Consider the following 56,070-nt stretch of genomic DNA (forward strand, 5'->3'; position numbering starts at 1 on the left):
ACCGCCACCGACGGCATGGAAGCGCGCTACCGCGACGGCGACACCGAGCAGCGCATCGCGGTGCTCGAGGACCTGAACCGGCACGCGTACGACGGCGCCCTCGCCGACGACGAGCGCGAGGCGGGCCTCGGGCTCGTCCGCGACGCCCTGCGCACCAACGACCCGCGCCTCGTGTCGGCGGCGATGGGCGCCTTCGCCGGGCGCCACCTCGGCGACCACGACTGGCGGCACGGCGTCATGAAGCTCGTGTTCATGGAGGTGCCGCTGACCACGGTCGACCGCCTGGTCGACCGGCGCGACGCCGAGCTGTCGCGCATGGCCGCCGACCTCGCCGAGGAGCGCGAGGCGGCCGGTCGCCCCGTCCCCGACGACCTGCGGTCGCTGCTGCCGCCGGTCGGCGCCGCACGAGAGGAAGGCCGCTGAGATGCGCATCTTCGACCCGCACATCCACATGTCCTCGCGCACGACCGACGACTACGAGGCCATGTACGCCGCCGGCGTGCGCGCGCTCGTCGAGCCGTCGTTCTGGCTGGGCCAGCCGCGCACGAGCGTCGGCTCGTTCGTGGACTACTTCGACGCGCTCACGGGCTGGGAGCGGTTCCGGGCGTCGCAGTTCGGCATCCGCCACCACTGCGCCGTCGCGCTGAACCCGAAGGAGGCGAACGACGCGCGTTGCCGCGAGGTGCTCGCGGAACTGCCGCGGTTCCTCCGCCGCGAGTCGGTCGTCGCCATCGGCGAGACGGGCTACGACTCGATGACCGCCGAGGAGGACGAGGTGCTCGAGGCGCACCTCGCGCTCGGCGTCGAGCACCGCCTGCCGGTCATCGTCCACACCCCGCACCGCGACAAGAAGTACGGCACCCGCCGCACCCTCGAGGTGATCGCGGACTCGGGCATCGAGCCGGGCCTGGTCGTCCTCGACCACCTCAACGAGGTGACGGTCGAGATGGTGAAGGAGTCGGGCGCCTGGATGGGCTTCTCGATCTACCCCGACACGAAGATGGATGCCCACCGCATGGTGGCGCTCCTGCAGCGGTACGGCACCGAGCGCGTGCTCGTGAACTCGGCGGCCGACTGGGGCCGCTCCGACCCGCTCCTCACGGCGAAGACCGGCGCGGCCATGCTCGACGCCGGCTTCGACGCGGCCGACGTCGACCGCGTGCTCTGGCAGAACCCGGTCGAGTTCTTCGCGCAGAGCGGCCGGCTCGACCTCACGCCGCTGCCCGGGTTCGCCCTCGCCAACGCGCCCGAGACGTTCTCCGGCAACTCGGTGCGACGGGGCGGGGCGGATGCCACGGTGCCGGCCGTGCCCGAGGCGGCGCGCTGATGCACCTGTCGTACTGCACGAACGTGCACCCGGCCGAGGACCTCGACGGCGTCATCCGCCAACTGCGCGAGGCCGCCGGACCGGTGCGCCGCGCGGCGGGCCTCGCCGTGCTCGGCGTCGGACTCTGGCTGCCCGCGCCGCTCGCGGCACGGCTCGCGTCCGAGCCGGAGGCGCTCGCGCGACTCCGCGGCACGCTCGACGACGAGGGGCTCGAGGTCCGCACCCTCAACGCGTTCCCGTACGAGGCGTTCCACGCCGAGGTCGTGAAGCTCGACGTCTACCGCCCCGACTGGACCGATCCCGCGCGGCTGGAGTACACCGTCGACGCCGCCCGCGTCCTCGCGGCGCTGCTGCCCGACGGCGCCGACGGCTCGATCTCCACGCTGCCGCTCGGCTGGCGCGACGGGTGGGACGCCGCCGCCGACCGCGCGGCGACCGACGCGCTCGCGGCGCTCGGGGCGGAGCTGCGCGCCATCCGCGCCGAGACCGGCCGGACCATCCGCCTCGCCGTCGAGCCCGAGCCGGGCTGCACCCTCGACGACGTCGACGACGTCGTGGCGTGGCTGGCGGCGCGGCGCGACCGGCTCGACCTCGATCTCATCGGCGTGTGCCTCGACACGTGCCACCTCGCGGTGTCGTTCGCCGACCCCGCCGAGGCCGTCGAGCGGATCGCCGCCGCCGGCCTCCGCGTCGTGAAGGTGCAGGCCTCCGCCGCGCTGCACGTCGAGCGCCCGGCCGACGCCGACGCGCGCCGAGCCGTCGGCGCCTACGCGGAGGACCGCTACCTGCACCAGGTGCGCGAGGACGCCCCCGGTGGCGTCATCCGCGTCGACGACCTGCCCGAGGCACTCGCGGAGCTGCCCGCGACGGCGCCGTGGCGCGTGCACTTCCACGTGCCGCTGCACCTCGTGCCCGAGCCGCCGCTCGCGTCGACGACCGACGTGCTCCGCACGGCGCTCGCCGCCGTGCGCGCCGTGCAGGACGTCGACCAGGTGCACCTCGACGTCGAGACGTACACGTGGTCGGTGCTCCCGGGGGCGCCGGTCGACCTCGTCGACGGCATCGCGGCCGAGCTCCGGTGGGCGCACGCCGAGCTCCTCGAGGGAGCGGAGCAGCCGGCATGAGCGCCAAGGTCCTCCTGCTCGACGTGGTCGGCCTCACCGCCGACGCCCTGCGGCACATGCCGCGACTCAGCCACCTGGCCCGCGCAGGGGCGCGCGCCGAGCTCGGCACGGTGCTGCCGGCCGTCACCTGCTCGGTGCAGTCGTCCGTGCTCACCGGGCGCATGCCCTCGGGGCACGGCATCGTGGGCAACGGATGGTACTTCCGCGAGCTCGGCGACGTGCTGCTGTGGCGCCAGCACAACCGCCTGGTCGAGGGCGAGAAGCTCTGGGAGACCGCCCGCCGGCGCCGCGGGGGCGACTACACGAGCGCCAACCTCGGCTGGTGGTACGCCATGGGCGCGACGACCGACCTCACCGTGACGCCCCGCCCGATCTACCACGCCGACGGGCGCAAATCGCCCGACTTCTACGCCCGGCCACCCGCGCTGCACGACGAGTTGCGTCACGAGCTCGGCGAGTTCCCCCTGTTCCAGTACTGGGGGCCGACCGCGTCGATCCGCTCCACGCAGTGGATCGTCGACGCCACCCGCCGGGTGCTCGATCGCCCGGATTCGCCCGACCTGACGATGGCGTACCTGCCGCACCTCGACTACGACCACCAGCGCTTCGGTCCCGACTCGCCCGAAGGGCGTCGCGCCGCCGTCGAACTCGATGCGGCCATGGCGCCGTTGCTCGACCAGGCCGAGGCGCAGGACGTCACGGTCGTCGCGCTCGCCGAGTACGGCATCGCGCGGGCCGACAAGCCGGTCGACGTCAACCGGGCACTGCGACGCGAGGGCCTGCTCGAGGTGTACGTGCAGGACGGCCGCGAGCAGCTCGACCCGTGGACCTCGCGCGCGTTCGCCGTCGCCGACCACCAGGTCGCGCACGTGTACGTGGCGGACCCGGCCGACGAGGCGCGCGTCGTGGCGATCCTCCGCGACCTCCCGGGCGTCGACGAGGTCCTCGACCGCGAGGCGCAGGCCCGGTACGGGCTCGACCACGCCCGGTCGGGCGAGCTCGTCGCGGTCGCCGAGCCGGGGGCCTGGTTCACGTACTACTTCTGGCTCGACGACGACCGCGCGCCCGAGTACGCGCGGGGCGTCGACATCCACCGCAAGCCCGGCTACGACCCGGCCGAGCTGTTCTTCGACCCCGCCGACCGGCTCGCGAAGGCGAAGGCGGCCGGCAACCTCGCCCGCAAGGCGCTCGGCCTCCGCTACGCGATGAGCACCGTGCCCCTCGACCCGTCGTGCGTGCGCGGCACGCACGGGCGCCTGCCCGACTCGGCGGCCGACACCCCGCTGCTGCTCGCGTCCGACCCCCGCTTCCTCGACGGCGCGGGCGACCGCGTCCACGCCACCGACGTCCGCGACCTGGTCCTGCACTGGCAGGGCCTCGGAGCGTCCGCCACGTCCGACCCCCACGAAAGGATCCGAGCATGACCGACTCGCCCGCCTCCACGCACCCCGTCACGCTGTTCACCGGCCAGTGGGCCGACCTGCCGTTCGAGGAGGTCGCGCGCCTGGCATCCGAGTGGGGCTACGACGGCCTCGAGATCGGCATCGGCGGCGACCACCTCGACACGAAGCTCGCCGACGAGGAGCCCGGCTACCTGAAGGAGAAGCTCGAGCTCCTGAAGCGCTACGACCTGGAGGTCTACGCGATCTCGAACCACCTCACGGGCCAGGCGGTGTGCGACGACCCGATCGACTTCCGCCACCAGGCGATCGTGCGCCCCTACACCTGGGGCGACGGCGACGCCGAGGGCGTGCGGCAGCGGGCCGCCGAGGACATGAAGCGCACGGCGCGCGTGGCGCGGAAGCTCGGCGTCGACACGGTCGTCGGCTTCACCGGCTCGAAGATCTGGCAGTACGTGGCGATGTTCCCGCCCGTGCCCGCGTCGGTGATCGACGCCGGCTACGAGGACTTCGCGAACCGGTGGAACCCGATCCTCGACGTGTTCGACGACGAGGGCGTGCGGTTCGCGCACGAGGTGCACCCGTCGGAGATCGCCTACGACCACTGGACCAGCGTGCGCACCCTCGAGGCCATCGACCGCCGCCCGGCGTTCGGCTTCAACTGGGACCCGAGCCACATGATGTGGCAGGGCGTCGACCCGGTCGGCTTCATCTGGGACTTCCAGGACCGGATCTACCACGTCGACTGCAAGGACACGCGCATCCGCACGGCCAACAGCCGCAGCGGCATCCTCGGTTCGCACCTGCCGTGGGGCGACCCGCGGCGCGGTTGGGACTTCGTCTCGACCGGTCACGGCGACGTGCCGTGGGAGGACGCGTTCCGCGCGCTCGACGCGATCGGCTACACCGGCCCGATCTCGGTCGAGTGGGAGGACGCCGGCATGGACCGCCTCCACGGTGGGCCGCAGGCGCTCGAGTTCGTTCGCTCCCTCATCTGGCCGCGCCCGACCGCGTCCTTCGACGCGGCGTTCTCGAACCAGTAGGCGAGCGGATGCCGCGGGCGGGAGCGCTCGCCCGCGGCATCCGTCGACGGCTACCGGCGCTCGGTGACGGTGCCCTGCTTCAGGTGCAGGCGCCGCTCGGCGCGCCGGGCCACGGCAGAGTCGTGGGTGACGATCACGAGCGTGAGGCCGCGGTCGCGCCAGAGGCCCTCGAGCAGGTCCATGATCTCGTCGCGGGTCTGCTCGTCGAGGTTGCCCGTCGGCTCGTCGGCGAGCAGCACCTCGGGCTCCTTCACGAGCGCGCGAGCGATCGCGACGCGCTGCTGCTGGCCGCCCGACAGCTCGCCGGGCACGTGATGCGTCCGGTCGCCGAGCCCGACCGACTCGAGTGCGGCGGTCGCGCGGCGGCGGCGCTCCTCGGCCGGGACGCCGAGCGGGTCGAGCGCCGTCTCGACGTTCTCGAGCGCGGTGAGCGTGGGGATCAGGTTGAAGCCCTGGAACACGAAGCCGATCTCCCTCGCCCGCACGTCGCCGAGCTTCGCATCGGGCAGGGCCGACAGGTCGGACTCGCCGAGCGCGACGCGTCCCGACGTCGGCCGGTCCAGCGCGCCGAGCAACTGCAGCAGCGTCGACTTGCCGCCGCCCGTCGGGCCCTGGACGGCGACGAGCTGCCCGCGCGGGATCGTCAGGTTCACGTCCGTCAGCGCGGCGACCGTGCGCTCCTTCTGCGGGTAGGTCTTGGAGACGTTCTCGAGGGTGTACATGGGTGGGTCCTTCCGTGGTGCGGTGCTGGGTGGTCGAGCGGATGCCGGCGGCATCCGTTCAGGCGACGCTGCGGAGCGCCTCGGCCGGGCGGAGCAGGCTCGCGCGCCATCCGCCGATCGCGCCGGCGAGGAGGCCGCCGAGTACGGCCAGGCCGACGGCGAGGGCGACGACGGTGGCGGTCACGGGTGCGGTGAGCACCACCTCGGTCGACGCCTGCATCGCGTCGAACGGGTTGCCGCCGCCGAAGCCGGCGGGTCCGTCGGCGGAGGCGTCGGGTGCCGACGTGGTGGCGAGCGTCGGCGCGATCGCATTGACGACGGCGATGCCGATGAAGCCGAGCACGAGGCCGGCCGCGCCGCCCAGGAGGCCCTGCACGAGCGATTCGCCCGCGACCTGGCCGGTGATGCGGCGGTTCGACCAGCCGATCGCCTTGAGCGTGCCGAACTCGCGCGTGCGCCGGGTGACCCCCTGGATCGTGAAGAGGATCGCGATGAGGAACGCCGCCGCGAGCACCGCGACCGACAGCCACAGGCCGAGGTTCGAGACGAGCTGCGACGCGGTGCCGAGCGAGCCCGACACCGTCGCCGCGAGGTCCTCGTGCGTGCTCACCTCCTGGTCGGGCAGGGCCGCCTCGAGGTCGGCCTTCACCGAGGCGATCATCGACGCCGACTCCGCCTGCACGGCGATGTCGGAGACCTGGCCCTCGAGGCCCGAGACCTCCTGCGCGACGTCGAGGGGGATGTAGGCGTTCGATGCGGTCGTGGCATCTGCCGAGGTCGACGCGACCGTGCCGACCACCTCGAATTCGGTGCCGCCGAGGTCGATCGTGTCGCCCACGGCGAGCCCCTCGCTCGTGGCGTGGTCGGCGTCGAGCACGGCGACCGCCCGTCCGGCGTCGTCGGCGTCGAGGCCGCGTCCGTCGACGACCTCCACCGCGCTGAGCGGGCCGACGGCATCGGCGGCCGGGTCCACGCCGGTCACGGTCGTGCTCGACACGTCGAAGGCGCCGCCGGCGAAGCCGCCGGCGTCCCCGGGTGCGGGCAGCGCCACGTCGCCGTCGGTACCGCCGGGGGGCGCGGGCAGCTCGCCGTCGAAGGCCACGTTCGTGAGGCTGAGGGTCGCGGATGCCGCGGCCACGCCGTCGACCGACCGGGCGGTCTCGAGCGTTGAGGCGTCGAACGTCGACGAGCCGGGGCCGGGCGTGAGGATGGAGTTGCTGAGCTCCGTGGTGCTGCCGTCCTCGGCCGTCGCGCCATCCTCCTGCCCGAACTCGAAGCGGACCCCGGGCGGGCCCTCGCCGTCCCCGGGCGCCGTCGGCGCCTGCGAGACGGTGAGGTCGGTTCCGACGCCGTAGACGGACTCGAGCGCGGCGGCCTGCGCGTCGCGCACGCCCGTCGAGACGGCGTTGACGATCATGACCAGGGCGATCGCGAGCGCCATGCCGGCCGCGACGATCGCGGTCTGCCTGCGGCGCCCGGCCAGCTCGCGCCGGAGGTAGGTGAAGAACATGGTGGGGTCCTCGAGGGTCGGCGTGCACCCACCGGTCGGCGGGCTCGCTCCGGACGCTAGGCACGCCCGCTGTGGTCCGGCGATGCGTCGCCCCTGCGTCGGCTATGCCGACCTCAGTCGAGTCGCAGGTACTCCTCGAGGGGCACCCCGTCGATGAGGATGCGCGCCTCGGACGCCCCGGTGGCCGTCATGGCGGTGCGCTCGAGCTGCGCTTCGAGTCGCGGGTCGTCGCACATGCCCCGCAGCAGGGGCCGACCCGTGAGCTCGACCGTCACGGTGCCGTCGGCCTCCAGGCGGCCGTCGACGTAGTCGAGCGAGCCGCCGGGCACGGCCGTGTACAGGCCCGTGTCGACGGTCTCGCCCTCGGGCGTCTGCAGCAGCCTGGTGATGCTCGCACGCAGCGGGTCGTCGGTCGTGATGGGCTCGGTCGGCACGGCCACCAGGCTGTCGCCGCAGCCGATCGGCTCGCCCGACGCCCCGTCGTCGCCGACGCGGACGAGGTACAGGGTGAGCGGAGCAGGGGTCGCGTCGGGTCCCGGGGGCGTCGGCGCGGGCTCGGTGGTCGAGGTGGCCGGCGGCGAGCCGGTGGGCGGCGCCGACGTCGTCGGGGCGGGGCCGCCGCCGGTCCCGCAGCCCGCGAGCAGCAGCACCACTGCCGCCGCCGCCGCGGCGGTGGTCGTCCGCCCGAGGATGCCCATCGCGTCACCGCCCCCACCGGAACCGTACGCCCGTCGCGCCCGCGCGGCACCCGACCTTCGTCACATGGCGGGATCACAGGCGGCATCCGCTGGCGTCATAGGAAGCGCACAGGAACACGCGCATACTCGGAACCATGAGCCAGTCGACCACCGCCCCCGGCGCGGGCCAGCGGCCGCAGATCGCCAAGGCCGACGGCAGCCCCGTGCGCGTACTGGTCGTCGACGACGAGCACTCGCTCACCGACCTGCTGAAGATGGCCCTCCGCTACGAGGGCTGGGAGGTGCGCACCGCGTCCGACGGCTTCGGCGCCGTGCGCGTGGCGCGCGAGTTCCGTCCCGACGCGATCGTGCTCGACATCATGCTGCCCGACATCGACGGCCTCGAGGTGCTGCAGCGGGTTCGCGCCGACGGCACCGAGACGCCCGTCCTGTTCCTCACGGCGAAGGACTCCCTCGACGACCGCATCGCCGGCCTCACGGCGGGCGGCGACGACTACGTCACCAAGCCCTTCAGCCTCGAGGAGGTCGTGGCGCGCCTGCGCGGGCTGATCCGCCGCTCGACGCTGACGCTCGCTCAGGCGAAGGATCCGGTGCTGCGCGTCGGCGACCTCACCCTCGACGAGGACTCCTACGAGGTCGAGCGCGGCGGCACGCCCATCGAGCTCACCGCGACCGAGTTCGAGCTGCTCCGCTTCCTCATGCGCAACCCGCGGCGCGTGCTGTCGAAGGCGCAGATCCTCGACCGCGTCTGGAGCTACGACTTCGGCGGCCGCGAGACCGTGGTGGAGCTCTACATCTCCTACCTCCGCAAGAAGATCGACGCGGGCCGCGAGCCGATGATCCACACCGTGCGCGGCGCCGGCTACATGCTCAAGGCCGCGACGTGACGAATCCCGGCGACCCCGGCCACGCGGCCGCGGCCCGGCGCGCCGCCGCCGAGCGGGCCGAGGCGGTCGGGGTGACGGATGCCGCGGCCGCGCGTCCCGCGCCGAAGACCCTGCGCCGCCGGCTGCTCATCGTGGTCGCGGCGCTCGTCGTCCTCGTCAGCGCCATCGTGGGCCTCGTCAGCGTCGCGGTGCTGCACAACCAGCTCGTCGCCCGCCTCGACGCCGCACTCGAGCAGGCCACCGACCGCGCCGGACGCGCGCTCGACGACCCGGGCGGACCGCTGCCGATCCCGCCCGAGGGCGCCGAGGTGCTGCTGCGGATCCCCGGCCAGCCCGTGGGCACCGTCGCCGCCCTCGTCGTCGACCGGACGATCTTCGCGTCGAGCACGATCGACGAGGAGGGCGAGCTCGTCCAGCCGTCGCCGGACGCGCTGCGCACCCTCGCCGCCGTGCCCGTCGACCGCGAACCGCGCACGGTCGAACTCGAGGGCCTCGGCGACTACCGCGCGATCGCCGCGCCCACCAACGGCGGGTACTCCTTCGTGGTGGCGCTGCCGCTCGACGAGGTCAACGCGACCACGGCGCAGCTCGGCATCACGATCGGGATCGTCGCGCTCGCCGGGCTGGCGGGCGCGCTCGCGCTCGGCGCGGTCACGGTGCGCCGCGCGTTGCAGCCCCTCGACCGCGTCACCGAGACCGCCACGGCCGTCTCGGAACTGCCCCTCGCGCGCGGTGACGTCGAACTGCCGGAGCAGGTGCCCGTCGACGACGAGCGGACCGAGGTCGGCCGCCTCGCGACCTCCTTCAACCGGATGCTCGGCCACGTGGCATCCGCCCTGTCGGCCCGGGAGCAGTCGGAGCGGAAGGTGCGACGCTTCGTCGCCGACGCGAGCCACGAGTTGCGCACGCCGCTCGCCTCGATCCGCGGCTACGCCGAGCTCACCCGCATGCACGGCGGGGAGCTGCCGCCCGACGTCGTGCACGCGATCGGGCGCATCGAGTCCGAGTCGCTGCGGATGACCGAGCTCGTCGAGGACCTCCTCCTGCTCGCGCGCCTCGACGAGGGCCGCGAGCTGCGCCGCGATCCCGTCGACCTGCGACAGCTCGTGGTCGACGCCGTGGGCGACGCGCAGGTCGCCGGACCCGACCACGACTGGCGCGTGGCCGTCCCCGCCGAGCCCGTGACCGTCGCGGGCGACGCGTCGCGACTGCACCAGGTGCTCGCGAACCTGCTCGCGAACGCCCGCGTGCACACGCCCGAGGGCACGAAGGTCGTCGTGCGCCTGCAGCCGGTGCCGTCGACGGATGCCGCGGGCGACCGGGTCCGCATCACCGTGACCGACGACGGTCCGGGCATCGGCCCGGACGTGCGGGCGACCCTGTTCGAGCGCTTCGCCCGCGGGGACGCGTCGCGCTCCCGTCGCGCAGGCAGCACGGGCCTCGGCCTCGCCATCGTGCGCGCGGTCGTCGAGGCGCACCGCGGCACGGTCGCGGTCGACAGCGAGCCCGGCCGCACGGAGTTCGCGGTCGAGCTCCCCGTCGACTGACCCTCGCCGCACCCGCACCCGCGCCCGCACCCCCGCTCCCTGGAGCGCCAGTTGATGCGAACTGCACCGCTCACGCGACCGAGCGGTGCATTCGACATCGACTCGCCGACGGCGCGGCGCCTCAGGGGTCGCTGGACGCGGGACTCAGGATGCGGCGGGGTCCTGAGCTTCGCGCTCGCCGAGCGCGTCGCCGCCGAGGCGGGCGAGCAGGCGAGCGAGTTGCTCGACGTCGTCGGCGGACCAGGTCCGCAGCTTGGCGTACAGCTGCTGCTGCATGCGCGAGCTGCGCTGCCCGACGCGCTCGATGGCGACGGGCGTGGGCTGGATGATGCGTGCCCGGCCGTCCTTCGGGTCGGGGACGCTCGTCGCGAGACCCAGCGCCTCGAGCTGCTTGACCTGGCGGCTCACGACGCTCTTGTCGATCTCGAGCGCCTCGGCGACGGCGCCGGCGTTCATCGCGCCGCGCCGCACCACCGCGGAGAGGATCTTGTACCCGACGGGCTGCAGGTCGGGGTGGACGGCGGCCGCGGCTTCCTTCCACACGGCGCGCACGCGGACGAAGAGCAGGCGCAGCTGCTCCTCGACCGACGCGATCTCCTCGTCGGTGGCCGGGCGGGGGTCGGCCGCGGGGGTGGCGGTCATGCGGCCGATCCTATTGCCCGGTCCGCCCGGCGGGTCGGCCGGCGCCGGCGTCGACGGCGGGGTCGTGCGCGAGGCCGACGGGCGTGAGGGCGACGGATGCCGTGGCCGTGTCGATCGCGGCATCCTCCGCATCCTCGAGCTCCCGCTCGCGCCCGGCCGCGGCATCCGGCCCCTGCTCGGCCTTCGCGCGCTGGATGGCGTTCTGCGTGCCGAGGTCGACGTTCGGCAGGAACGCCACGGCGATGAGCGTCACGATCGCGAGCGGCACGGCGGCGAGGAAGACGGTGCCGACGCCCGTGCCGTAGGCCGACTCGACCACGATGCGGAGGAAGTCGGGCAGGGCGGCGATCTGCGGGATGGTGCCCTCGCCGAGGGTGCGTGCGGCCTCGAGCTGCTGCTCGGGCTCGAGCGCGCCGACGCCCTCGCGGATGCGGTCGGCGACCACCGTGCCGAGGATCGAGCCCATGACCGCGACACCGACCGTGCCGCCGAGGCTGCGGAAGAACGTGACGGCGCTCGTCGCGACGCCGAGGTGGCGGACCTCGGCCGTGTTCTGCACGACGAGCACGAGGTTCTGCATGAGCATGCCGACACCCGCGCCGAGCACGAACATCGAGATGCCGACGTACCAGAAGGGCGTGTCGTAGTGCAGCTGCGAGAGGCCGACGCTGCCCGTGATGAGGAGCACGCCGCCGGTCACCATGAACGCCTTCCACTTGCCGCGACGGCTCACGAGCGCGCCGATCACGGTGGAGGCGATGAGCACGCCCGCCATCATCGGGATGGTGAGCAGGCCCGACTCCGTGGGCGTCGCGCCCCGGGCGAGCTGCATGTACTGGCTGAGGAAGACCGCGGTGCCGAACATCGCGACGCCGACCGAGACCGACGCGACGACCGAGAGCGTGAACGTGCGGTTGCGGAAGAGGCCGAGCGGGATGAGCGGCTCGGCCGCGCGCAGCTCGACGACCACGGCGATCGCCAACAGGACGACGGCGCCGCCGACCATCGCGAGCGTCGCCCACGAGATCCACTCGAAGTCGTTCCCGGCGAAGGTGACCCAGAGCAGCAGGAGCGAGACGCCGGAGGAGATCAGGACGATGCCGGCGTAGTCGATCGACACCTTCGTCCTGGGGCGCTTCGGCAGGTGGAGCGTGCGCTGCAGGAGCACGAGCGCGACGACGGCGATGGGCAGGCCGACGAAGAAGTTCCAGCGCCAGCCGATGCCGTCGGTGATGACGCCGCCGAGCAGCGGGCCGCCCACGGTCGCGACGGCCATGACGGCGCCGAAGAGGCCCGCGTACCGTCCGCGCTCGCGCGGGCTGATGATGTCGGCCATCACGATCTGGCTGAGGGCGGCGAGGCCGCCGGCGCCGAGTCCCTGGAGGACGCGCATGGTGATGAGGGTGCCGGTGTCCTGCGAGAAGCCGGCCACCGCCGACGCGACCACGAAGATCACGAGGGCGAGCTGCAGCAGCAGCTTGCGGTCGAACAGGTCGGCGAGCTTGCCCCAGACGGGCGTGGACACCGTCGTGGCGAGGAGCGTCGCGGTGACGACCCACGTGAACGCCGACTGGTCGCCCTCGAGGTCGCTGATGATGACCGGCAGCGAGCTGCCGACCACCGTCGACGCGAGCATCGACACGAACATGCCGAGGAGCAGCCCGGAGAGGGCGGTGAGCACCTCGCGGTGGGTCATGCCGGAGTCGGTGCCTGGCGGGGCGGTGCGGGCGGCGTCGGTCATGGGGCTCCTGATCTGATTGACAAAGGTCAACTATAAAGAGCCGGTGGACCTCGGTCAACTATTCCCACGGCGCCCGGTTGCGCCGATTTGGCGGCGCCCGCGGCATCCGTTACCCTTGTCGAAGCCGAAGACCGCTGGTCGTCGTGCGCGTCGCAAGACGGGCCGACCGAAGCTCTGCGAATGCAGGGGCCCGCGCAGGTGTGACGAAGACTTTCCGGGTTTCCCGAATCGAGCTCCGCGCGTCTGCGCCGGAGCTCTTTCCATTTCCGGCCCGTGTTCGTGAGAACCGGCCAGCGCTCCGAGGCCGTGCACCGCCACCGCGATGCACGTTGAAGACACAAGGAGTGGCCATGGCGAACAAGGAAGCCGCGGTTGCCGAACTCACGAACCTGTTCGAGAGCTCGACCGCCGTTCTGCTGACCGAATACCGCGGCCTCACTGTTGCCCAGCTCAAGACGCTGCGCAAGTCCATCAGTGGGGACGCGAGCTACGCCGTGGTGAAGAACACGCTGACCAAGATCGCGGCGAACAACGCCGGCATCTCGTCGTTCGACGACGAGCTCGCCGGTCCGTCCGCGATCGCGTTCGTGCACGGCGACCCGGTCGCCGTCGCGAAGGCGCTGCGCGACTTCGCCAAGGCGAACCCTCTCCTCGTGGTCAAGGGCGGCTACTTCGATGGCAAGCCCCTGACCGCCGAAGAGGTAGGCAAGCTCGCCGACCTCGAGTCCCGCGAAGTGCTCCTGGCGAAGCTCGCCGGCGCCTTCAAGGCCTCGCTGTTCGGAGCCGCATATCTGTTCAACGCACCGCTCTCGAAGGCCGTTCGCACGGTCGACGCGCTGCGTGAGAAGCAGGAGTCCGCTGCGTAGGCGCGAGCCTCTCAAGCGGTGAGTAACCAGAGAATCCAAGGAGAAGAAATCATGGCGAAGCTGTCCACTGAGGAGCTGCTCGAGCAGTTCAAGGGCCTGACCCTCATCGAGCTCTCGGAGTTCGTCAAGGCGTTCGAGGAGACCTTCGAGGTCACCGCGGCCGCCCCCGTCGCCGTTGCCGGCCCCGCTGCCGCTGGCGGCGGCGCCGCTGCCGAGGAGGTCGAGGAGAAGGACTCGTTCGACGTCATCCTCGAGGCTGCCGGCGACAAGAAGATCCAGGTCATCAAGGTCGTCCGCGAGCTCACCTCGCTCGGCCTCGGCGAGGCGAAGGCCGTCGTCGACGGTGCTCCGAAGGCCGTGCTCGAGGGCGCGAACAAGGAGACCGCCGACAAGGCGAAGGCCGCCCTCGAGGAGGCCGGCGCGACCGTCACCCTCAAGTAATCCGCGCCCGCGTCAGCGGGTTCGCAGCTTGAGGTGACCTGCGTCACCTGAAACGAACGGATGCCCCGTGGTCCATGCGACCACGGGGCATCCGTCGTCTGCGGGCAGCGGATGCCGCGGCATCCGTCACCGCGGGGGAGCCGTGGTGCTGCTGCGCACCACGAGCCGGGTCGCGAGCGGGCGATCGGCCCAGCCGCGCTCGTCGCCGGAGGGGCTCTCACCGAGCGCCCGCATGACCTCCTCGACGGCGATGCGTCCCTGGTCCTCGGGGTACTGCTCGACCGTCGTCAGGCCGAACAGCTCGGCGTACTCGTGGCCGTCGAAGCCGATGACCGACAGCGCCGACGGCACCGCGATGCCGAGGCGCTCGGCCGCGCGCATCACGCCGAACGCGATCTCGTCGGATGCCGCGAACACGGCCGTGGGGCGCGCCGCGGGATGACCGAGCAGCTGCAGTCCCGCCGAGTAGCCGCCCGGCAGGGTCATCTCGGCCTCGAGGACGCCGCCGTCGACGCCCGCGGGCTCGAGCCCGGCGGCGCGCATCGCGTCGAGGAAGCCCTCGCTGCGCAGGCGCTGCACGCTGCGCGCGGCGGAGCCCGGGGCCGCGCCGGCAAGATGGGCGATGCGGGTGTGGCCGAGCTGGATGAGGTGCTCGGTCGCGAGGCGTCCGGCCGCGCGATCGTCGACCGCGAGGCGCGGTGCTCCCGGGGCGTCGCCGCCGAGCACCACGATGGGCTTGCCGCGCAGCCCGATCACGTCGACCTCGCGCTGGTCGAGGTCGACGCCGACCGCGATGACCGCGTCGACGCGCTTGCGCGCGAGGAAGAAGTCGAACACGCGGTCGCGCTCGGGACCCTCGAGCGCGAGGTTGTAGAGCGTGAGGTCGTAGCCGGCGGCCAGCAGCGCCCGCTCCGCCCCCTCGAGCACCTCGCCGAAGAACCACCGGTTCACGAACGGGATGACGATGCCGACGTTCTTCGTCCGGCCGGTCACGAGGCTCGCCGCGTTGGGGGAGGCGATGTAACCGATCTCGGCGGCGGCGGCCGTCACCCGGCGGCGGGTGGCCTCGGAGACGTACCCATGGCCGGAGAGCGCTCGCGACGCCGTGGACTTCGAGACCCCGGCGAGACGGGCCACGTCGGTGATCGCGGCCATCCTCGCCTCCCTCCATCGGGCCTGCGAAACGGAGTGTACGCCGAAATCGACGCAATGTGGAACCGTTCCCATCCGGCGGACCCGTCACCGGATCGTGACCGGCGCGGCTCTTGCCGGTGTTCGGTTCCTCGCTTACGGTTGACGCTGGAACCGGTTCCCGGTTCCGCCCCTGCACCGACTCGCACCACTCGACGAGGAGATGAGAGATGAGTTCCATTCGGCATCGTCGCTGGATCGTTCCGATCGCAGCGGCGGCGACCCTCGGGCTGACCATGACGGCCTGTACGGGTGACATCGCGGCAGAGGACGCGGCAGACACCGACTGCTCCGACTACGAGGAGTACGGCACGTTCGACGGCGAAGAGGTCAGCGTCTACGGCACCATCGTCGAGGTCGAGGCGGAGCGCCTCGAGGCCTCGTGGGCCGACTTCGAGACCTGCACCGGCATCGACGTGACCTACCAGGGCACGCAGGAGTTCGAGGCGCAGGTCCGCGTCCTCGTCGACGGCGACAACGCGCCCGACCTCGGCATCTTCCCGCAGCCCGGCCTGTTCGCCACCTTCGCCGACGACCTCGTCGCTCCTCCCGCCGAGGTCGAGGCGAACGTCGACGAGTACTGGGCCGAGGACTGGAAGGGCTTCGGCACGGTCGACGGCACCTTCCTCGGCGCGCCGCTGATGGCGAGCGTCAAGGGCTTCGTCTGGTACTCGCCCTCGATGTTCGAGGAGAACGGCTGGGAGCAGCCGGAGACGCTCGACGACCTGATGGCCCTGACCGACGAGATCGCGTCGTCGGGCGCGGTCGACAAGCCCTGGTGCGCCGGCTTCAGCTCCGGTGAGGCCACGGGCTGGCCCGGCACCGACTGGGTGGAGGACATGGTGCTCCGCCTGCACGGCGCCGAGGTCTACGACCAGTGGACCTCGCACGAGATCCCGTTCAACGACCCGCAGATCGTCGAGGCGTTCGACGCGGCCGGTGACATCCTCAAGAATCCGGACTACGTGAACGGCGGCTACGGCGACGTCCGCTCGATCAACGACATCACGTTCAACGAGGGCGGCTGGACCATCCTCGACGGCCAGTGCGCGATGCACCACCAGGCCTCGTTCTACGAGGGCCTCTGGCCCGAGGGCACGACGGTGGCCGAGGACGGCGACATCTGGGCCTTCATCACCCCCGGCCAGGAGGCGGGCGCGGCTGACGTGACGGGCGGCGGCGAGATCGTCGGCGCGTTCACCGACTCCGAGGCGGTCGCGGCCTTCCAGACGTACCTGTCGACCCCGCTGTGGGCCAACAACCGCGTCTCCGAGGGCGGCGTCATCAGCGCCAACAGCGGTGTCGACCCCGAGAACCTCTCGAGCGACCTGCTGCGCGAGGCCTACGCGATCCTGCAGGACGAGAACACCACGTTCCGCTTCGACGGCTCCGACATCATGCCGGGCGCGGTCGGTTCGGACTCGTTCTGGAAGGGCATCGTGTCCTGGATCAGCGGTGAGGACACCCAGGCGGTGGTGGACCGGATCGAAGCGAGCTGGCCGCAGTAGCCATCGAGCCCATTCGGGTCCTACCATCAACCAACGGGGGGTCGCGCGACCATCGCGCGGCCCCCTTTTCCTCAACGAGGAGGGAGTGCAATGACGACCGCCGACCTCATCGGCAAGATCTTCGTGGTGATCCTGGGTGTCGCCGTCTTCGCCGCGATCATCGGGCTGATCCTCTTCTTCGTCGACCGCGCACCCAAGCGCGGTCGCGACTACTGGCAGCTGGCCGGGTTCCTGCTCCCGACCGCGCTGCTGCTCGGGTTCGGCCTGATCTACCCGGCGATCCGCACCACGGGTCTCGCCTTCGCGAACAAGGCCGGTGAATTCATCGGGCTCGACAACTTCGTCTGGGCCTTCACGCAGCCTGCGGGCCTCATCTCGATCCGCAACACGCTGATCTGGGTGATCCTCGTGCCGCTGCTGTCGACCGTGATCGGCCTGGCCTACGCGGTCTTCATCGACAAGGCGCGCGGCGAGCGCGTCTACAAGTCGCTCGTGTTCATGCCGATGGCGATCTCGTTCGTGGGCGCCGGCGTGATCTGGCGGTTCGTGTACGAGTACCGCGGACCGAACCAGGAGCAGATCGGCCTGCTGAACGCCATCGTCACCGGACTCGGCGGCGAGCCGGTGCGCTGGCTGCAGGACGCCCCGTGGAACACCTTCTTCCTGATCGTCGTGATGATCTGGGTGCAGACCGGTTTCGCCATGGTCGTCCTGTCGGCGGCCATCAAGGGCGTGCCGACCGAGCAGATCGAGGCGGCCGAGCTCGACGGCACCAACGCGTGGCAGCGGTTCACCAACGTCACGATCCCGTCGATCCGCGGGTCGCTCGTGGTCGTCGTCACGACGATCTCGATCGCCACGTTGAAGGTCTTCGACATCGTCCGCACCATGACGGCGGGCAACTTCGAGACCTCCGTCGTCGCGAACGAGATGTACACGCAGGCGTTCCGGGCCAATGAGGCCGGACGCGGCGCGGCGCTCGCCGTGATCCTCTTCCTGATGGTCCTGCCGATCGTCATCTACAACGTGAACATCCTGAGGAAGCAGAGGGAGATCCGATGAGCAGCGTCGCACCCGCCGACCTCCCCGTCGCCGGCGGCAAGGGGGAACTCGAGCTCGACGTCATGCGCGAGCCGAAGGCCGCGCGCGTCAAGCGTCGGCTCACCTCGCGCACCGCGACGGCCGTGGCGCTGATCATCGCCGTCCTCTGGACGATCCCGACGTTCGGCCTGTTCATCTCGTCGTTCCGCCCGGAGCCGCTGATCAAGACCACCGGCTGGTGGACGATCTTCGAGAACCCGGGCTTCACGCTCGAGAACTACCAGGAGGTGCTGTTCTCGGCGTCGGGTTCGGCTCCGCAGCTCGGGTCCTACTTCGTGAACTCGCTCGTCATCGCCATCCCGGCCACGATCTTCCCGCTCGTGATCGCGTCGATGGCGGCGTACGCGTTCGCGTGGATCAAGTTCAAGGGCTCGGCGGCGCTGTTCGTCCTGGTGTTCGCGTTGCAGATCGTCCCGCTGCAGATGGCGCTCATCCCGCTGCTGCAGATCTTCTCGTCGACGATCCTCCCGTGGCAGCGCCAGATCAACGAGGTCATCCCGATCCTGCCCGACGACAGCTTCCTCCCGGTGTGGATCGCGCACACCGTGTTCGCGCTGCCGCTCGCGATCTTCCTGCTGCACAACTTCATCTCGGAGATCCCGGGCGAGGTCATCGAGGCGGCGCGCGTCGACGGCGCGAGCCACTCGCAGATCTTCTTCCGGGTCGTGCTGCCGCTGGCGCTTCCGGCGATCGCGTCGTTCGCGATCTTCCAGTTCCTGTGGGTGTGGAACGACCTGCTGGTCGCCCTCATCTTCACCGACGGCACCGCCGACACCGCACCGCTGACCCAGCGATTGGCGGAGCTCGTCGGCAGTCGCGGCCAGGAGTGGCAACGCCTCACGGCGGCGGCCTTCGTCTCGCTGGTCGTTCCACTCATCGTGTTCTTCAGCCTGCAGCGCTACTTCGTGCGCGGCCTGCTGGCGGGCTCGACGAAGGGCTGACGGGCGGGCGGATGCCGAGGCATCCGCTCGGACGCCTCGGAGGGGCGGGTGCTTCGGCACCCGCCCCTTCGCCGTCGATCGAGCCGGCGCAACCCATGGTCACGACGGATCGCGCAGGGTAGAACAGGACCATGGCGAGCTCCCCGCTCCTGCTGGGACCGATGCTCCGGTACGTCGACGAGCGATCCGCGAGCATCTGGGTCGAGACGCGCGCGGGCGGCGTGGTCGCGGTGCACGCGGGGGGCCGGTCGTGGTCGACGCGCACGTTCGCGGTGCACGGCCACCACTACGCGCTCGTCGAGGTCGACGGCCTCGAGGCCGGCTCCGAGCTGGCGTACGAGGTCCGGTTCGACGGGGCGACGGTGTGGACCGAGCACGGGTCGGATCGGCCGCCGCCGGTGATCGCGACGCGCGAGCCCGGTCGCCCCCTGCGGATGGCGTTCGGCTCGTGCCGCACGAGCGTGCCCCACGACCGTTCGGGCAACCGGACGCACGGCGTCGATGCGCTGCGCGCCTTCGCCCTCTCGCTCGCCGCCGACGAGCAGCCGCGGCCGGACCTCGTGCTCTTCCTCGGCGACCAGGTGTACGCCGACTCGACGTCGAAGGAGATGCAGGAGTTCATCCGTGCGCGTCGCAGCCTCCGCGAGCCGCCCGGCAAGGAGCTCAAGGACTACGAGGAGTACGCCCACCTCTACCGGCTGGCCTGGTCGGATGACGCGAACCGGTGGCTGCTGTCGACGGTGCCGAGCGCGATGATCTTCGACGACCACGACGTGCGCGACGACTGGAACGCGTCGCTCGACTGGAAGCGCAAGATGGAGGCCACCTCGTGGTGGCACGGGCGCATCGTCGCGGGGCTCGGATCGTACTGGGTCTACCAGCACCTCGGCAACCTGTCGCCCGAGGAGCGCGCGGCCGACCCGCTCTGGCAGCGCGTGGCGTCGCACGACGGTGATGCGGAGCTCGATCTCACGCAGGCGGTCGACGAGTTCGCCGAGCGCGTCGACGCCGACCCGACGACGTACCGGTTCAGCTACAGCCGCGACTTCGACGACATCCGCCTCGTCGTGGTCGACTCGCGCGCGGCCCGCGACCTGCGACCGGATGCGCGCGGACTGGTCGACCCGCCGGAGCTGGAGTGGTTCGACGAGCGGATGCGGGGCGGCATCCGTCACGTGCTCGTGGCCACCTCGCTGCCGTACCTACTCCCGATGGGGCTGCACCACGTCGAGGCCTGGGACGAGGCGATCTCACAGGGTGCGTGGGGCCGCCCGGCGGCGTGGATCGGCGAGCGGCTGCGCCAGGCGGTCGACCTGGAGCACTGGGCCGCCTGGCAGAACAGCTTCCAGGCGGTCGCGCGCATGATCACCGAGCTGGCCGACGGCGAACGGGGCCCGGCGCCCGAGAGCGTCACCTTCCTGTCCGGCGACGTGCACTACTCCTATATCGCCGAGGTCGAGCGCGACGGCGGCAGCCGCATCGTGCAGGCGGTGTGCTCGCCCGTGCGCAATCCACTGCCGCGCGTCCTGCGCTGGTTCACGGTGGTCACCTCCTACGGGGTGGCGACCCCGGTCGGTGCGCTCGTCGCGCGCTCGGCGAAAGTCCCGGATCCGCCGTTCCGCTGGCGCACCGTCGAGGGGCCGTGGTTCGACAACAACCTGGCGCTCCTGCGCGACGAGCCCGACGGCCTCGCCATGACGTGGCACCGCGGCGTGGTGGAGGGCGGGCGCGAGCGCGACCCGCGCCTCGAGGAGGTCGCGTCGGTCCTCGTTCCGGCCGCGCGCGACCGGGCGATCACCGCGAGCTGAACGGCGCGCTCGCCCTCGGCGAACACCCCGGTTCGGGCGGCCCCTCCCGGCCGGCGTGCCGGAGGCGCCGCTTAGGGTGAATCCATGAGCATGCACGGCGGGGGAGCGGGGGGCTCGGTCGGGAGGCCGGGCCGCGGTCCCGGCCCGCGGGGGCGCATCTCCAGCGCCGACGAGGAGGCCCAGCGCGCCGAGAACGCGGCGGCGCCGAAGATCCCCCACCTGTTCCGTCGCATCGTCGAGCTCTTCGCCCCGCACAAGGCGGCCCTCACGGTCACGGTCGTGCTCGTGCTGGTCGGCGCGGCGCTCAGCGTCATCCCGCCGCTGCTGACCCAGCGCGCGTTCGACGAGGCGCTGTTCCCGACGGACGGCGCGGGCGGGATCGCCCCGCCGAACCTCGAGGCCCTCGCGTGGATCGTCGGCGCGATGATCGCCGTCTTCCTGGTGTCGGCGCTCCTCGGGGTGTGGCAGACGTACCTGACCGCGACCATCGGCAACAAGGTCATGGGCGCGTTGCGCGTGCGCCTGTTCAGCCACCTCCAGTCGATGGAGCTCAGCTTCTTCACGCGCACGAAGACGGGCGTCATCCAGTCGCGCCTGCAGAACGACGTCGGCGGCGTGGCATCCGTGCTCACCAACACAGTGTCGAGCGTGCTCGGCAACACGGTCACGGTGATCTCGGCGTTCGTGGCGATGCTGCTGCTCAACTGGCAGCTCACGCTCATCGCGCTCGTGCTCATGCCGTTCATGGTCATCGCGCAGCGGCGGGTCGGCCAGGTGCGGGCGCGCATCGCGGCGAAGACGCAGGAGTCGCTGTCGGAGATGACCGCGATCACGCAGGAGACGCTGTCGGTCAGCGGCATCCTGCTCTCGAAGAGCTTCACCCGGCAGGCGAGCGAGATCGACCGGTACGCCGACGAGAACCGCAACCAGATCTCGCTGCAGGTCCGCCAGCAGATGTCGGGCCAGTGGTTCTTCGCGATGGTGTCGATCTTCATGTCGTCGATCCCGGCGATCGTGTACCTCGTCGCCGGCTGGCTCATCACGGGCGGCGCCGACATCACGGCGGGCACGATCGTCGCGTTCACCACGGTGCAGGCACGCCTGCTCTTCCCGCTCATGGGCCTCATGCGCGTCGCGCTCGACCTGCAGACCTCGAGCGCGCTGTTCGCGCGCATCTTCGAGTACCTCGACCTGAAGCCGGCGATCACCGACCGGCCCGACGCGCGCGAGGTGCCGACGGGCACGGATGCCGCGGGCCGGCCGCTGCTCGGCCGCATCGAGTTCGACCACGTCTCGTTCCGGTACCCCGACGCGGACGACGACCAGCGGCCCACGCTCGACGACGTGTCGTTCGAGATCGAGCCCGGCCAGTTCGCGGCGTTCGTGGGTCCGAGCGGGGCGGGCAAGACGACGGTGTCGTACCTGGTGCCGCGGCTGTACGAGGCGTCGAGCGGCGCGGTGCGCTTCGCCGGGGTCGACGTGCGCGACCTGTCGCAGGTCTCGCTGATGTCGCACATCGGGATCGTGAGCCAGGAGACGTACCTGTTCCACGCGTCGATCGCCGAGAATCTGCGGTACGCCAAGCCGGATGCCACGGACGCCGAGCTCGAGGCGGCGGCCCGCGCGGCGAACATCCACGAGACGATCGCGTCGTTCCCCGAGGGGTACGACACCGTGGTGGGGGAGCGCGGCTACCGGCTCTCGGGTGGCGAGAAGCAGCGCATCGCGATCGCGCGGGTCCTGCTCAAGGACCCGGCCGTGCTCGTGCTCGACGAGGCGACGAGTGCGCTCGACACGATCAGCGAGCGGGTCGTGCAGCAGGCGCTCGACGACGCGTCGCGCGGGCGCACGACGATCGCGATCGCGCACCGGCTGTCGACCGTGGTGGGGGCCGACGTGATCTTCGTGATCGTCGCGGGGCGCATCGCGGAGCGCGGCACGCATGCGGAGCTCATCGACGCGGGCGGCGTGTACGCGTCGCTGTACCGCCAGCAGGCCGAGCGGCCCGAGGTCCCGGTCACGCCCTCCTGACGGCCGGCGCGCCGAGGGGGACGGGTCGTCAGCCGGCCCGTGGCCCGGTGTCGGCGCTCGAGTCGGTCCGGGTGGCGGCGAGCACCTCGAGGAGCTCGCCGATGCGGTGGTCGGACTCGATGGGGTGCCGGAGGGGCAGCTCGTCGACCGTCTCGTAGCGGTTGCGCCGCCCGTCCTTCTCGCGGTGCACGTAGCCCGCGTCGACGAGGTCGGTGATGATGCCCTGCGCCGTGCGCTCGGTGATGCCGACGGCGTCGGCGATGTCGCGGACGCGGATCTCGGGGTCGCGGGCGAGGCAGATGAGCACGTGGGCGTGGTTGGTGAGGAACGTCCATCCGCTCATGCGCCCATGCTACCCCGCTCGACATAACCAGAAACAAAAGACCGGAATGGTTTGACATGCGAAGAACAACGCCGGTAATCTGCTTCGCATGTCGCTCCTCCTCATCGCCGCCCTCGCCGTCCAGGCGGCCACCGCGATCGCGACGAGCGCCGCCATCCGCCGCCCGGCGACCGCGGTCCGCATCGCGCTGCGCGGCGGCATCGCCGCCGCGCTCGTCGCCCTCGCCGCGCTCCTCGACGCGACGCTGCGCGACGGCGACCGCGTCGGCGCCGTGCTCGTCGTGTTCGTACTGGCGGTCACCGCGCTCGTGCTTGGCTTCGCGCGCGCCAACCTCCGCGGCGACCCCGCCGCCGGGCGCTTCGCGGCGCTCGCCGCGTGGCTCGCCTCCGCCTCCGGTCTCGTCGCGTCCGCCGCCGACCTCGTCGCCATCGCCCTCGCGTGGACCGCCGGCACGGTCGTCGTGATCGCGCTCCTCGGCCACGCGGGCGACTGGGGGCAGGCGCGCATCGCCCGTCGTCGCGCCGCCGTCGCGCTCCTGGTGGGCGACGCGGGCCTGTGGCTGGCGGTCGTCGCCGTCCGGCTCGACGTCGGTGGATCCGCGCTCGGCGGGCTCGCCGACGTGGCCCCGGCCACCGCCGCGCTGGCCGGCGCGGGCGTGGCGCTCGCCGCGATCTCCCGCGCCGCGGCCGTCCCCTTCCACGGCTGGCTCCCCGCCTCGCTCGCGGCGCCGACTCCCGTCTCCGCGCTGCTGCACGCCGGCTTCGTCAACGCGGGCGCCGTCCTCCTGCTCCGCACGGCCGACCTGCCGAGCCCCGTCGCGGGTCTCGTGGCGGGCGCCGCCGGCGCGATCACGGTCGTGATCGCGGGCGCGGCCATGCTCACGCGTCCCGACGTCAAGGGCCGGCTCGTGCACTCGACGGCGGCGCAGATGGGCTTCATGCTCCTCGCCTGCGCGATCGGCGCCTGGTACCTCGCGATCTTCCACGTCATGGCCCACGGGCTCTTCAAGGCGGCGCTGTTCCTCGGCTCCGGCACGGTCGTGCCGAAGCCCGAGACGACGGATCCCGCCCCGGCCCGCTCCGGAACGCTCGACCCCGCCGTCCGGATCGGCGCCGTCGCCGTCGCCGCGCTGGCGCCGGTCGCTGCGGCGCTCGCACTCGGCGGGGCGACCGCCGCCTCGGCGGCCATGCTGCTCTTCACCGTCCTCGCCGTGGCCGTCGCCGCCGGCGGCGCGCTCGGCGGGCTCGCCGGACGCCCCGGCGTGGCCTGGGCGCTGGCCGCCGCGGCCGCCGGGGTGGGCGTCGCCTACGTGCTCGTCACCCACGCGTTCGGCGACTGGCTCGCCCTCGACGCCCCCGGCGGCGCCCTGCCGTGGCCCGTGGTGCTCGCCGTCGCCGCGGTGCTCGCGCTCCTCGCGCTCGCCCTGCGCCGCAGCCGGGCCGCGGCCGCCCTGTACGCGTTCGCGCTCGGTTGGGCGCGCCCGCCCCTCCCGGCGGCGGACCGCCGCCGGCCCGCATCCGCCGTCCCCTCCGAGTACGGGAGCCGTCCATGACCGACCAGCCCGAGACCAGCCCCGCGACCCCGCCGACCGCCCGCGTCGACGGCGAGCCAAATCCCGCCGCCCGGCGCGCCGTGCTCCGCGGCATGGTGGCCGCCGCCGACCGCGTCGTCGCCCCGCATCGACCGCTCACGGCCTTCATCGCCCGCAACCCGCTCGCGGGGTACGAGCGCTGGAGCTTCGACGAGGCGGCCGCGCGGGTCGCGACCGAGCACGGCACCCGGCTCACCCTCGACGAGCCCGGGTTCCGCACCCGCCACCGCGACGGTGGCATCGACGACGCCGACCTCCGCGGCGCCCTCGAACGCCACGTCACCGAGGCCCGCGACCGCGAGCGGCGGTCGCCGAGCCCCGGCCGGCACGGCCTCGCCGTCGCCGACATCCTGCTCGCCGACCTCGTCGCGGCGCCGCCTGCGCCGGCGCCCGAGCGGCAGCTCGCGACGCCCGCGGAGACGGTGGACGCCCGCGTCGCGGCACGGGTCGACGACCTCGTGCTGCGGTGGGTCACCGCCTACCTCGGCAGCGGCAGCAGCACCTGGTCGCCGATGCGCCACGGGGCGTTCTGGCCCGCCTGGCAGCGGCTCGCGGCGCGAGACCCGTGGGTTCCCCGGCGCGTGCGCCGCGGCATCCGTCGACTCGCGGTGCACCCCGAGGACGCGATCGCCGATGCGCTCGCGCACTGGCGGCTGCTCGGCGACGACGCGGACCGGTTCCTGCGTGCGCACCTGACGGCGCTGCCCGGACTCGCCGGTCACGTCGCCCACGCCGCGAGCGTCGGACGCGCCATCGACCTCGTGGACCTCGTCGCCGTGCGGGCGACGTACGAGCGGCTGCTCCTGCCCGTGACCCACGCCGGGCTGCCGACGCGCCCCGAGTCCCGCGACGGTGCCGGCGACCCGGGGACGGCGGAGGCCCGACGGGTGGACGCGGTCCTCGACCGCCTGGGCCTCGACCGCGACGACGCGACCGCGCGCTCGACCGTCGGGCGCGTGCTCTCGCTTGTCCGTCCCGAGGAGCGCACCACGATCTGGCAGGAGGCGCTCGATCGGAGTGCCGCGCGCACCCTCGCCCCGCCTCGCGTCCGCGCGGCGGACGAGCGCGCCGACGACCGCGACGCCGAGCCGTCGCCGCGGCCGCTCGCGCAGGCGGTGTTCTGCATCGACCCGCGGTCCGAGGGCCTGCGTCGCGCGCTCGAGCGCGAGGCCGACCGGAGCGGTGTCGTCGTCGAGACGCTCGGGTTCGCCGGGTTCTTCGCCGTCGCCATGCGCTGGCACGACCTCGACGGGGCCCCGCCCGCCGCCGCCTGCCCGGTCCTGCTCGAACCGCGCCGCGACGTCACCGAGCTCGCCGCCGACTCGGCCGGCGCCGCCCGGTACCTCGACGGCGTCCGTGCTCGCTCCGCCGCCTCCGCCGTGGTCGCGCGCACGAAGGACTCCACGCTCGCCCCGTATGCGCTCGCCGAGACCGCGGGCTGGCCCATGGGCCTCGCGGCCGCGGCCCGCACCGCGGCCCCGGTCGGCTGGAGCCGCCTCGTCGAGGCCTGGCGCGGCAGTGCCGCCCGGCCGGCGACGCGTGCCGACGCCGACGCCGTCTTCGCGCTCGACGAGCGGATCGCCTACGCCGAGGCCGCGCTGCGGATGATGGGCCTCGTCGACGGGTTCGCCCGGCTCGTGCTGCTCGCCGGCCACGGTGCCGCGACCGTCAACAACCCGTTCGCGTCGGCGCTGCACTGCGGGGCCTGCGGCGGGCACCCGGGCGGCAGCAACGCGCGCGCCGCCGCCGCGATCCTCAACGACCCCGGCACTCGCGCGGGCCTCGCCGCCCGCGGCATCCGGCTGCCGGAGGACACCGTGTTCGTCGCCGTCGAGCACGACACGGTGACCGACCGCGTCACGACGTGCGAGCCGTGGTCCGTGCCCGCCTCGCACCTCGCCGACCTCGCGCGGTGCGACGAGCTGCTCGCGGCGGCGCGAGCCGCCTCGCTGCGGGAACGGCTCGCCACGCTGCCGGGCGCTCCCGACGGGGCATCCACTGCCGACGGGGCCGACGCGCTCACGGGCGACGCCGAGCGGCGCGCCGCCGACTGGTCGGAGGCGTACCCCGAGTGGGGCCTCGCCGGCAACGCCGCGCTCATCGTCGCGCCGCGTCGCGCCACGCGCGGGATGGACCTGGGCCGCCGGACCTTCCTGCACAGCTACGAGCCCGACGCCGACCCCGACGGCGCCGCGCTCGCGACGATCCTCACCGCGCCCATGATCGTCGCGCAGTGGATCAACGCCCAGTACCTCGCCTCCACGGTCGACCCCGACCGATGGGGCGCCGGGCCGAAGCCGCTCGCCAACGTCGTCGGCGACCTCGCGGTGCAGGCCGGCTACGGCGGCGACCTCCGGACCGGTCTGCCCTGGCAGTCGGTCGGCGTGGGGCGCCGTGCGGTCCACGCGCCCGTCCGGCTGCAGGTGTTCGTGCAGGCGCCGGTCGCGCGCGTGTGCGAGATCGTCGACCGCTCGAGCCTTGTCCGCGGACTCCTCGAGGGCGGCTGGATCGCGCTCCGCGTCCGCTCCGGCGAACGCGACCCGTGGCTGCGCTACGGGCCGCTCGGCTGGACCCGCGAGGGCATCGGCGAGGTCGCCGAGCACCCCGCCGCACGAACCGAACCCCGACCCACCCGACCCGTCCACGCCGAGGAGCACCCATGACCATCGACGGCCTCACGCCCATGACCAAGATCGAACTCGTCATCCCCACCGCGGAGGTCGACGCCGTGACCGCGCTGATGCGCTCGATCGGCGCGACGGGCTACACCGCGCTCGGCGGGGTGTCGGGCTTCGGCCACCACGGCGCCCACGGCGGGCGGATGCTCTTCAACGACCGCGATGCGCTCACGCTGCTCATCACCGTCGTCCCGGCCGACCGCGCGCAGACGCTCGTCGACGGGCTCCGACCGGTGCTCGAGGCGGGATCGGGCGTGATGTTCGTCTCCGACACGGCCGTGAGCCGGCCCGAGTACTTCCGCTGAGTCGGGGCTACGACCGCGCGGCGAGCATGTCCTCCATGAGGCGGATCTCCGACTCCTGGCTGCGCACGATCGACTCGGCGAGCGAGACGACCACCGGGTAGGAGGACCGGGCGAGCACGGCCTCGGCCATCTCCACCGCGCCGCGGTGGTGGGCGATCATGAGCTCGAGGAATGCGCGCTCGGCCTCGACGCCCTCGAGCGAGCGGAGCTCCTCGATCTGCTCCGGGGTCGCGAGGCCCGGCATCGGCTCGCCCGGCTCGTGGGCCGGGGCGTCGCCGTCTCCGGAGCCGTGGTCGTCGTGCGAGCCGTCGGCGGCGGGCCGCGTCATCCACGTCATCGACGGTTCGGGCCCGGCCTGGGGCAGGCCCCACTCGGCGAGCCAGCCGTACATCTGGCCGGACTGCTGCGCCTGCGCCGTCGCGATGTCGTACGCGAGCAGCCGGGTGGCCTCGTCGTCGGTCGCGTCGCGCACGATCATCGCGAGCTCGACGCCCTGCTGGTGGTGCACCTGCATGTCGCGCGCGAAGCCGGCCTCGGCGCTCGCGTTGGCGGGCGTCGGGTCGCCGAGCGTCGACAGCCGGCCGATCGAGAACGCGACGGCGGCCACGACGACGAGCGCCACGGATGCCGCGAGCACGATCACCCAGCGGCCGACCCCGCCGTTCGACCGCGTGTCGGTGGAGGGGTCGGTCACGACACCTTGCCGGGGCCGTCGATCGCGCCCGTGCACAGCGCGCCCGGCTCGGGCACGTTCTGGCTCTGCCAGTACTCCTCGAGGAACTCGCCGATGCGCGGGTCGTCGGCCTCGTCGACCTGCAGCTGCACGTTCCATCCGCTGAGGACGATGGGCGAGGGCAGGCCCTCGAACGGCGAGAGGATCACGTACGTGCCGGGCAGCTTCGAGCGCAGCGTCTCGAGCTCGCTCTCGGAGAGCGCGTCGGCGTCGTAGGTCACCCAGATCGCGCCGTGCTCGAGGGAGTGCACGGCGTTCTCGTTCGGGACAGGCTCCTCGTAGATGCCGCAGTTCAGCCAGGCCGGGTTGTGCTGGCCGCCCGCGGGCGGGGTCTGCTCGTAGTCGACGACGCCCTCGACGTGCTCGGACGCATTCTGGAACGTCTCGACGCCGTCGATCTCGACGCCCTCGCCGCCGGCGGTGTAGCTCGGGCGCTGCGGCGTGAGTACGACGGTCGTGACGATGAGCGCGACGATCGCGAGACCGGCGGCGAGCGACGCCCCGATGGCGATACGGCGATTGCGCTTCATGCGCGCCTCGCGCTTCTTGAACTCCTCGAGCTTGCGTTCGCGCTCCGCTGCGCGCTGCTGCTTGACGGTGAGCTTCTTTCCGGACGGGGGCGTGGTCACGAGTGGCCTTTCCTGACGGGGATCACCCATCATCCAAACGCATGGGACTGGGAGAACACCAGAGAGGGCGCCGACGGATGCCGCGAGCCGGGCCTGCCACGCGGCATCCGCCACCCGGTAGGCTTGCCGGGTGAGCTTCTCGCCCCGGTGTTGCTGTCGTCGCTAGGCAGGCGACCCCCTTCCTCGCGTCGCGCGCCGATCGGCGCCGCTCGACGCCCATCCACACCAAGGACAGAACACCGGCATGAAGTACGCGCAGCACATCACCGACCTCGTCGGCGACACGCCCCTCGTCAAGCTCAACCACGTGACCGAGGGGGTGACCCCGGCCACGGTGCTCGTGAAGCTCGAGTACCTGAACCCCGGCGGCTCCTCGAAGGACCGCATCGCGGCCCGCATCATCGACGCGGCCGAACGCGAGGGCAAGCTGAAGCCCGGCGGCACGATCGTCGAGCCGACGTCCGGCAACACCGGCGTCGGGCTCGCCCTGGTCGCGCAGCAGCGCGGCTACAAGTGCATCTTCGTCTGCCCCGACAAGGTGTCGGAGGACAAGCGCAACGTCCTCACGGCATACGGCGCCGAGGTCGTCGTGACGCCGACCGCGGTCGCCCCCGACAGCCCGGAGTCGTACTACGGCGTCTCCGACCGGCTCGCGCGCGAGATCCCGGGCGCCTTCAAGCCCGACCAGTACTCGAACCCGAACGGGCCGCGGTCGCACTACGAGACGACCGGCCCCGAGATCTGGCGCGACACCGACGGCACCATCACCCACTTCGTCGCGGGCGTCGGCACGGGCGGCACGATCACCGGCACGGGCCGGTACCTGCGCGAGGTCTCCGGCGACCGGGTGCGGATCATCGGCGCCGACCCGGAGGGGTCGGTGTACTCGGGCGGCACGGGCCGGCCCTACTTCGTCGAGGGCGTCGGCGAGGACTTCTGGCCGAGCGCGTACGACCCGAGCGTGCCGCACGAGATCATCGCGGCGTCCGACGCCGAGTCGTTCGAGATGACCCGGCGCCTCGCGCGCGAGGAGGGGATCCTCGTCGGCGGGTCGAGCGGCATGGCCGTCGTCGCGGCGCTGAAGGCCGCGTCCCGGCCCGAGGTCACGGCCGACGACGTGTTCGTGGTGCTCCTGCCCGACTCGGGTCGCGGCTACCTCGGCAAGATCTTCAACGACAAGTGGATGCGCGCGTACGGCTTCGGCAACGCGCCCGCGGGGCACACGATCCGCGACATCCTGTCGGCCAAGGCCGACCGCACGGCACCGCTCGTCTACGTGCACCCGAACGACACGGTGCGCGAGGCGATCGACCGGATGACGCAGTCCGGGGTCTCGCAGCTCGTCGTGCTCGCCGCCGAGCCGCCCGTGGTGCTCGGCGAGGTCGTCGGCGCCCTGCACGAGGAGGAACTGCTCGAGCAGGTGTTCTCCGGCCGCGCGAAGCTCACCGACGAGGTGTCCACCGTCGTGGGGGAGCCGCTGCCGCTCATCGGCGTGAACGAGCCCGTCGCGACCGCGCGCCAGGCGTTCGGCACCGCGCCCGCCATGCTCGTCACCGACGGCGGCAAGGCGCTCGGCGTCATCTCGCGCACCGACCTGCTCTCGTACCTCTCCTCGTAAGGACCCCAGATGAACAGCGACGCACGCTTCGACACCCGCGCGGTCCACGCCGGGCAGGACTTCGACCCGACGACCGGCGCGGTGATCCCGCCCATCCACGTCACCTCGACCTACGCGCAGGACGGCATCGGCGGGCTCCGCGGCGGCTACGAGTACTCGCGCGGCGGCAACCCCACCCGCACCGCGCTCGAGACGCAGCTCGCGGCCCTCGAGGGCGGCATCCGCGGCCTGTCGTTCGCGTCGGGCCTCGCCGCGGAGGACGCGCTGCTACGCACCGCCCTGAAGCCCGGCGACCACGTCGTCATCGGCAACGACGTCTACGGCGGCACGCACCGGCTCATCCGCCGCATCTTCGGCGACTGGGGCGTGCGGCACACCACCGTCGACACGAGCGACCTCGACGCGGTGCGGGCGGCGATCGAGCTCGGCACGACCAAGGTGCTCTGGGTCGAGACGCCGTCGAACCCCCTCATGAAGATCTCGGATGTCGCGGCGCTCGCCGAGCTCGGCGACGAGGCGGGCGTGCTCGTCGTGGTCGACAACACGTTCGCGAGCCCGGCGCTGCAACAGCCGCTGGCGCTCGGGGCGGGCGTGGTCATCCACTCGACCACGAAGTACCTCGGCGGCCACTCCGACGTGGTCGGCGGCGGCCTCGTGTTCGCGGCCGGCCAGGAAGAGCTCGCGGAGCGCGTCGGGTTCACCCAGTTCGCCGCGGGTGCGGTGTCGAGCCCGTTCGACGCGTTCCTCACGACGCGCGGCATCAAGACCCTCGGCATCCGGATGGAGCGGCACAGCCGCAACGCGCTCGCGATCGCCGAGCGGCTCTCGGAGCACGCGGGCATCGCGCGCGTCCTGTACCCGGGCCTGCCGTCGCACCCCGGGCACGAGCTGGCGGCACGGCAGATGTCGGGCTTCGGCGGCATGGTGTCGATCGAGCTCGCCGGCGGCGGCGAGGCGGCGCGCCGGTTCGCGGAGTCGACCGAGCTGTTCACGCTCGCCGAGTCGCTCGGCGGCGTCGAGTCCCTGGTGAACTACCCGTCGGAGATGACGCACGCGTCGGTGAAGGGCACCGAGGCGGAGGTGCCCGAGTCGATCGTGCGCCTCTCGGTCGGCATCGAGGACGTCGACGACCTGCTCGGCGACATCGACCAGGCGCTGGCCCGGCTCTGACGTCGCTGGTCGAGTAGCGGCGGAGCCGCGTACCGAGACCGCCCACCACCGTTGGCAGGATCTCGCGCAAGGGTGTCAGGCCCGCCAGCGCGCGGCGTCGGCGGCATCCGGCACGATGAACGGGTGAGTTCGAGAACGCTGGATGCCGCGGCATCCGTCGATGTCGCCGCCGGCCAGGTGCACCGGGGCCGTCTCGGTCTCGGGCAGGGCACCGCACTGTACGTGGCGAGCGTGCTCGGCACCGGGATCCTCGTGCTGCCCGGCCTGGCCGCCGAAGCCGCCGGCCCCGCCTCGATCGTCGCCGTCGCCGCCGTGCTCCTGCTGTCGATCCCGCTCGCCGGCACCTTCGCCGCACTCGCCTCGCGCTTCCCCGACGCGGGCGGCGTCGCGAGCTACGTGCGCCGCGCCCTCGGCGCCACGGCTGCGCGCATGACCGGGTACTGGTTCTTCTTCGGCGTGTGCGTCGGTGCGCCCGTCGTCGCCATCCTCGGCGGCGAGTACGTCGTCGCCGTGCTCGGCGTCGACCGCGCCGCCGTGCCCGTCATCGCGCTCGCCGTATACGTGCCGCCCTACCTCGCCAACTGGTTCGGCGTGCGCGTGGCCGGCTGGGTGCAGTTCGCGCTCACGGGCCTCCTGCTCGCCGTGGTCATCGGCGTCGTCGCGGCGACGTTCCCCGCCGTCGAGTCCTCGAACTTCACGCCGTTCCTGCCGAACGGCTGGGCGGGCGTCGGCACCGCGATCAGCCTCTTCGTGTGGGCCTTCGCGGGCTGGGAGGTCGGCACGCACATCGCGGGGGAGTTCCGCGACCCCCGCCGCACCATCCCGATCGCCACCGCGATCGCCATCGTCATCGTCGGCGTCGGCTACCTCGCGCTGCAGGTCGTGACCGTCGGCGTGCTCGGCGAGCGGGCGGGCGACGGCCAGGTCCCGCTCGTCGACCTCGTCGCCACGACCGTGCCCGGCATCGGACCGGTGCTCGTCGCGATCGTCGCCGCGATCGTCACGGTCGGCGTGCTGAACGCCTACCTTCCCGCGTTCGGCAAGCTGGGCGCCGCGCTCGGCCGCGACGGCGATCTGCCGCGCTTCTTCGCGAAGGGCGCAGAGGACGGCGCCGTCCCGCGGCGCGCGCTCGTGCTCACCGGCACGCTCATGGCGGTGTACTTCGGCTTCGCGCTCGTGCTCGAACTCGACCTCGCGCCGTTCATCCTCATCCACACGAGCAACATGGTCGCGATCTATGCCGCGGGCATGCTCGCCGCGACCCTCCTGCTCCGCCGCTGGTCGGTGGGCTGGTGGCTCGCGGTCGTCGCGACCGTGCTCTCGGCGGGGCTGCTCGTGCTCGCGTGGCAGAACCTGTACGTGCCGCTCGCGCTCGCCGCGGCATCCGTCGTCGTCACCGTCGTGCGGCGGGCCCGAACGCGCCGCGGCCCGATCGCCGGCCGCTGACCACGCCGCGATCGCTGCCGAAGCGCTGGGGATCGGGCGCGGCGGCTGGCATCGGCGGGCGGTTCCGGGTGAGGATGGTCCCCATGACCGCCCACGCGTACGCGCTCGCCGACGGCAACACGATCCCGGCGATCGGCCTCGGAACGTACGGGCTGAACGACCAGGCGGGGGTCGAGGCGATCGTCTCCGCGATCGCCGACGGCTACCGGCTGATCGACACCGCCTACAACTACGGCAATGAAGAGGTGGTGGCCGAGGCCATCCGCCGCACCGACGTCGACCGCAGCGACCTGTTCGTCACCACCAAGCTGCCCGGCCGGCACCACGGGCTCGAGGAGACGCTCGCGAGCTTCGAGCAGTCGCGCCGGCGGCTCGACCTCGACTGGGTCGACCTCTACCTGATCCACTGGCCGAACCCGAAGCGCGACCGGTACGTCGACAGCTGGCGATCGATGATCAAGCTCAAGGAGCGCGGCGTCGTCCGCTCGATCGGGGTGTCGAACTTCACGCCCGCCATGCTCGACCGGCTGGCGGAGGAGACGGGGCTGCTCCCGGTGGTGAACCAGGTCGAGCTGCACCCGTACTTCCCCCAGACCGAACTCCGCGCGTACCACGCCGAGCACTCGATCCGCACCGAGAGCTGGAGCCCGCTCGCCAAGCGCACCGAGCTGCTGAGCGAACCGGTGCTCGCCGAGATCGCCGCGGCGCACGAGGCGACGCCCGCCCAGGTCGTGCTGGCCTGGCACCTGGCGCTCGGCGCGGTGCCGATCCCGAAGTCGTCGGATGCCGCGCGTCGACGCGAGAACCTCGACGTCTTCGACATCGAGCTCGACGACGCCGAGGTCGACGCGATCTCGGGCCTCGAGCGGGGGCGCCTCTGGGGCGCCGACCCGGACGAGCACGAGGAGCTCTAGCTCGGCAGCATCTCGACGCCCGGCGACCGTCGCCGGCGGGGCGGATGTCGCGGGGCCGTCGTAGGCTCGATCAAGTGACCGAACGCTCCACCACCACCCCGATCGAGACCGAGCCCGTCGGCGGGCCGCTCGCTCGTCCTTGGCGGTGGCTGTCGCTCGGCATGTTCGCCCTGATCTTCCTCGCCGCCTTCGAGGTGCTCGCGGTCACCACCGTCATGCCGCTCGTCGCGGCCGACCTCGACGGGCAGAGCCTGTATGCGCTCGCGTTCTCGGTGCCGCTCGCGGCCGGCGTCGTCGGCATGGTCGTCGCCGGCAACTGGACCGACCGTTCCGGTCCGCTGGCTCCGCTGCTCGCGGCGGGCGCCCTCTTCGTGGTCGGTCTGGTGATCGCCGGTCTCGCGCCGACGATGCCGATCCTCGTGCTCGGCCGGCTCGTGCACGGCATCGGCGGGGCCGCGGTCATCGTGCCGCTCTACGTCATCGTCGCGCGCGTCTATCCCGAGTCGGTGCGCGCCCGCGTGTTCGCCGGCTTCGCGGCAGCCTGGGTGATCCCGTCGATCATCGGTCCCGCGATCGCCGGGTTCCTCGCCGAGCAGCTCGACTGGCGGTGGGTGTTCCTCGGCGTGATCGGGCTCGTGCTGCCGGCAGGCGCGATGATGCTCGTGCCGCTCCTGCGCGTGCGCGAGCTCGTCGCAGGCGACCCGAGTGTGCCGTGGAGTCGCAGCCGACTCGCCTGGTCGGTGCTCGCGGCGACGGCGGCGCTCGGGGTGAGCCTCTCGACCGAGCTCGCCGACCCGTGGCGCTGGATCGTCGCCCTCGGCTCGATCGCGCTGACGGTCGTCGCGGTGCGGCCGCTGTTCCCCGTGGGCACGCTGCGCGCCGCCCGCGGCATGCCGGCGACCGTGCTGATGCGCACGGTCGTGGCCGGCGCGTTCTTCGGCACCGAGATCTACCTGCCGTACCTGCTCATCGACCGATACGAGTTCTCGCCGGGCCTCGCGGGCGCGGTGCTCACGGGCGCGGGGTTGTCGTGGGCCACGGCGTCGTGGCTGCAGGGGCGGCTCGGCGACCGGGTGTCCAATGTCGACGCGGTGCGCATCGGCACCGGCGTCCTGGCCGCGGCGCTCGTCGTCGTGCTGCTCGTCGCCATGCTCGGGCTCTCGCCGATCATCGCGTTCGTCGCGTGGACGGCGGCGGGTGCGGGCATGGGGTTCATGTACCCGCGCTTCTCGGTGTCGGTCCTCGAACTCTCGCCGAAGGCGGCGCAGGGCTTCAACAGCGCCGCGCTCACCATCGGCGAGTCGCTCGGTGCCGCGGTGGCGCTCGCGGTGACGGCGCTCGTCGCGAGCGCGGTGGTCGGCGGGGCCTTCACGGCGGAGTTCGTGGTGACGGTCGCCATCGCCGTGGTCGGGGTGGCGCTCGCCTCGCGGGTCCGCCCCGCAGCCGCGTAGGGCCGAGTTCATGTGACCGTCACATTGTGACGGTCACATTCCGCGCGGGGATGTGCATAATGGTCTCGCCGGCATGTGTGACCGTGAACATGCCGAGATCGATCCCGAGGTCACCGTGCCAGAGCCGCCGCAGGAGCCGACTCGCGTCCGCGCCCCCAGCATCCGGGATGTCGCGCGCCTGGCCGGCGTCTCGCACCAGACCGTCTCGCGGGTGCTGAACCAGCATCCGAGCATCCGGCCCGAGACCAAGCAGCGCGTCCTCGACGTGATGGCCGAGCTGCAGTACAAGCCCAACCGCGCCGCCCGGGCCCTCGTCACGAGCCGGTCCCGCACGATCGGGATCCTGTCGGCCTCGAGCACCCACTACGGCCCGGCGTCGAGCATCGCCGCCATCGAGGCGGCCGCGCGCGAGTCCGGGTACTGGGTGAGCACGGCGAACATCGAGTCGTCCGACGCGGGCTCGATCGCCGACGGGCTCGCGCACCTGCGGGCGCAGGGCATCGAGGGGCTCGTGGTGATCGCGCCGCAGGTGCGCGTGTTCGACACGCTCGCCGAGCTGTCGATCGACGTGCCCTACGTGACGCTCCAGTCCACGGGGCGCGACCCCGAGCACACCCTGTCCGTCGACCAGATCGCGGGCGCCCGCAAGGCCACGCGGCACCTGATCGACCGCGGCCACCGGATGATCTACCACCTCGCGGGCCCGCAGGACTGGATCGAGGCCGAGGCCCGGATGCGCGGGTTCCTCGACGAGATGGGCGCGAACGACGTGCCGACGACGGCGCCGATCCTCGGCGACTGGACGGCCGAGTTCGGCTTCCACGCGGGGCGCGAGCTGCTGACCGTGCGCGACTTCACCGCGATCTTCGCGTCGAACGACCAGATGGCCCTCGGCGTCATGCACGCCGTCCGCGACGCGGGCCTCGAGATCCCGCGCGACGTGTCCGTCGTCGGCTTCGACGACATCCCGGAGGCGGCGCACTTCTGGCCGCCGCTCACGACGGTGCGCCAGGACTTCCCCGAGGTCGGCCGGCGGTGCGTGGCGCTCCTCCTCGGCGACCTCGACTCGAGCGCGCCGGAGTACCGCGGCACGATCGAGCCCGAGCTCATCGTGCGCGACTCGGTGGGCGCTCCCGCGTTCTGAGCGTCCGAACGGCGTTACCGTTCCGTGACCATCGGTCGGTTGACACGATGCGCGATCGTGTGGCTAACATGTGACGCGCCATGTGAACGGTCACATCAGCCGTCGCACGGTTCGAGTCCACCGCCGCCCGGCGACCGCACCACCGACGAGGGAGTCCCGCGTGACCAGCTTCGGCCCGCAGATCGAGGTCGCGATCGCGCGTGTGCGGGCCGAGGTCGCCCGACTGCACGGCGAGCTGACCCGCTACGGCCTGGTCGTGTGGACCGGCGGCAACGTATCGGGCCGCGTGCCCGGCGCCGACCTGTTCGTGATCAAGCCCTCGGGCGTGGCGTACGACGACCTCGCGCCGGAGAACATGATCCTCTGCGACCTGGACGGCGCCGTGATCCCCGGCACCCCCGGCAGCGACCGCAGCCCGTCCAGCGACACCGCCGCGCACGCCTACGTGTACCGCAACATGCCCGACGTCGGCGGTGTCGTGCACACCCACTCCACCTACGCGACCGCCTGGGCGGCGCGCGGCGAGGAGATCCCCTGCGTGATCACGGCCATGGCCGACGAGTTCGGCGGGCCCATCCCGATCGGCCCGTTCGCGATCATCGGCGACGACTCGATCGGCCGCGGCATCGTCGACACGCTCTCCGGGCACCGCTCCCGCGCGGTGCTGATGCAGAACCACGGCCCCTTCACCATCGGCGCGAGCGCGAAGGACGCGGTCAAGGCCGCCGTCATGGTCGAGGACGTCGCCCGCACCGTGCACCTGGCCCGCGAGGCCGGCGAACTCATCCCGATCCCGCAGGACGCCATCGACCGGTTGTACGACCGGTACCAGAACGTGTACGGCCAGTCATCCGACACCCGCCGTACCGCCCCCAACTGAACAGAGCGTGCGGCACCCGTGGTCCCGAACGGATGCCGCAGGGAAGCCGGTCGTCATGGACGAGGCCGGATTCCGAAACCGTCACCAAGACGACGACGTCCATGACCACACAGTGAAAGGACACACCGTGAACAGCACGAAGAAGGTGCTCCTCGCCACGATGGCGGCCGGTTCGATGCTCGCGCTCGCCGCGTGCTCGGGCGGCGCCGGCGGCGGCGGAGGCGAAGGCGGCGGCGACGGCGGCCTCATCGGCGTCGCGATGCCCACCAAGAGCTCCGAGCGCTGGATCCAGGACGGCGACTCCGTCAAGGAGCAGCTCGAGGAGCAGGGCTTCCGCGTCGACCTCCAGTACGCCGAGGACGACATCCCCACCCAGGTCTCGCAGGTCGAGAACATGATCACCAAGGGCGCTGAGGCCCTGATCATCGCGGCCATCGACGGCACCACGCTCTCCGAGGTGCTGCAGACCGCGGCCGACGCCGAGATCCCCGTCATCTCGTACGACCGCCTCATCCGCGACTCCGAGAACGTCGACTACTACGCCTCGTTCGACAACTTCGTCGTCGGCCAGCAGCAGGCGTGGTCGGTGCTGAACGGCCTCGGCCTCACCGAGCTCGACGGCACCCCGATCGAGGGCGCGCCCGAGGGTCCGTTCAACATCGAGCTGTTCGCCGGCTCGCTCGACGACAACAACGCGTTCTTCTTCTTCGACGGCGCGATGAACGAGCTCCAGCCGCTGATCGACGACGGCACGCTCGTCGTGAAGTCGGGCCAGACCGACATCGAGCAGGTCGCCACGCTCCGCTGGGACGGCGAGACCGCCCAGAGCCGCATGGAGGACATCCTCACGGCGAACTACTCCGACGGCTCGCAGGTCGACGCGGTGCTCTCGCCGTACGACGGCATCTCGCGCGGCATCATCTCGGCGCTCGAGGGCGCCGGCTACTCGACGGGCGAGGAGTGGCCGATCATCTCCGGCCAGGACGCCGAGCTCGACTCGGTCAAGGCGATCAACGCCGGCGAGCAGTACGCGACCATCTTCAAGGACACGCGCGAGCTCGCGACCGTGGCCGTGGACATGGCGACCGCGCTGCTCGAGGGCGAGGAGCCCGAGGTCAACAACACCGAGGACTACGACAACGGCGTGAAGGTCGTGCCGTCGTACCTCCTCGACCCGGTGATCGTCGTCAAGGACAACATCACCGAGGTCCTGGTCGACTCGGGCTACTGGACCGAAGAGGAAATCAACGGCTGATTCGCCGCTGAGCCGAACCGCATGACCGGACACCGCGTGTCGGGACCTGAGGCGGGAGTACCCTCGCCTCAGGTCCCGGCCGCGGCATCCGTCGCACCGGACGGTGCACCGGCAATGGAGCAGGAGCAAGGATGACCAACCACATTCTCGAGATGCGCGGCATCACGAAGACGTTCCCGGGCGTGAAGGCCCTCGCGAACGTCAATCTCGCGGTCGAGCGCGGCCAGGTGCACGCCATCTGCGGCGAGAACGGCGCCGGCAAGTCGACGCTGATGAAGGTGCTCTCTGGGGTGTACCCGCACGGCACCTACGAGGGCGAGATCGTCTTCGAGGGCGAGACGGTCGAGTTCAAGGACCTCACCGACTCCGAGGCCAAGGGCATCGTGATCATCCACCAGGAGCTCGCGCTCAGCCCCTACCTGTCGATCGCCGAGAACATCTTCCTCAACAACGAGCAGAAGGGCGCCGGCGGCCTCATCGACTGGAACAAGACCAACTTCGAGGCGTCGAAGCTGCTCGCCCGGGTGGGCCTGAAGGAGAACCCGACCACGAAGATCCGCGAGATCGGCGTCGGCAAGCAGCAGCTCGTCGAGATCGCGAAGGCGCTGTCCAAGCGCGTGAAGCTGCTCATCCTCGACGAGCCGACGGCCGCCCTGAACGACGAGGACTCCGACCACCTGCTCGACCTGATCCTGCACCTCAAGGGGCAGGGCATCACGTCGATCATCATCAGCCACAAGCTGAACGAGATCAAGAAGGTCGCCGACACCGTCACCGTCATCCGCGACGGCAAGACGATCGAGACGATCGCCAAGCAGGATGTCACCGAGGACCGCATCATCAAGGACATGGTGGGTCGCGACCTCGAGCACCGCTACCCCGACCACACGCCGCACATCGGGGAGGAGCTGCTGCGCGTCGAGGACTGGACCGCGCACCACCCGCAGGACACCTCGCGCGTCATGGTCGACAATGTCAACCTGAACGTGCGCGCCGGCGAGATCGTGGGCATCGCCGGGCTCATGGGCGCCGGCCGCACCGAGTTCGCGATGAGCCTGTTCGGCCACTCCTACGGCTCGAAGATCTCCGGCAAGGTGTTCCTGCGCGGCAAGGAGATCAAGACCCGCACGGTGGCCGAGGCGATCGAGAACGGCATCGCGTACGCGACCGAGGACCGCAAGACCTACGGCCTGAACCTCATCGAGGACATCAAGCGGAACATCTCGATGGCGTCGCTGCGCAAGCTCGAGAAGTACGGCCTCGTGCACGACAACGAGGAGTACGCGGTCGCCAACGAGTACCGCAAGTCGATGAACATCAAGGCGCCGAATGTCCTGGTGAAGACCGGCAAGCTCTCCGGCGGCAACCAGCAGAAGGTCGTGCTGTCGAAGTGGATCTACTCCGACCCCGACGTGCTCATCCTCGACGAGCCCACGCGCGGCATCGACGTCGGCGCGAAGTACGAGATCTACACGATCATCAACAAGCTCGCCGCGGCCGGCAAGGGCATCATCGTCATCTCCTCGGAGCTGCCCGAGCTCCTCGGCATCTGCGACCGCCTGTACGCGCTCTCCGAGGGGCGCATCACGGGCGAACTCCCCGTCGACGAGGCCACGCCCGAGTCGATGCTCAAGCTCATGACCATGGAAAAGCCCCGCTAGCCCGACGCTCGCGGATCGAAACCAGGAGACACCATGTCGAATCCCAACCCGACTCCGACGCAGGAGTCGCAGGCCGTCGGGGCACAGGTCAACCCCGTCGAGAACAAGTTCACCGACCGACTCAGCCACGTGCTCGCCGACCTCGGCAAGAACGGCATCTTCATCGCCCTGATCGCGGTGGTCGTGCTGTTCGCCGTGCTCACCGACGGCATCCTGCTGCGCCCGCAGAACATCTCGAACCTCGTCGTGCAGAACGGGTACATCCTCGTGCTCGCGATCGGCATGGTGATGGTGATCATCGCCGGCCACATCGACCTGTCGGTCGGTTCGGTCGCCGCGTTCATCGGCGCCGTGTCAGGTGTGTTCGCGGTGCAATGGGGCCTGCCGTGGTGGCTGGCGATCATCCTGTCGCTCGGCATCGGCGCCCTCGTCGGCGTCTGGCAGGGCTTCTGGATCGCGTACGTCGGCATCCCGGCGTTCATCGTGACGTTGGCGGGCATGCTCATCTTCCGCGGCCTCGCGCTCGTGGTCCTCGGCAACGCCAACATCGGCTCGTTCCCGGCCGAGTACCGCGCGCTCGGCAACGGCTTCGTGACCGACGTGTTCGGCGAGTTCGAGATCGACCCGCTGACGCTCGGCATCGGCATCCTCGCCATCGTGATCCTCGTCGTGCAGCAGGTGCGCACCCGTCGCGGCCGCCAGAAGTACGGCCAGGACGTCGAGCCCATCGCGTGGTTCATCACGAAGCTCGTGCTCATCGGCGCGGCGATCCTGTTCTTCGCCTACTCGCTGGCCTCGTACAAGGGCATCCCGATCACGCTCATCGTGCTCGGCTTCCTCGTGCTGGTCTACAGCGTGATCATGAACCGCACGGTGTTCGGCCGGCACATCTACGCGATCGGCGGCAACCGCCACGCGGCCGAGCTCTCGGGCATCAAGACCCGCCGGGTCGACTTCCTCCTGTTCGTGAACATGGGTCTGCTGGCGGCGCTCGCCGGCCTCATCTTCACCGCGCGCCTGAACCTCGCCGGTCCGAAGGCCGGTGACGGCTTCGAGCTCGAGGCGATCTCGGCGGCGTTCATCGGCGGCGCGGCCGTCCAGGGCGGCGTCGGCACGATCGGCGGCGCGATCATCGGTGGTCTCATCATCGGTGTGCTGAACAACGGCATGTCGATCATGGGCATCGGCATCGAGTGGCAGCAGGCCGTGAAGGGCCTGGTGCTGCTGCTCGCGGTCGCGTTCGACGTCTACAACAAGCGGCGGTCGGGCGGGCGCTAGCCCGACGACGCGCGATTCGAGGGGCGGATGCTGCGGCATCCGCCCCTCGTCGTTCGCCCGATGCGCGGCCGGCGGGCTTGGAAGAACTGCGTCGTTAGCGCTAACATTGGGTTTGTTAGCGCTAACGACGACGTAGTGGAGACGCCCGACGATGAGCGAGACCAAGACCACGGATGCCACGGCGATCCTCGAGGGGCGCACCTCGCTCGGGATCGAGTTCGGCTCGACGCGCATCAAGGCGTGCCTCGTCCGCAGCGACGATCCGAACGTCGTGCTCGCCGTGGGCGGTCACGAGTGGGAGAACCGCTTCGAGGATCGCGTCTGGACCTATGCGCTCGACGACGTGTGGTCCGGCGTCCAGGCGGCCTACGCCGAGCTGGCGGCCGACGTCGAACGCCGCCACGGCGCCCGGCTCGAGGCGATCGGCGCCATCGGCGTCTCGGCGATGATGCACGGCTACCTCGCATTCGACGCCGAAGGTGAGCTGCTCGTGCCGTTCCGCACCTGGCGGAACACGTCGACCGGGCCGGCTGCGGCCGAGCTCAGCGAGCGGTTCGGGTTCAACATCCCGCTGCGCTGGTCGATCGCCCACCTGTACCAGGCGGTGCTCGACGACGAAGCGCATGTGGGCGACATCCGCTCGTTCACGACCCTCGCCGGATACGTGCACCGCCGGCTGACGGGGCGCGACGTGCTCGGCGTGGGCGACGCCTCGGGCATGTTCCCGATCGACTCGGCGACGGGCGACTACGACGCGCGGCTCATCGGCGTGTTCGACGAGCTGGTCGCGTCGCGCGCGCCCGGGGTCCGGATCGCCGACCTGCTCCCCGAGGTGCTGCCGGCCGGGCGCGAAGCGGGGCGGCTCACCGCGGAGGGCGCCGAACTCCTCGATCCGTCCGGCGTGCTGCAGCCCGGGTCGCCGCTGTGCCCGCCCGAGGGCGACGCCGGCACGGGCATGGTGGCGACGAACGCCGTGCTCCCGCGCACCGGCAACGTGAGCGCGGGCACGAGCATCTTCGCGATGGTCGTGCTCGAGCGCCCGCTCGCGAGCGCCCACCACGAACTCGACCTCGTGACGACGCCCGCGGGCGACCCGGTCGCGATGGTGCACTGCAACAACGGCGCGAGCGAACTCGCCGCATGGGCGGGCGTGTTCGGCCGGTTCGCCGAGGCGACCGGCGCGCGGCTGTCGTCGGACGCCGTGTTCGAGGGGCTGTTCCGCGAAGCGCTCGAGGGCGAAGCGGATGCCGGCGGCCTGATCGCCTACAACCACCTCGCGGGCGAGCCCATCGCGGGCCTCGTCGAGGGGCGGCCGATGGTGCTCCGCACGCCCGACAGCCGACTCACGCTCGCCAACCTCATGCGCGCCCAGATCTACGGCGTGTACGGCACGCTCGCGCTCGGCATGCGCGTGCTCGCCGACGAAGGCGTCGAGCTCGACCGCATGTACGCGCACGGCGGCATCTTCCGCACCGCCGGGGTGGCGCAGCGGTTCCTCGCGGGTGCGCTCGAGGCGCCGGTCGCGGTCGGCGCGACCGCCTCCGAAGGCGGCGCGTGGGGGATGGCGGTGCTCGCGTCGTACCTGTCCGCGCCCGAGGGCGTCGACCTCGGCACCTACCTCGAGCAGCACGTCTTCGGCGACGCCGCGTTCGAGACCGTCCGGCCCGACCCGGCGGACGTCGCCGGCTTCACCGCCTACCTCGACCGCTACCGCGCCGGCCTGGCCGCGGAGGCGGCCGCCGTGGACGCGCTCTGACGCGTCATCCGCTTCACGAACCACGTACCAAGGAGACCCACGCATGACCCGCACCCCCCTCACCACCTCGCTCGACGGCGTCGAGATCTGGTTCCTCACCGGCAGCCAGCACCTCTACGGCCCCGAGACCCTGCAGCAGGTCGCCGAGCAGTCGCGGCAGGTCGCCGAGACGCTCGACGCGGCATCCGCCGTGCCCGTGAAGATCGTGTGGAAGCCCGTGCTCACCGACTCCGACGCGATCCGCCGCATCATGCTCGAGGCGAACGCCGACGACCGCGTCATCGGGCTCGTCGCGTGGATGCACACGTTCAGCCCCGCGAAGATGTGGATCGCCGGGCTCGACGCGCTGCAGAAGCCGCTCGCGCACCTGCACACGCAGGCGAACGTCGAGCTGCCGTGGGGCGAGATCGACTTCGACTTCATGAACCTCAACCAGGCCGCGCACGGCGACCGCGAGTTCGGGTACATCCAGACGCGCCTGGGCGTTCCGCGCAAGACGATCGTGGGCCACGCCTCCGACCCGCGCGTGCAGGGCGAGCTCGGCACGTGGCAGCGTGCGGCGGCCGGCCTCGCGGCATCCCGCTCGATGAAGCTCGCCCGGTTCGGCGACAACATGCGCTACGTCGCCGTCACCGAGGGCGACAAGACCGAGGCCGAGCTGCGGCTCGGCGTGCAGGTCAACACGTGGGGCGTCAACGAGCTCGCCGACGCGGTCGCCGCGGCATCCGACGCCGACGTCGACGCGCTCGTCGCCGAGTACGAGGAGCTCTACGAGGTCGTGCCCGAGCTGCGAGCCGGCGGGGAACGGCACCAGTCGCTGCGGGACGGCGCCGCGATCGAGCTCGGGCTGCGCTCGTTCCTGGAGGGGGGCGGCTTCGGGGCGTTCACCACGTCGTTCGAGGACCTCGGCGCGCTGAAGCAGCTGCCAGGCCTCGCCGTGCAGCGGCTCATGGCCGAGGGGTACGGCTTCGGCGCCGAGGGCGACTGGAAGACCGCCGTGCTCGTGCGCATCGCGAACGTCATGGGCGCGGGGCTCCCCGGCGGCGCATCGCTCATGGAGGACTACACGTACGACCTCACGCCGGGCGACGAGCTGATCCTCGGCGCGCACATGCTCGAGGTGTCGCCCTCGCTGACCACGTCGAAGCCCTCGCTCGAGATCCACCCGCTGGGCATCGGCGGCAAGGAGGACCCGGTGCGCCTGGTCTTCACCGCCGACCCGGGGCCCGCCGTGGTCGTGGCGATGAGCGACCTGCGCGACCGGTTCCGCCTCACGGCCAACGTGGTCGAGAACGTCGAGCTGCGGCATCCGCTGCCCAAGCTGCCCGTCGGCCGCGCCGTGTGGAAGCCCGCCCCCGACTTCGCCACCTCGGCCGCCGCGTGGCTCGCCGCGGGCGCCGCGCACCACACCGTCATGTCGACCGCGGTCGGCGTCGAGGTGTTCCGCGACTTCGCCGAGATGGCGAAGCTCGAGCTGCTCGTCATCGACGAGTCGACCGAACTGCGCGAGTTCCAGCGCGAAGTACGGTGGAACCAGGCCTACTACCGACTCGCGCAGGGGCTCTGAAGGAGGATTCCGTGAGCGGCGACCCGGCGGTGACGGATGCCACCGGCGTGCCGACGATGTTCGACGTCGCCCGGCGTGCGGGCGTGTCGCACCAGACCGTGTCGCGCGTGCTCAACGACCTGCCGGGCGTCGCCGCGGCGACCCGCGAGCGCGTGCGCGCCGCCATGGCGGAGCTCAACTACGCGCCGTCGCCGACCGCGCGCGCCATGGCGGGCCGCCGGTCCGGGTCGATCGGGCTGATCCAGGCGGGGCGGCCCGACTACGGCCCGTCGAGCGCCGCGTTGGGCTTCAACGAGGCGGCACGCGCCGCGGGCTACGCCGTGAGCCAGGCGAGCATGCGCACACTCGACGCCGACGCGCTGACGCAGGCCGTGCACCGTCTGGTGCTCCAGCGCGTCGAGGCGATCGTGCTCATCTCCGGCGAACGCGAGGGCGTCGAGGTGCTCGGCGGCATCGACGCGGGCGTGCCGCTCGTGGTCGTGGCGTCCGAGGCGGCGCCGGGCCTGCACCGCGTCTCGTTCGACCAGTTCGCCGGGGCGCGACTCGCGACCGAACACCTCGTCTCGCTCGGGCACCGGCGCATCGTCCACGTGTCGGGGCCGGCCGATTCGATGGATGCCGCCGAGCGGCGTCGCGGGTTCGCCGCCGCGCTCGCCGAGCACGGCCTCGAGCAGCGCGAGCCGATCGTGGGGGACTGGCTCCCGGCATCCGGGTACGCCGCAGGCCGACGCATCATCGACGACGGATGGGCCGGCGCCGCGTTCATCGGCAACGACCACATGGCGCTCGGCGTGCTGCGGGCGTGCGCCGAGGCGGGTGTGCCGGTGCCGGGCGCGCTGAGCGTGGTCGGCTTCGACGACATCCCGGAGGCCGCGTACTTCACGCCCCCGCTCACGACGATGCGACAGGACTTCGACTCGCTCGGTCGCGACGTGATGGCGACCGTGGTCGAGGTGCTGCGCGACGAGGCCTCGGCGACGGACCGCACGTCGCGTGTGCCGGACCTCGTGGTGCGGGGGAGCGCGGCGGCGCTGCGCGCGCGGTCTGCCTGAGCTTCCGCCCGCCGCTCACCCGGCCGAGTAGTCGGGCAGCTGCTGGAGCGTCCAGCGGTTGCCGTCCGGGTCGCGGAGCGTGACGAAACGTCCCCACGGCTGCTCGTCGACGCCCTCGGCCTCGACGCCCTTCGCGCGGAGCTCGGCGAGCACGGCGTCGGCATCCGGGATCACGACCTGGATCACGTCGAGCGATCCGGGTGCGAGCGTGCCGCCGAGCCCTTCGCCGATCGCGATCGAGCAGGCCGATCCGGGCGGGGTCAGCTGCACGAAGCGCAGCTCCTCGGTGACGCGCTGGTCGAAGTCGGCGTTGAAGCCGAGCTTCTCGACGTAGAACTCCTTCGCGCGGTCGACGTCGGTGACGGGCACGAAGATGAGCTCGATCTTCCAGTCCATGGTGGTCCTCCTGGTTCGGCCGGTGGTCGGGCTGCCGGCGGGCGGTGTCCTGCGGCCAGTCTGGCGCGGCATCCGGTCAGTTCCTGTCCGCATTCGCAGAGCGGATGCTACGGAACGGATCGGGCCCGCCCCCGCCACGGGTGGGAGGATGGAGCGCATGACCACGCTGAACATCACCGGGGATGCCGCCGCCGACCAGCTGCTGAGCGAGGACGCGTTCGCCCTCCTCGTCGGGATGCTGCTCGACCAGCAGGTCGCGATGGAGACCGCCTTCGCGGGGCCCGCGAAGATCCGGGAGCGGGTGGGCTCGATCAAGCCCGAGACGATCGCGGCCGTCGACCCCGACCACCTCGTCGACGTGTTCAAGCAGCCGCCGGCCGTGCACCGCTACCCGGGGTCGATGGCCGGTCGCGTGCAGGCGCTCGCCAACGCGGTCCGCGACGACTGGGGCAGCGACGCCGAGGCGATCTGGACGCAGGGCGACCCCGACGGCCCCGAGGTGCTGCGCCGACTGAAGGCGCTGCCGGGCTTCGGCGAGCAGAAGGCGAAGATCTTCCTGGCCCTGCTCGGCAAGCAGTGCGGGCTCCAGGCGAGCGGATGGCGCGAGGCCGCCGGCCATTACGGCGAGGAGGGTTCGTTCGCGTCGGTCGCCGACATCCGCGACCCGGAGTCGCTGCAGAAGGTGCGCGCGACGAAGCAGGCCGCGAAGGCCGCGGCGAAGGCCGCCAAGGCGTAGCGCCCGCCGCCGCCCGACGGCGCCGCCCGCCGGCGCCGCCGCCGGCCCTCCGCCGAGTGCGCGGCTGCGCGACGAGTGCGCGGGCAGGGCGGCGCGCGCTCGTCGCGGAACCGCGCGCTCGCGGCATCCGTGTGGCGCCGCGCGCAACCGCGCGCTCGCGGCATCCGTGCGGTGCGGGCCGCCGTCAGCGCGGGACGTGCGCGTCGAGGAAGTCCGCGATCGTGGCGGCCATGTCCTCGGGCTGCCAGGAGTGCTGCACGGCGCGGATCGACCGGCGCTCCGCGTTCGGCAGCGCCGCGGCGAGCGCCTCGGCGGCGGGGGTCATCTCGTCGAGGGTCTCCTCGCCGACGAGCACCAGTGTCGGCGCCTCGATCGCTCCGAACAGCTCGGCGTGCGGCGCGGACTGCGTCCAGGCGAGGGACTCGGCATCCGCTTCGAGGCTGGGACCGATGCGCACCATGAGCGGCCACGACGGGCTGGTCTTGGCCTGCTCGAGCCACTCGGTGGGCATGTCCTTCATGAAGTACTCGACGACGGCGTCGGGGTCGTCGCCCGCGACGCGCTCACGGATGCCGGCGAGGAACTCGGCCCCGTCGGGCCCCTGCTCGGCGCCCATCGGCACCTCGAACACGACCATCGCGGTGACGGGCAGGCCGGATGCCGCGGCCGCGAGCGCGATCGCCCCGCCGGATGAGTTGCCGAAGAGGGCGACGCCCTCGCCGAGGTCGTGGGTGCGGTCCAGCTCGGAGACGATGGCGCGGAGGTCGGCGAGGTTGTGGTGCAGGTCCATGGCGGCGTCGTGCGCGCTCTCGCCGCGGCCGCGCCGGTCGTAGTTGATGACCGTGTACCCGCGTTCGGCGAGCAGCGTCGCCATCCGCTTGGTCGCCGGGTCGAACGCGCGGAACTGGAACGCGCCGCCGACGAGGACGACCGGGGGACCGCTGCCCTCTCGGTCGTAGGCGATCGCGGCGCCGTCGTGCGAGATGGCGGTGTGGCCGTGGGACATGGGGCCTCCTTCGCAGGCTCGGGTCTGCGGGAATCGGGCTCGTCGTCAGGCTAGCCGCGGTCGCCGCTGCGCGATAGGGGTCGCACGGACTGCCCGACGGTCGAGGAGCGCGACACCTCAGCCGACCTTGGTCAGCGCGGTGATCGACATCGTCGACGACTGGCCGTTCTGGCAGGTCTGGTAGAGCAGGTCGTAGCCGCGCGGAAGGTCGTTGCTCGTCGCGGTGTTCTGGTTCAGCATCTTCACGACGCCCTCGACCCGGTAGAGGCCCTCGTGCAGGCCCTTCAAGCGGATGACGGTGCCGGGCTCGTCGGGGAAGTCCTTGCCGCCGCACGACCAGTGCTCGGCGATGGTCGGCACGTCGTCGTAGCGCGCAGTGAGGTCGACGGAGCCCTTGCACGCGTCGAGTTCGGGGTACCAGCCCGCCGCCCACACGTGGTTGACGTAGCGTTCGCGTTCGATGCGCGCCTGCTCCTGGTGCCACGCGGCGACGGCGGCCGCGAGGGCGTCGACGGGTTCGCCGAGTGCGGCGACGGCCTCTTCCAGCCGGGCGAGGTCGTCGAACTCGATGGCCTCGAGCGCGTCGGCCGCGTCGCGCTGCGGCGCGCCGAAGGTGAGGAGCGAGTCGTCGACGCCGTTCGCCTGGTCGAGCAGCGACTCGGCCGACTCGATCTCGGCGCGCGCGGCGACGTCGCGCGACTGCGTCTCGTCGAGCGCGGCCGCGAGGGTCTCACGCGTCGACTGGTCGGTCAGCATCGCGCTCAGCTCGAGGCGTTCGGTCGCGGCCTCCTGCTCGGCGTGCAGGGCGTCGTAGCGGTCGCGCGCGTCGGCGACGGTGGCGGCGGCCGAGGTCGCGGCGGCGTCGAGGCGAGTGGATGCCGCGGCCGTGGCGGCCTGCGCCCCGATGCCGAGTCCGCCGACGAGCACGACGACGGCCGCGCCGGCGGTGAGCAGGCGGGCGCGGCGGGTCCGAGGCGGTGTGAGGGGCATCCCCTCCAGTCTCACCTGTCGGTCGCGGGAACGGTAGGGCGGGGCCGACCCGTGAACTGGGGGAGGTCGCGCGGGTCGGCGGCGCGACGCGCCGTGGCATCCGTCGCCGGAATGTCGGTGGGTGGTGGAAGCATGGCTCACACAACACCACATGTTGGGGTCGTCGGGGCGAGGGGGCCCAGATGTCGGGGCCGCACGACACGCCGACGACACGCCCGACATCCCTCCACAGGTCGAATCCGCTCGAACGAGCAGGGCTGTGGAGAACGTGTCGGGCAACCGCGGAAATCCGCCGGTCAGGGGCACGGCGAGCTGTGCACAGGCTGGGGAGAACGCGGTGGAAAACTACACGAATGTAACTACTGCATCTTGTGGTCGTGCATTTACTCAGGCACTAGATGTAGTATCGAAGACACCAAAGCACCACCGGGGGAAACGGCTCGTCGGAGCCAGAGAAGAGGGGTCACAGAGATGACGGTCACGGTCTACACCAAGCCTTCCTGCGTCCAGTGCAATGCCACGTACCGCGCCCTCGACAGCAAGGGCATCGAGTACGAGGTGCTCGACCTCTCGCAGGACGAGACCGCACTCGCCGCGGTCAAGGAGCTCGGCTACCTGCAGGCCCCGGTCGTCATCACCGACGAGGACCACTGGTCGGGCTTCCGCCCCGACAAGATCGACGAGCTGGCGAGCCGGCTCGCGTAACGCTCCCCTGGGTCTCGGTACGCCTGGTCTCGATACGCGCGCTTCGCGTGCTACTCGACCAACGGACTCGACCACCGGTCTGCACAGGGGGTGTGTGACATGACGAACCTGATCTACTTCTCGAGCGTCTCGGGCAACACCGCCCGATTCATCGAGAAGCTCGGGCGGCCGGCGGCGCGCATCCCGCTCCACGCGAGCGATGCGCCGCTCGTCGCCGACGAGCCCTTCGTGCTCGTCGTGCCGACCTACGGCGGAGGCGACGGCAAGGGCGCCGTGCCGAAGCAGGTCATCAGGTTCCTGAACGACCCGCGCAATCGCGCGCTCATCCGCGGCGTCATCGCCGCCGGAAACACCAACTTCGGTGCGGCCTACGGCCTCGCCGGCGACATCATCGCCGCGAAGTGCCACGTGCCCCACCTGTATCGCTTCGAAGTATTCGGAACACCCGACGACGTTCGCGCCGTCGACGAGGGATTGGACGCATTTTGGTCAACGCAGCAGCATCCGGCAACGACAGTGGCGTGAGCGTCATCGACGCACCGCGGATCAGCAACGCGGGGATGGACTACCACGCCCTGAACGCGATGCTGAACCTGTACGGCCCCGACGGGAAGATCCAGTTCGAGAAGGACCGGGAGGCGGCGCGGGAGTACTTCCTCCAGCACGTCAACCAGAACACGGTCTTCTTCCACTCCCTCAAGGAGCGCCTCGACTACCTCGTCGAGAAGGAGTACTACGAGCCCGAGGTGCTCGAGATGTACTCGTTCGAGTTCATCCAGAAGCTCAACGACCTGGCGTACTCGAAGAAGTTCCGCTTCGAGACCTTCCTCGGCGCGTTCAAGTACTACACGAGCTACACGCTGAAGACGTTCGACGGCAAGCGGTACCTCGAGCGCTTCGAGGACCGCGTCGTGATGACGGCGCTCGGCCTCGCGCAGGGTGACGAGCAGCTCGCGATCGAGCTCGTCGAGGAGATCATCTCGGGCCGGTTCCAGCCGGCGACGCCGACGTTCCTCAACACGGGCAAGGCGCAGCGCGGCGAGCTCGTCTCGTGCTTCCTGCTCCGCATCGAAGACAACATGGAGTCGATCGCGCGCGGCATCAACTCGTCGCTGCAGCTGTCGAAGCGCGGCGGCGGCGTGGCGCTGCTGCTGTCGAACATCCGCGAGGCGGGCGCCCCGATCAAGCAGATCGAGAACCAGTCCAGCGGCATCATCCCCGTCATGAAGCTGCTGGAGGACTCCTTCAGCTACGCCAACCAGCTCGGCGCGCGCCAGGGCGCCGGCGCGGTGTACCTGTCGGCGCACCACCCCGACATCATGCGGTTCCTCGACACCAAGCGCGAGAACGCCGACGAGAAGATCCGAATCAAGACGCTGTCGCTCGGCGTCGTGATCCCCGACATCACGTTCGAGCTCGCGAAGAACAACGAGGACATGTACCTGTTCTCGCCCTACGACGTCGAGCGCGTGTACGGCAAGCCGTTCGCCGACGTGCCGCTCAGCGAGAACTACCGCGCGATGGTCGACGACCCGCGCATCAAGAAGACGAAGATCAACGCGCGCGAGTTCTTCCAGACGATCGCCGAGATCCAGTTCGAGTCGGGCTACCCGTACATCGTGTTCGAGGACACGGTGAACAAGGCCAACCCGATCAAGGGCCGGATCAACATGTCGAACCTGTGCTCGGAGATCCTGCAGGTCAACACCCCGACGACGTACAACGAAGACCTCTCGTACGCGCAGATCGGCAAGGACATCTCCTGCAACCTGGGATCGATGAACATCGCCCTGGCGATGGACTCGCCGGACTTCGGCAAGACGGTCGAGACCGCCATCCGTGGCCTCACCGCGGTGTCGAACATGTCGCACATCTCGTCGGTGCGCTCGGTGGAGGACGGCAACGACAAGTCGCACGCCATCGGCCTCGGCCAGATGAACCTGCACGGCTACCTCGCCCGCGAGCGCATCTTCTACGGTTCGGAGGAGGGCATCGACTTCACGAACATCTACTTCTACACGGTGCTGTTCCACGCGCTGCGGGCGTCGAACCGGATCGCGATCGAGCGCGGCGAGACCTTCGAGGGCTTCCGTGACTCGAAGTACGCGTCGGGCGAGTTCTTCGACAAGTACACGGATGCCGCGTGGGTGCCCTCGACCCCGAAGGTGGCGCAGCTGTTCGCCGACGCCGGCGTGCACATCCCGACCCAGCACGACTGGCAGGAGCTGAAGGCCTCCATCCAGGAGCACGGCATCTACAACCAGAACCTGCAGGCGGTGCCGCCGACCGGCTCGATCTCGTACATCAACAACTCGACGTCGTCGATCCACCCGATCGCGGCGAAGATCGAGATCCGCAAGGAAGGCAAGCTCGGTCGCGTCTACTACCCGGCGCCGTTCATGACGAACGACAACCTCGAGTACTACGAGGACGCGTACGAGATCGGTTACGAGAAGGTCATCGACACGTACGCCGCGGCGACGCAGCACGTCGATCAGGGCCTGTCCCTCACGCTGTTCTTCAAGGACACCGCGACGACCCGCGACATCAACAAGGCCCAGATCTACGCGTGGAAGAAGGGCATCAAGACGATCTACTACATCCGGCTGCGCCAGCAGGCCCTCGAGGGCACGGAGCTGGATCTCTGCGTCAGCTGCACACTCTGATCCCATGATCGAGACGGTCGAGTGGACGCCCGAATTGGGCGTGGGCGCTCCGATTCTCGGAGTCGTCTACGGCTTTCGCGTGCGGAAGACCGGCGAGTATCGGTATGTCGGACAGACGACGAAGAAACTCGCGCGTCGAATCTCCGAACACCGCGGCGTAGCCCGCCGGGGTCGCAAGACCCCGTTCTATGACTGGCTTCGGAAGACCCCGGATACCGACTACGAGGTCGTCGTGCTCGAGCGAGTCGTGACGAATCGTGAGGATCTCGGCGAAGCTGAGGTCAGCTGGATCACGTTGTTCCGAGCGACCGGCGACCGCCTGCTGAATCTCTCCGAAGGCGGCTTAGGTCCGACCGGCGTGGTGTGGACGGAGGAGCAGCGGAAGGCCGCTGGCGACCGCGCACGTGGGCGCCCGACTGGAGTCCATCTCTACGGCCCTGATAATCCTCGCTGGGGTAGCCGCCATTCCGACGAACAGAAGGCCAAATGGTCGGCGATGCGGAAGGGCACTTATAGTGGCGCCGACAATCCCAACTTTGGAAAGTTCGGACCGGAGCATCCGTCCTATGGTCGCGTGTTCTCGGCCGAGACACTCCAGCGGCTGTCGGAGCAGAAGCGAGGCGAGAAGAATCCGAACTTCGGCAAGACGCTGAGCGCGGAGACCCGCGCCAAGATGTCCGCCGCCCAGAAGGGCCAGCCCAAGCCCTCGAGCGTGCGAAGCGCTCACACCCGCCACCACACGAACAAGGGCGTCTTCAAGGAGACGTGCCGACACTGCATCGACGATCGAACCAACGAAAGAGGCAGCAGCTCATGACGCTCACCGACCCGGTCAACGCGGCCACGAACGACCCCGCCCACGGCGGCAAGGTCAAGCTCGTCGACCATGTCAACGCGATCAACTGGAACCGCATCCAGGACGACAAGGACCTCGAGGTCTGGAACCGCCTGGTCGGCAACTTCTGGCTGCCCGAGAAGGTGCCGCTGTCGAACGACATCCAGTCGTGGAACACGCTGACGCCCGACGAGCAGCAGACCACGATGCGCGTGTTCACGGGTCTGACGCTGCTCGACACGATCCAGGGCACGGTCGGTGCGGTCTCGCTCATCCCCGATGCACTGACCCCGCACGAGGAGGCGGTGTACACGAACATCGCGTTCATGGAGTCGGTGCACGCGAAGAGCTACTCGTCGATCTTCTCGACGCTGTGCTCGACGAAGGACATCGACGACGCCTTCCGCTGGTCGGTCGAGAACGAGCACCTGCAGAAGAAGGCCGCGATCGTCATGGAGTACTACCGCGGCGACGAGCCCCTCAAGCGCAAGGTCGCGTCGACGCTGCTCGAGAGCTTCCTCTTCTACTCGGGCTTCTACCTGCCGATGCACTGGTCGTCGCGCGCGAAGCTCACCAACACGGCCGACCTGATCCGCCTCATCATCCGGGACGAAGCGGTGCACGGCTACTACATCGGCTACAAGTTCCAGCGCGGACTCGAGCTCGTCGACCAGGCCACGCGCGACGAGATCAAGGACTACACGTTCTCCCTGCTCTACGAGCTCTACGACAACGAGACGCAGTACACGCAGAGCCTCTACGACAGCCTCGGCCTCACCGAGGACGTCAAGAAGTTCCTCCACTACAACGCCAACAAGGCCCTCATGAACCTCGGCTACGAGCCGATGTTCCCGAAGTCGGTCACCGACGTGAACCCCGCGATCCTCGCGGCCCTCTCGCCGAACGCCGACGAGAACCACGACTTCTTCTCGGGGTCGGGCTCGTCGTACGTGATCGGCAAGGCCGTCGTCACGGAGGACGAGGACTGGGACTTCTGAAGCCTGTCTACCTTGGGCGGGTGTCGAGAGTCTCAGCGAGGACGAGGCGTCACAGCTTCTCGGTCGCGCTGCGCAGGCCGGCCAACGCGAACGCGATGTTGGGATCCGAGCCGCACACGCGCTCGCGAATCAGCCTGAAAAGTCGGACGGCCCCCGTGGATGGCTGTGCACCCCTGCAGTGAGCAGGGGCCGGGCTGGCGGTGCCTGCCTCCGCGTACACAATCACCATGCTGAGCTGCCGCTGGCACGTTAGGAGCGGCTAGTGAAACGGAGCCACCACGGGGGGCGACGAGACTGGAGCGATTGCGTACGTGCGCGCTCGTCGGATTGTCGATTGCTTCGGATCTCGTCCGAGGAGAACGCACGGGCCCAACGGATCCTGCCGCGGTCGATGACATAGTGCGACTGGCACGGCAACGCCCAGTTGCCAATCGACGGTCTGAGCGAGACCTCTCCGTCGAGCACGAGCATCCATTGTGAAGGCGAGAGCGGCGTTACGACCTCTCGCCCGCATCCACAAGCGCAGGAATGCGACGCAGTAGAGAAGCGCGCGGAGACGTAGAGGGTGCCCGGTTCGAGCTGGCGCGGGAACGAATCCACGAACTGGGCGGTCATCTGAGAGAGTTTCATGCTGCCGCCTCCTCGCCCAGGTCCTCGACAGTTTCTCGTTCTCGGTTGCGGATGTCGCCGGTGAAGACCTTGTAAATCGTCTCGCCCACTTGATCCGAGGATGCGTAGTAGCCCAAGTAGCGCTTCCAGCTGCCGACAGCAAGCATCGCGTTGAGGCAGTTGAGGTCCGCAACCTGGATATTCCGGTCGTACTCGTCGGCGCGGCCTCCTGCGACAGCCGTCGGAGTCTGACCTGCGTCTGGAAAGTGGTTCACGACAGCCAACAGCCCCGACAGGCGTCCACCTTCGTCCTGAATTCCCATACCAACTTCGATGGCCGGGATGCTGCGGTCGCGTAGCCAGGTCAAGATCTCAGGCTTCTCTCTGGCATCTGCGGCGGCCATGAACACGAACGTGCATGTGGCAAGTTGATCGACGTTCTCGGCCGTGATGAACACGGGGTGCGCCGTGATCCCGGTATGCATCCTCGAGTACTGGCGCGCGAAGTACTCAGCCTTGTTAGGTCGGAGCCGCAGGTCATCAAGGTCGGCCGCACCTGGTGCCCGGAACGCGTTGTGGTTGTCGAAGACATCGCCATCGAACAACTCGATAGCGTCCACCCAGGTCTTGGCCACCTGATCAAGGATGTAGCTTCCCGTGCCTCCGAGCCCGATGATTCCTACGCGATGCCCGCGGAACACGGCATTCAGGTCGGCCAGTCCAGCACGGGCTGTTCCAGTGTCGCGGTAGACGAACGGCAGGTCATCCGGGATCTCGATCCAGTCCGCTCCAGGTGTAGCCGTCACGGTCGGATCCAGCGCCCTCGCGGGGTGACTCAGCACCCGGACATAGGAGGTCACCTTGTCATACGTGTTCAAGAAGACTCCGCCATCCTTTGGCTTGCTGGAGATCATGAAGTTCGCGGTCAACTCCGGAGTGATCGCGTGCGGGCTCGCCGCCGGCCCGGGAAGTGGCTTGCCCTGCTCGTCGCACGGCTGTTCACCCACGAACCAGATGGTGTGGTTGCCAGTACCGTCCTGCACCGCATCGCCGCTAAACGTCACGGGGAGAGCGAGCCTCCCGTATGCCAGGTCTCCTGAAGGCGTGACATACGGGACGTGCTCGACGAC

The 56,070-nt window shown here is 71.0% G+C and carries 51 protein-coding genes (3 of these 51 only partly in view); 37 read left to right on the top strand and 14 right to left on the bottom strand.

All coding sequences use genetic code 11. From position 1 onward, the window contains the following. A protein-coding gene (locus M1L56_RS03370) for a sugar phosphate isomerase/epimerase (RefSeq protein WP_248598155.1) crosses the window boundary here: on the top strand, position 1 shows a 1-nt sliver of it. Its footprint begins 869 nt before the window's first position; a 1-nt sliver of its 870-nt coding sequence is all that appears in the window; the start codon falls outside the window, past its left edge; its stop codon straddles the left edge of the window (only 1 of its three bases is visible, at position 1). Beyond that, a protein-coding gene (locus tag M1L56_RS03375) for an EboA domain-containing protein (RefSeq protein WP_248598156.1) crosses the window boundary here: on the top strand, positions 1-423 show its 3' portion. Its footprint begins 3 nt before the window's first position; the window shows 423 of its 426 coding nt (coding positions 4-426); its start codon lies beyond the left edge, outside the window; its stop codon occupies positions 421-423. The genes M1L56_RS03370 and M1L56_RS03375 overlap by 4 nt, the downstream gene beginning before the upstream one ends. A 1-nt stretch (position 424) precedes the next feature. Beyond that, positions 425-1,327: a TatD family hydrolase gene (locus M1L56_RS03380; RefSeq protein ID WP_248598157.1), complete on the top strand. Its 903-nt coding sequence runs from the start codon at positions 425-427 to the stop codon at positions 1,325-1,327. Further along, on the top strand, positions 1,327-2,451 hold the full coding sequence (gene eboE / locus M1L56_RS03385; RefSeq protein ID WP_248598158.1) for a metabolite traffic protein EboE: 1,125 nt from the start codon (positions 1,327-1,329) through the stop codon (positions 2,449-2,451). Before M1L56_RS03380 ends, eboE begins: the two co-directional genes overlap by 1 nt. Then, entirely contained in the window at positions 2,448-3,875 is a 1,428-nt protein-coding gene (locus tag M1L56_RS03390; RefSeq protein ID WP_248598159.1) for an alkaline phosphatase family protein, read from the top strand. Before eboE ends, M1L56_RS03390 begins: the two co-directional genes overlap by 4 nt. Then, the gene (locus tag M1L56_RS03395) at positions 3,872-4,894 is read left to right on the top strand and encodes a sugar phosphate isomerase/epimerase (protein WP_248598160.1); all 1,023 of its coding nucleotides are present in this window, start codon (positions 3,872-3,874) and stop codon (positions 4,892-4,894) included. The genes M1L56_RS03390 and M1L56_RS03395 overlap by 4 nt, the downstream gene beginning before the upstream one ends. Positions 4,895-4,944: 50 nt before the next feature. On the opposite strand, the gene M1L56_RS03400 is transcribed toward M1L56_RS03395, so the two are convergent. From M1L56_RS03400 to M1L56_RS03410, 3 genes are all read right to left on the bottom strand, one after another. Continuing rightward, complete coding sequence (locus tag M1L56_RS03400) at positions 4,945-5,616, bottom strand: ABC transporter ATP-binding protein (RefSeq protein WP_248598161.1); 672 nt, start codon at positions 5,614-5,616, stop codon at positions 4,945-4,947. Positions 5,617-5,674: 58 nt separating this feature from the next. Next, positions 5,675-7,126 (bottom strand): ABC transporter permease, encoded by a 1,452-nt coding sequence (locus M1L56_RS03405; protein ID WP_248598162.1) that lies wholly within the window; start codon positions 7,124-7,126, stop codon positions 5,675-5,677. Positions 7,127-7,239: 113 nt separating this feature from the next. Then, complete coding sequence (locus tag M1L56_RS03410) at positions 7,240-7,824, bottom strand: GerMN domain-containing protein (RefSeq protein ID WP_248598163.1); 585 nt, start codon at positions 7,822-7,824, stop codon at positions 7,240-7,242. A gap of 134 nt (positions 7,825-7,958) precedes the next feature. Here M1L56_RS03410 and M1L56_RS03415 point away from each other — a divergent pair, with 134 nt between their 5' ends. Continuing rightward, positions 7,959-8,711: a response regulator transcription factor gene (locus M1L56_RS03415; protein ID WP_248598164.1), complete on the top strand. Its 753-nt coding sequence runs from the start codon at positions 7,959-7,961 to the stop codon at positions 8,709-8,711. Beyond that, a complete protein-coding gene (locus tag M1L56_RS16060; protein WP_248598165.1) occupies positions 8,708-10,258 on the top strand; it encodes a HAMP domain-containing sensor histidine kinase in 1,551 nt (516 codons plus the stop codon). Before M1L56_RS03415 ends, M1L56_RS16060 begins: the two co-directional genes overlap by 4 nt. A 144-nt stretch (positions 10,259-10,402) precedes the next feature. Here the strand turns inward: M1L56_RS16060 and M1L56_RS03425 are convergent, their stop codons facing one another. Together M1L56_RS03425 and M1L56_RS03430 are read right to left on the bottom strand one after the other, a co-directional pair. After that, positions 10,403-10,900 carry a MarR family winged helix-turn-helix transcriptional regulator gene (locus M1L56_RS03425; protein ID WP_248598166.1) on the bottom strand — a complete coding sequence of 166 codons (498 nt, stop codon included), beginning with the start codon at positions 10,898-10,900 and terminating at the stop codon, positions 10,403-10,405. Between the two features lie 10 nt (positions 10,901-10,910). Next, entirely contained in the window at positions 10,911-12,641 is a 1,731-nt protein-coding gene (locus tag M1L56_RS03430; RefSeq protein WP_248598167.1) for an MDR family MFS transporter, read from the bottom strand. A gap of 350 nt (positions 12,642-12,991) precedes the next feature. Between M1L56_RS03430 and rplJ the strand changes: the two genes are divergently transcribed. Continuing rightward, positions 12,992-13,507 carry a 50S ribosomal protein L10 gene (rplJ, locus tag M1L56_RS03435; protein WP_067947896.1) on the top strand — a complete coding sequence of 172 codons (516 nt, stop codon included), beginning with the start codon at positions 12,992-12,994 and terminating at the stop codon, positions 13,505-13,507. A gap of 51 nt (positions 13,508-13,558) precedes the next feature. Then, positions 13,559-13,948 carry a 50S ribosomal protein L7/L12 gene (rplL, locus tag M1L56_RS03440; protein ID WP_248598168.1) on the top strand — a complete coding sequence of 130 codons (390 nt, stop codon included), beginning with the start codon at positions 13,559-13,561 and terminating at the stop codon, positions 13,946-13,948. 126 nt (positions 13,949-14,074) lie between these two features. Here rplL and M1L56_RS03445 read toward each other — a convergent pair whose 3' ends face one another. Further along, positions 14,075-15,103: a LacI family DNA-binding transcriptional regulator gene (locus tag M1L56_RS03445; RefSeq protein ID WP_067947899.1), complete on the bottom strand. Its 1,029-nt coding sequence runs from the start codon at positions 15,101-15,103 to the stop codon at positions 14,075-14,077. Between the two features lie 206 nt (positions 15,104-15,309). Here M1L56_RS03445 and M1L56_RS03450 point away from each other — a divergent pair, with 206 nt between their 5' ends. From M1L56_RS03450 to M1L56_RS03470, 5 genes are all read left to right on the top strand, one after another. Then, positions 15,310-16,647, top strand: coding sequence for an ABC transporter substrate-binding protein (locus M1L56_RS03450; protein ID WP_248598169.1), 1,338 nt, complete (start codon positions 15,310-15,312; stop codon positions 16,645-16,647). A 90-nt stretch (positions 16,648-16,737) separates the two neighbouring features. Further along, on the top strand, positions 16,738-17,709 hold the full coding sequence (locus M1L56_RS03455) for a carbohydrate ABC transporter permease (RefSeq protein ID WP_248598170.1): 972 nt from the start codon (positions 16,738-16,740) through the stop codon (positions 17,707-17,709). Then, positions 17,706-18,689 (top strand): carbohydrate ABC transporter permease, encoded by a 984-nt coding sequence (locus M1L56_RS03460; RefSeq protein ID WP_248598171.1) that lies wholly within the window; start codon positions 17,706-17,708, stop codon positions 18,687-18,689. The genes M1L56_RS03455 and M1L56_RS03460 overlap by 4 nt, the downstream gene beginning before the upstream one ends. Before the next feature lie 131 nt (positions 18,690-18,820). Next, on the top strand, positions 18,821-20,497 hold the full coding sequence (locus M1L56_RS03465) for an alkaline phosphatase D family protein (RefSeq protein ID WP_248598172.1): 1,677 nt from the start codon (positions 18,821-18,823) through the stop codon (positions 20,495-20,497). Positions 20,498-20,581: 84 nt separating this feature from the next. After that, complete coding sequence (locus M1L56_RS03470) at positions 20,582-22,528, top strand: ABC transporter ATP-binding protein (protein ID WP_374255784.1); 1,947 nt, start codon at positions 20,582-20,584, stop codon at positions 22,526-22,528. Positions 22,529-22,556: 28 nt separating this feature from the next. Here M1L56_RS03470 and M1L56_RS03475 read toward each other — a convergent pair whose 3' ends face one another. Beyond that, complete coding sequence (locus M1L56_RS03475) at positions 22,557-22,871, bottom strand: winged helix-turn-helix domain-containing protein (protein WP_067947908.1); 315 nt, start codon at positions 22,869-22,871, stop codon at positions 22,557-22,559. An 88-nt stretch (positions 22,872-22,959) separates the two neighbouring features. Here M1L56_RS03475 and M1L56_RS03480 point away from each other — a divergent pair, with 88 nt between their 5' ends. From M1L56_RS03480 to M1L56_RS03490, 3 genes are read left to right on the top strand one after another with little or no spacing between them, the layout of a single operon-like run. After that, positions 22,960-24,423 (top strand): proton-conducting transporter membrane subunit, encoded by a 1,464-nt coding sequence (locus M1L56_RS03480; protein WP_248598173.1) that lies wholly within the window; start codon positions 22,960-22,962, stop codon positions 24,421-24,423. After that, entirely contained in the window at positions 24,420-27,125 is a 2,706-nt protein-coding gene (locus tag M1L56_RS03485; RefSeq protein WP_248598174.1) for a putative inorganic carbon transporter subunit DabA, read from the top strand. The genes M1L56_RS03480 and M1L56_RS03485 overlap by 4 nt, the downstream gene beginning before the upstream one ends. Further along, complete coding sequence (locus M1L56_RS03490; protein WP_067950663.1) at positions 27,122-27,445, top strand: P-II family nitrogen regulator; 324 nt, start codon at positions 27,122-27,124, stop codon at positions 27,443-27,445. The genes M1L56_RS03485 and M1L56_RS03490 overlap by 4 nt, the downstream gene beginning before the upstream one ends. 7 nt (positions 27,446-27,452) lie before the next feature. On the opposite strand, the gene M1L56_RS03495 is transcribed toward M1L56_RS03490, so the two are convergent. Both M1L56_RS03495 and M1L56_RS03500 read right to left on the bottom strand, forming a co-directional pair. Beyond that, complete coding sequence (locus tag M1L56_RS03495; RefSeq protein WP_248598175.1) at positions 27,453-28,139, bottom strand: DUF305 domain-containing protein; 687 nt, start codon at positions 28,137-28,139, stop codon at positions 27,453-27,455. Beyond that, positions 28,136-28,807: a DUF3105 domain-containing protein gene (locus M1L56_RS03500; protein ID WP_248598176.1), complete on the bottom strand. Its 672-nt coding sequence runs from the start codon at positions 28,805-28,807 to the stop codon at positions 28,136-28,138. Before M1L56_RS03500 ends, M1L56_RS03495 begins: the two co-directional genes overlap by 4 nt. 244 nt (positions 28,808-29,051) lie before the next feature. On the opposite strand from M1L56_RS03500, the gene M1L56_RS03505 reads away from it, so the two are divergent. From M1L56_RS03505 to M1L56_RS03565, 13 genes are all read left to right on the top strand, one after another. Then, entirely contained in the window at positions 29,052-30,425 is a 1,374-nt protein-coding gene (locus tag M1L56_RS03505; RefSeq protein ID WP_067950657.1) for a cystathionine beta-synthase, read from the top strand. A 9-nt stretch (positions 30,426-30,434) separates the two neighbouring features. Continuing rightward, positions 30,435-31,595: a cystathionine gamma-synthase gene (locus tag M1L56_RS03510; RefSeq protein WP_248598177.1), complete on the top strand. Its 1,161-nt coding sequence runs from the start codon at positions 30,435-30,437 to the stop codon at positions 31,593-31,595. A gap of 123 nt (positions 31,596-31,718) precedes the next feature. Continuing rightward, positions 31,719-33,041, top strand: a complete 1,323-nt coding sequence (locus M1L56_RS03515; protein WP_248598178.1) for an amino acid permease — start codon at positions 31,719-31,721, stop codon at positions 33,039-33,041. Positions 33,042-33,124: 83 nt separating this feature from the next. Continuing rightward, positions 33,125-33,955: an aldo/keto reductase gene (locus tag M1L56_RS03520; protein ID WP_248598179.1), complete on the top strand. Its 831-nt coding sequence runs from the start codon at positions 33,125-33,127 to the stop codon at positions 33,953-33,955. Between the two features lie 74 nt (positions 33,956-34,029). Continuing rightward, positions 34,030-35,406 carry an MFS transporter gene (locus M1L56_RS03525; protein WP_248598180.1) on the top strand — a complete coding sequence of 459 codons (1,377 nt, stop codon included), beginning with the start codon at positions 34,030-34,032 and terminating at the stop codon, positions 35,404-35,406. Between the two features lie 73 nt (positions 35,407-35,479). After that, on the top strand, positions 35,480-36,550 hold the full coding sequence (locus tag M1L56_RS03530; protein ID WP_248598181.1) for a LacI family DNA-binding transcriptional regulator: 1,071 nt from the start codon (positions 35,480-35,482) through the stop codon (positions 36,548-36,550). A gap of 160 nt (positions 36,551-36,710) precedes the next feature. Then, positions 36,711-37,430, top strand: a complete 720-nt coding sequence (locus M1L56_RS03535; RefSeq protein ID WP_248598182.1) for an L-ribulose-5-phosphate 4-epimerase — start codon at positions 36,711-36,713, stop codon at positions 37,428-37,430. A gap of 160 nt (positions 37,431-37,590) precedes the next feature. Further along, positions 37,591-38,685, top strand: a complete 1,095-nt coding sequence (chvE, locus tag M1L56_RS03540) for a multiple monosaccharide ABC transporter substrate-binding protein (protein WP_067950669.1) — start codon at positions 37,591-37,593, stop codon at positions 38,683-38,685. Positions 38,686-38,816: 131 nt separating this feature from the next. After that, positions 38,817-40,346, top strand: coding sequence for a multiple monosaccharide ABC transporter ATP-binding protein (gene mmsA, locus M1L56_RS03545; RefSeq protein WP_248598183.1), 1,530 nt, complete (start codon positions 38,817-38,819; stop codon positions 40,344-40,346). Between the two features lie 33 nt (positions 40,347-40,379). Then, positions 40,380-41,624 carry a multiple monosaccharide ABC transporter permease gene (gene mmsB, locus M1L56_RS03550; protein WP_067950645.1) on the top strand — a complete coding sequence of 415 codons (1,245 nt, stop codon included), beginning with the start codon at positions 40,380-40,382 and terminating at the stop codon, positions 41,622-41,624. 151 nt (positions 41,625-41,775) lie between these two features. Further along, complete coding sequence (locus M1L56_RS03555; protein WP_248598184.1) at positions 41,776-43,380, top strand: xylulokinase; 1,605 nt, start codon at positions 41,776-41,778, stop codon at positions 43,378-43,380. 43 nt (positions 43,381-43,423) lie between these two features. Next, positions 43,424-44,947 (top strand): L-arabinose isomerase, encoded by a 1,524-nt coding sequence (gene araA / locus M1L56_RS03560; protein WP_248598185.1) that lies wholly within the window; start codon positions 43,424-43,426, stop codon positions 44,945-44,947. Positions 44,948-44,958: 11 nt separating this feature from the next. Next, positions 44,959-45,999 carry a LacI family DNA-binding transcriptional regulator gene (locus M1L56_RS03565; protein WP_248598186.1) on the top strand — a complete coding sequence of 347 codons (1,041 nt, stop codon included), beginning with the start codon at positions 44,959-44,961 and terminating at the stop codon, positions 45,997-45,999. Between the two features lie 15 nt (positions 46,000-46,014). On the opposite strand, the gene M1L56_RS03570 is transcribed toward M1L56_RS03565, so the two are convergent. Continuing rightward, complete coding sequence (locus M1L56_RS03570; RefSeq protein WP_067950639.1) at positions 46,015-46,395, bottom strand: glyoxalase superfamily protein; 381 nt, start codon at positions 46,393-46,395, stop codon at positions 46,015-46,017. 157 nt (positions 46,396-46,552) lie between these two features. Here M1L56_RS03570 and M1L56_RS03575 point away from each other — a divergent pair, with 157 nt between their 5' ends. Beyond that, a complete protein-coding gene (locus tag M1L56_RS03575) occupies positions 46,553-47,131 on the top strand; it encodes an HhH-GPD-type base excision DNA repair protein (protein ID WP_374255797.1) in 579 nt (192 codons plus the stop codon). Positions 47,132-47,315: 184 nt separating this feature from the next. Here the strand turns inward: M1L56_RS03575 and M1L56_RS03580 are convergent, their stop codons facing one another. Both M1L56_RS03580 and M1L56_RS03585 read right to left on the bottom strand, forming a co-directional pair. Beyond that, positions 47,316-48,137, bottom strand: coding sequence for an alpha/beta fold hydrolase (locus tag M1L56_RS03580; protein ID WP_248598188.1), 822 nt, complete (start codon positions 48,135-48,137; stop codon positions 47,316-47,318). Between the two features lie 117 nt (positions 48,138-48,254). Then, entirely contained in the window at positions 48,255-49,127 is an 873-nt protein-coding gene (locus M1L56_RS03585) for a hypothetical protein (RefSeq protein ID WP_248598189.1), read from the bottom strand. Positions 49,128-49,598: 471 nt separating this feature from the next. On the opposite strand from M1L56_RS03585, the gene nrdH reads away from it, so the two are divergent. The 5 genes from nrdH (at position 49,599) to nrdF (ending at position 54,331) form a co-directional block, all read left to right on the top strand. Next, entirely contained in the window at positions 49,599-49,832 is a 234-nt protein-coding gene (gene nrdH, locus M1L56_RS03590) for a glutaredoxin-like protein NrdH (RefSeq protein ID WP_067945991.1), read from the top strand. Between the two features lie 99 nt (positions 49,833-49,931). Next, a complete protein-coding gene (gene nrdI, locus M1L56_RS03595; RefSeq protein WP_067945993.1) occupies positions 49,932-50,357 on the top strand; it encodes a class Ib ribonucleoside-diphosphate reductase assembly flavoprotein NrdI in 426 nt (141 codons plus the stop codon). A gap of 35 nt (positions 50,358-50,392) precedes the next feature. Further along, positions 50,393-52,498: a class 1b ribonucleoside-diphosphate reductase subunit alpha gene (gene nrdE, locus M1L56_RS03600; RefSeq protein ID WP_248598229.1), complete on the top strand. Its 2,106-nt coding sequence runs from the start codon at positions 50,393-50,395 to the stop codon at positions 52,496-52,498. A 4-nt stretch (positions 52,499-52,502) separates the two neighbouring features. Next, on the top strand, positions 52,503-53,315 hold the full coding sequence (locus tag M1L56_RS03605) for an NUMOD3 domain-containing DNA-binding protein (RefSeq protein ID WP_248598190.1): 813 nt from the start codon (positions 52,503-52,505) through the stop codon (positions 53,313-53,315). Next, positions 53,312-54,331: a class 1b ribonucleoside-diphosphate reductase subunit beta gene (nrdF, locus tag M1L56_RS03610; RefSeq protein ID WP_067945995.1), complete on the top strand. Its 1,020-nt coding sequence runs from the start codon at positions 53,312-53,314 to the stop codon at positions 54,329-54,331. Before M1L56_RS03605 ends, nrdF begins: the two co-directional genes overlap by 4 nt. A 249-nt stretch (positions 54,332-54,580) precedes the next feature. Here nrdF and M1L56_RS16195 read toward each other — a convergent pair whose 3' ends face one another. Further along, a complete protein-coding gene (locus tag M1L56_RS16195; protein WP_374255803.1) occupies positions 54,581-54,961 on the bottom strand; it encodes a DUF6527 family protein in 381 nt (126 codons plus the stop codon). After that, a protein-coding gene (locus M1L56_RS03615; protein WP_248598191.1) for a ThiF family adenylyltransferase crosses the window boundary here: on the bottom strand, positions 54,958-56,070 show its 3' portion. 87 nt of this gene lie beyond the right edge of the window; the window shows 1,113 of its 1,200 coding nt (coding positions 88-1,200); its start codon lies beyond the right edge, outside the window; its stop codon occupies positions 54,958-54,960. The genes M1L56_RS16195 and M1L56_RS03615 overlap by 4 nt, the downstream gene beginning before the upstream one ends.

Source organism: Agromyces sp. C10 (assembly GCF_023217995.1).
GTDB lineage: Bacteria > Actinomycetota > Actinomycetes > Actinomycetales > Microbacteriaceae > Agromyces > Agromyces indicus.

What these genes read in the sequence shown, in the direction of transcription:
- araA (WP_248598185.1), top strand. Translation starts at nt 43,424, where the DNA reads ATGACCCGCACCCCCCTCACCACCTCGCTCGACGGCGTCGAGATCTGG.
- M1L56_RS03480 (WP_248598173.1), top strand. Translation starts at nt 22,960, where the DNA reads ATGTCGCTCCTCCTCATCGCCGCCCTCGCCGTCCAGGCGGCCACCGCG.
- M1L56_RS03520 (WP_248598179.1), top strand. Translation starts at nt 33,125, where the DNA reads ATGACCGCCCACGCGTACGCGCTCGCCGACGGCAACACGATCCCGGCG.
- M1L56_RS03410 (WP_248598163.1), bottom strand. Translation starts at nt 7,824, where the DNA reads ATGGGCATCCTCGGGCGGACGACCACCGCCGCGGCGGCGGCGGCAGTG.
- M1L56_RS03400 (WP_248598161.1), bottom strand. Translation starts at nt 5,616, where the DNA reads ATGTACACCCTCGAGAACGTCTCCAAGACCTACCCGCAGAAGGAGCGC.
- M1L56_RS03605 (WP_248598190.1), top strand. Translation starts at nt 52,503, where the DNA reads ATGATCGAGACGGTCGAGTGGACGCCCGAATTGGGCGTGGGCGCTCCG.
- rplJ (WP_067947896.1), top strand. Translation starts at nt 12,992, where the DNA reads ATGGCGAACAAGGAAGCCGCGGTTGCCGAACTCACGAACCTGTTCGAG.
- nrdF (WP_067945995.1), top strand. Translation starts at nt 53,312, where the DNA reads ATGACGCTCACCGACCCGGTCAACGCGGCCACGAACGACCCCGCCCAC.
- eboE (WP_248598158.1), top strand. Translation starts at nt 1,327, where the DNA reads ATGCACCTGTCGTACTGCACGAACGTGCACCCGGCCGAGGACCTCGAC.
- M1L56_RS03505 (WP_067950657.1), top strand. Translation starts at nt 29,052, where the DNA reads ATGAAGTACGCGCAGCACATCACCGACCTCGTCGGCGACACGCCCCTC.
- nrdI (WP_067945993.1), top strand. Translation starts at nt 49,932, where the DNA reads ATGACGAACCTGATCTACTTCTCGAGCGTCTCGGGCAACACCGCCCGA.
- M1L56_RS16195 (WP_374255803.1), bottom strand. Translation starts at nt 54,961, where the DNA reads ATGAAACTCTCTCAGATGACCGCCCAGTTCGTGGATTCGTTCCCGCGC.
- M1L56_RS03425 (WP_248598166.1), bottom strand. Translation starts at nt 10,900, where the DNA reads ATGACCGCCACCCCCGCGGCCGACCCCCGCCCGGCCACCGACGAGGAG.
- M1L56_RS03415 (WP_248598164.1), top strand. Translation starts at nt 7,959, where the DNA reads ATGAGCCAGTCGACCACCGCCCCCGGCGCGGGCCAGCGGCCGCAGATC.
- M1L56_RS03510 (WP_248598177.1), top strand. Translation starts at nt 30,435, where the DNA reads ATGAACAGCGACGCACGCTTCGACACCCGCGCGGTCCACGCCGGGCAG.
- M1L56_RS03395 (WP_248598160.1), top strand. Translation starts at nt 3,872, where the DNA reads ATGACCGACTCGCCCGCCTCCACGCACCCCGTCACGCTGTTCACCGGC.
- M1L56_RS03555 (WP_248598184.1), top strand. Translation starts at nt 41,776, where the DNA reads ATGAGCGAGACCAAGACCACGGATGCCACGGCGATCCTCGAGGGGCGC.
- M1L56_RS03430 (WP_248598167.1), bottom strand. Translation starts at nt 12,641, where the DNA reads ATGACCGACGCCGCCCGCACCGCCCCGCCAGGCACCGACTCCGGCATG.
- M1L56_RS03490 (WP_067950663.1), top strand. Translation starts at nt 27,122, where the DNA reads ATGACCATCGACGGCCTCACGCCCATGACCAAGATCGAACTCGTCATC.
- M1L56_RS03390 (WP_248598159.1), top strand. Translation starts at nt 2,448, where the DNA reads ATGAGCGCCAAGGTCCTCCTGCTCGACGTGGTCGGCCTCACCGCCGAC.
- mmsA (WP_248598183.1), top strand. Translation starts at nt 38,817, where the DNA reads ATGACCAACCACATTCTCGAGATGCGCGGCATCACGAAGACGTTCCCG.
- M1L56_RS03475 (WP_067947908.1), bottom strand. Translation starts at nt 22,871, where the DNA reads ATGAGCGGATGGACGTTCCTCACCAACCACGCCCACGTGCTCATCTGC.
- M1L56_RS03530 (WP_248598181.1), top strand. Translation starts at nt 35,480, where the DNA reads ATGTGTGACCGTGAACATGCCGAGATCGATCCCGAGGTCACCGTGCCA.
- M1L56_RS03460 (WP_248598171.1), top strand. Translation starts at nt 17,706, where the DNA reads ATGAGCAGCGTCGCACCCGCCGACCTCCCCGTCGCCGGCGGCAAGGGG.
- M1L56_RS03575 (WP_374255797.1), top strand. Translation starts at nt 46,553, where the DNA reads ATGACCACGCTGAACATCACCGGGGATGCCGCCGCCGACCAGCTGCTG.
- M1L56_RS03465 (WP_248598172.1), top strand. Translation starts at nt 18,821, where the DNA reads ATGGCGAGCTCCCCGCTCCTGCTGGGACCGATGCTCCGGTACGTCGAC.
- M1L56_RS03455 (WP_248598170.1), top strand. Translation starts at nt 16,738, where the DNA reads ATGACGACCGCCGACCTCATCGGCAAGATCTTCGTGGTGATCCTGGGT.
- M1L56_RS03470 (WP_374255784.1), top strand. Translation starts at nt 20,582, where the DNA reads ATGAGCATGCACGGCGGGGGAGCGGGGGGCTCGGTCGGGAGGCCGGGC.
- mmsB (WP_067950645.1), top strand. Translation starts at nt 40,380, where the DNA reads ATGTCGAATCCCAACCCGACTCCGACGCAGGAGTCGCAGGCCGTCGGG.
- M1L56_RS03380 (WP_248598157.1), top strand. Translation starts at nt 425, where the DNA reads ATGCGCATCTTCGACCCGCACATCCACATGTCCTCGCGCACGACCGAC.
- M1L56_RS03450 (WP_248598169.1), top strand. Translation starts at nt 15,310, where the DNA reads ATGAGTTCCATTCGGCATCGTCGCTGGATCGTTCCGATCGCAGCGGCG.
- M1L56_RS03580 (WP_248598188.1), bottom strand. Translation starts at nt 48,137, where the DNA reads ATGTCCCACGGCCACACCGCCATCTCGCACGACGGCGCCGCGATCGCC.
- M1L56_RS03585 (WP_248598189.1), bottom strand. Translation starts at nt 49,127, where the DNA reads ATGCCCCTCACACCGCCTCGGACCCGCCGCGCCCGCCTGCTCACCGCC.
- M1L56_RS03570 (WP_067950639.1), bottom strand. Translation starts at nt 46,395, where the DNA reads ATGGACTGGAAGATCGAGCTCATCTTCGTGCCCGTCACCGACGTCGAC.
- rplL (WP_248598168.1), top strand. Translation starts at nt 13,559, where the DNA reads ATGGCGAAGCTGTCCACTGAGGAGCTGCTCGAGCAGTTCAAGGGCCTG.
- chvE (WP_067950669.1), top strand. Translation starts at nt 37,591, where the DNA reads ATGGCGGCCGGTTCGATGCTCGCGCTCGCCGCGTGCTCGGGCGGCGCC.
- M1L56_RS03405 (WP_248598162.1), bottom strand. Translation starts at nt 7,126, where the DNA reads ATGTTCTTCACCTACCTCCGGCGCGAGCTGGCCGGGCGCCGCAGGCAG.
- nrdH (WP_067945991.1), top strand. Translation starts at nt 49,599, where the DNA reads ATGACGGTCACGGTCTACACCAAGCCTTCCTGCGTCCAGTGCAATGCC.
- M1L56_RS03485 (WP_248598174.1), top strand. Translation starts at nt 24,420, where the DNA reads ATGACCGACCAGCCCGAGACCAGCCCCGCGACCCCGCCGACCGCCCGC.
- nrdE (WP_248598229.1), top strand. Translation starts at nt 50,393, where the DNA reads ATGGACTACCACGCCCTGAACGCGATGCTGAACCTGTACGGCCCCGAC.
- M1L56_RS03445 (WP_067947899.1), bottom strand. Translation starts at nt 15,103, where the DNA reads ATGGCCGCGATCACCGACGTGGCCCGTCTCGCCGGGGTCTCGAAGTCC.